This is a genomic window from Enterocloster sp. (assembly GCF_057861365.1).
Genome location: NZ_DBMACH010000015.1, coordinates 1 through 57671 on the forward strand (window position 1 = coordinate 1; position 57671 = coordinate 57671).

Annotated in this window: 51 protein-coding genes and 1 pseudogene (1 of these 52 running past the window's edge); 44 read left to right on the plus strand and 8 right to left on the minus strand. The window is 49.1% G+C overall.

The window, feature by feature from the left end; translation table 11 throughout:
• Nucleotides 1-468 precede the first annotated feature (468 nt).
• From ACZM6M_RS13870 to ACZM6M_RS13890, 5 genes are all read left to right on the plus strand, one after another.
• Nucleotides 469-1098 (plus strand): VanZ family protein, encoded by a 630-nt coding sequence (locus tag ACZM6M_RS13870; protein ID WP_418763297.1) that lies wholly within the window; start codon nt 469-471, stop codon nt 1096-1098.
• 42 nt (nt 1099-1140) lie between these two features.
• A complete protein-coding gene (gene glmS / locus ACZM6M_RS13875; RefSeq protein ID WP_418763296.1) occupies nt 1141-2979 on the plus strand; it encodes a glutamine--fructose-6-phosphate transaminase (isomerizing) in 1839 nt (612 codons plus the stop codon).
• 43 nt (nt 2980-3022) lie between these two features.
• Nucleotides 3023-3283, plus strand: coding sequence for a hypothetical protein (locus ACZM6M_RS13880; protein ID WP_489490497.1), 261 nt, complete (start codon nt 3023-3025; stop codon nt 3281-3283).
• A 190-nt stretch (nt 3284-3473) separates the two neighbouring features.
• Complete coding sequence (locus ACZM6M_RS13885; protein ID WP_347460581.1) at nt 3474-3806, plus strand: hypothetical protein; 333 nt, start codon at nt 3474-3476, stop codon at nt 3804-3806.
• On the plus strand, nt 3778-4014 hold the full coding sequence (locus ACZM6M_RS13890; RefSeq protein ID WP_484078084.1) for a hypothetical protein: 237 nt from the start codon (nt 3778-3780) through the stop codon (nt 4012-4014). The genes ACZM6M_RS13885 and ACZM6M_RS13890 overlap by 29 nt, the downstream gene beginning before the upstream one ends.
• 79 nt (nt 4015-4093) lie before the next feature.
• Here ACZM6M_RS13890 and ACZM6M_RS13895 read toward each other — a convergent pair whose 3' ends face one another.
• The gene (locus ACZM6M_RS13895) at nt 4094-6364 is read right to left on the minus strand and encodes a glycogen/starch/alpha-glucan phosphorylase (protein ID WP_418763292.1); all 2271 of its coding nucleotides are present in this window, start codon (nt 6362-6364) and stop codon (nt 4094-4096) included.
• 132 nt (nt 6365-6496) lie between these two features.
• Here ACZM6M_RS13895 and ACZM6M_RS13900 point away from each other — a divergent pair, with 132 nt between their 5' ends.
• From ACZM6M_RS13900 to ACZM6M_RS13925, 6 genes and pseudogenes are all read left to right on the plus strand, one after another.
• Nucleotides 6497-7375 carry an AraC family transcriptional regulator gene (locus ACZM6M_RS13900; RefSeq protein ID WP_407408343.1) on the plus strand — a complete coding sequence of 293 codons (879 nt, stop codon included), beginning with the start codon at nt 6497-6499 and terminating at the stop codon, nt 7373-7375.
• A gap of 77 nt (nt 7376-7452) precedes the next feature.
• Complete coding sequence (malQ, locus tag ACZM6M_RS13905) at nt 7453-9003, plus strand: 4-alpha-glucanotransferase (protein WP_489490498.1); 1551 nt, start codon at nt 7453-7455, stop codon at nt 9001-9003.
• Between the two features lie 96 nt (nt 9004-9099).
• Nucleotides 9100-10530, plus strand: coding sequence for an N-acetylmuramoyl-L-alanine amidase family protein (locus ACZM6M_RS13910; protein WP_489490499.1), 1431 nt, complete (start codon nt 9100-9102; stop codon nt 10528-10530).
• 316 nt (nt 10531-10846) lie between these two features.
• Entirely contained in the window at nt 10847-12517 is a 1671-nt protein-coding gene (locus ACZM6M_RS13915) for a putative manganese-dependent inorganic diphosphatase (protein WP_066544222.1), read from the plus strand.
• A gap of 19 nt (nt 12518-12536) precedes the next feature.
• On the plus strand, nt 12537-13118 hold the full coding sequence (locus ACZM6M_RS13920; RefSeq protein WP_066544221.1) for a flavin reductase family protein: 582 nt from the start codon (nt 12537-12539) through the stop codon (nt 13116-13118).
• Between the two features lie 20 nt (nt 13119-13138).
• A pseudogene (locus tag ACZM6M_RS13925) lies at nt 13139-13675 on the plus strand (shikimate kinase); the annotation flags it as partial.
• Between the two features lie 82 nt (nt 13676-13757).
• Here ACZM6M_RS13925 and ACZM6M_RS13930 read toward each other — a convergent pair.
• The 3 genes from ACZM6M_RS13930 to ACZM6M_RS13940 are packed head-to-tail and all read right to left on the minus strand — an operon-like array spanning nt 13758 to nt 17494.
• A complete protein-coding gene (locus ACZM6M_RS13930; protein ID WP_484076286.1) occupies nt 13758-14072 on the minus strand; it encodes a hypothetical protein in 315 nt (104 codons plus the stop codon).
• Nucleotides 14065-16872, minus strand: a complete 2808-nt coding sequence (locus ACZM6M_RS13935) for a transglycosylase domain-containing protein (protein WP_489490500.1) — start codon at nt 16870-16872, stop codon at nt 14065-14067. Before ACZM6M_RS13935 ends, ACZM6M_RS13930 begins: the two co-directional genes overlap by 8 nt.
• Before the next feature lie 4 nt (nt 16873-16876).
• Complete coding sequence (locus ACZM6M_RS13940) at nt 16877-17494, minus strand: TetR/AcrR family transcriptional regulator (RefSeq protein WP_337932426.1); 618 nt, start codon at nt 17492-17494, stop codon at nt 16877-16879.
• 181 nt (nt 17495-17675) lie between these two features.
• On the opposite strand from ACZM6M_RS13940, the gene ACZM6M_RS13945 reads away from it, so the two are divergent.
• From ACZM6M_RS13945 to ACZM6M_RS13990, 10 genes are all read left to right on the plus strand, one after another.
• On the plus strand, nt 17676-18305 hold the full coding sequence (locus ACZM6M_RS13945; protein ID WP_337932424.1) for a 4'-phosphopantetheinyl transferase family protein: 630 nt from the start codon (nt 17676-17678) through the stop codon (nt 18303-18305).
• Nucleotides 18302-19270, plus strand: a complete 969-nt coding sequence (locus tag ACZM6M_RS13950; RefSeq protein WP_337434694.1) for an alpha/beta hydrolase — start codon at nt 18302-18304, stop codon at nt 19268-19270. The genes ACZM6M_RS13945 and ACZM6M_RS13950 overlap by 4 nt, the downstream gene beginning before the upstream one ends.
• A complete protein-coding gene (locus ACZM6M_RS13955) occupies nt 19267-20682 on the plus strand; it encodes a condensation domain-containing protein (RefSeq protein WP_066544200.1) in 1416 nt (471 codons plus the stop codon). The genes ACZM6M_RS13950 and ACZM6M_RS13955 overlap by 4 nt, the downstream gene beginning before the upstream one ends.
• Nucleotides 20683-20701: 19 nt before the next feature.
• Nucleotides 20702-20935 carry an acyl carrier protein gene (locus ACZM6M_RS13960; RefSeq protein ID WP_489490501.1) on the plus strand — a complete coding sequence of 78 codons (234 nt, stop codon included), beginning with the start codon at nt 20702-20704 and terminating at the stop codon, nt 20933-20935.
• A gap of 24 nt (nt 20936-20959) precedes the next feature.
• Entirely contained in the window at nt 20960-22441 is a 1482-nt protein-coding gene (locus ACZM6M_RS13965; RefSeq protein ID WP_489490502.1) for an AMP-binding protein, read from the plus strand.
• Between the two features lie 150 nt (nt 22442-22591).
• Nucleotides 22592-23035 carry a type II toxin-antitoxin system PemK/MazF family toxin gene (locus ACZM6M_RS13970; RefSeq protein ID WP_337434697.1) on the plus strand — a complete coding sequence of 148 codons (444 nt, stop codon included), beginning with the start codon at nt 22592-22594 and terminating at the stop codon, nt 23033-23035.
• Nucleotides 23036-23139: 104 nt separating this feature from the next.
• A complete protein-coding gene (locus ACZM6M_RS13975; RefSeq protein WP_337434698.1) occupies nt 23140-24867 on the plus strand; it encodes a carbon starvation CstA family protein in 1728 nt (575 codons plus the stop codon).
• A gap of 200 nt (nt 24868-25067) precedes the next feature.
• On the plus strand, nt 25068-26177 hold the full coding sequence (locus ACZM6M_RS13980) for an ABC transporter substrate-binding protein (protein ID WP_489490503.1): 1110 nt from the start codon (nt 25068-25070) through the stop codon (nt 26175-26177).
• Nucleotides 26178-26185: 8 nt separating this feature from the next.
• Complete coding sequence (locus ACZM6M_RS13985) at nt 26186-26923, plus strand: ABC transporter permease (protein WP_337434700.1); 738 nt, start codon at nt 26186-26188, stop codon at nt 26921-26923.
• A gap of 12 nt (nt 26924-26935) precedes the next feature.
• Nucleotides 26936-27523: an ABC transporter ATP-binding protein gene (locus tag ACZM6M_RS13990; RefSeq protein WP_418494233.1), complete on the plus strand. Its 588-nt coding sequence runs from the start codon at nt 26936-26938 to the stop codon at nt 27521-27523.
• Between the two features lie 7 nt (nt 27524-27530).
• Here ACZM6M_RS13990 and ACZM6M_RS13995 read toward each other — a convergent pair whose 3' ends face one another.
• The 3 genes from ACZM6M_RS13995 to ACZM6M_RS14005 are packed head-to-tail and all read right to left on the minus strand — an operon-like array spanning nt 27531 to nt 28833.
• On the minus strand, nt 27531-28148 hold the full coding sequence (locus tag ACZM6M_RS13995) for a manganese catalase family protein (protein ID WP_489490504.1): 618 nt from the start codon (nt 28146-28148) through the stop codon (nt 27531-27533).
• Complete coding sequence (locus ACZM6M_RS14000) at nt 28148-28420, minus strand: spore coat protein CotJB (protein WP_066544183.1); 273 nt, start codon at nt 28418-28420, stop codon at nt 28148-28150. Before ACZM6M_RS14000 ends, ACZM6M_RS13995 begins: the two co-directional genes overlap by 1 nt.
• Complete coding sequence (locus ACZM6M_RS14005; protein WP_066544181.1) at nt 28417-28833, minus strand: spore coat associated protein CotJA; 417 nt, start codon at nt 28831-28833, stop codon at nt 28417-28419. The genes ACZM6M_RS14000 and ACZM6M_RS14005 overlap by 4 nt, the downstream gene beginning before the upstream one ends.
• A gap of 139 nt (nt 28834-28972) precedes the next feature.
• Between ACZM6M_RS14005 and ACZM6M_RS14010 the strand changes: the two genes are divergently transcribed.
• Nucleotides 28973-29359 carry a hypothetical protein gene (locus ACZM6M_RS14010; RefSeq protein ID WP_418763119.1) on the plus strand — a complete coding sequence of 129 codons (387 nt, stop codon included), beginning with the start codon at nt 28973-28975 and terminating at the stop codon, nt 29357-29359.
• Between the two features lie 41 nt (nt 29360-29400).
• Here ACZM6M_RS14010 and ACZM6M_RS14015 read toward each other — a convergent pair whose 3' ends face one another.
• Nucleotides 29401-30258: a patatin-like phospholipase family protein gene (locus tag ACZM6M_RS14015; RefSeq protein WP_296038497.1), complete on the minus strand. Its 858-nt coding sequence runs from the start codon at nt 30256-30258 to the stop codon at nt 29401-29403.
• 230 nt (nt 30259-30488) lie between these two features.
• Here ACZM6M_RS14015 and ACZM6M_RS14020 point away from each other — a divergent pair, with 230 nt between their 5' ends.
• The 22 genes from ACZM6M_RS14020 to ACZM6M_RS14125 all read left to right on the plus strand — a co-directional run.
• On the plus strand, nt 30489-30728 hold the full coding sequence (locus ACZM6M_RS14020) for a (2Fe-2S) ferredoxin domain-containing protein (RefSeq protein ID WP_066545236.1): 240 nt from the start codon (nt 30489-30491) through the stop codon (nt 30726-30728).
• A gap of 2 nt (nt 30729-30730) precedes the next feature.
• Nucleotides 30731-32734 carry a [Fe-Fe] hydrogenase large subunit C-terminal domain-containing protein gene (locus ACZM6M_RS14025; protein ID WP_337434045.1) on the plus strand — a complete coding sequence of 668 codons (2004 nt, stop codon included), beginning with the start codon at nt 30731-30733 and terminating at the stop codon, nt 32732-32734.
• 3 nt (nt 32735-32737) lie between these two features.
• Nucleotides 32738-33916 carry a SpoIIE family protein phosphatase gene (locus tag ACZM6M_RS14030; protein WP_337434046.1) on the plus strand — a complete coding sequence of 393 codons (1179 nt, stop codon included), beginning with the start codon at nt 32738-32740 and terminating at the stop codon, nt 33914-33916.
• A 94-nt stretch (nt 33917-34010) separates the two neighbouring features.
• Entirely contained in the window at nt 34011-35462 is a 1452-nt protein-coding gene (locus ACZM6M_RS14035) for a 4Fe-4S dicluster domain-containing protein (RefSeq protein WP_489490505.1), read from the plus strand.
• An 80-nt stretch (nt 35463-35542) separates the two neighbouring features.
• Entirely contained in the window at nt 35543-36235 is a 693-nt protein-coding gene (cobI, locus tag ACZM6M_RS14040; protein ID WP_484074468.1) for a precorrin-2 C(20)-methyltransferase, read from the plus strand.
• A gap of 186 nt (nt 36236-36421) precedes the next feature.
• Nucleotides 36422-38380: an ABC transporter substrate-binding protein gene (locus tag ACZM6M_RS14045; protein ID WP_489490506.1), complete on the plus strand. Its 1959-nt coding sequence runs from the start codon at nt 36422-36424 to the stop codon at nt 38378-38380.
• A 3-nt stretch (nt 38381-38383) separates the two neighbouring features.
• Entirely contained in the window at nt 38384-39334 is a 951-nt protein-coding gene (locus ACZM6M_RS14050) for an ABC transporter permease (protein ID WP_489490507.1), read from the plus strand.
• Nucleotides 39334-40263 (plus strand): oligopeptide ABC transporter permease OppC, encoded by a 930-nt coding sequence (oppC, locus tag ACZM6M_RS14055; RefSeq protein WP_489490508.1) that lies wholly within the window; start codon nt 39334-39336, stop codon nt 40261-40263. Before ACZM6M_RS14050 ends, oppC begins: the two co-directional genes overlap by 1 nt.
• 25 nt (nt 40264-40288) lie before the next feature.
• Complete coding sequence (locus ACZM6M_RS14060) at nt 40289-41329, plus strand: ABC transporter ATP-binding protein (protein WP_418926391.1); 1041 nt, start codon at nt 40289-40291, stop codon at nt 41327-41329.
• A 6-nt stretch (nt 41330-41335) separates the two neighbouring features.
• Nucleotides 41336-42271, plus strand: a complete 936-nt coding sequence (locus tag ACZM6M_RS14065) for an ATP-binding cassette domain-containing protein (RefSeq protein ID WP_066544157.1) — start codon at nt 41336-41338, stop codon at nt 42269-42271.
• Between the two features lie 6 nt (nt 42272-42277).
• The gene (locus ACZM6M_RS14070; protein WP_418494254.1) at nt 42278-42703 is read left to right on the plus strand and encodes a hypothetical protein; all 426 of its coding nucleotides are present in this window, start codon (nt 42278-42280) and stop codon (nt 42701-42703) included.
• 132 nt (nt 42704-42835) lie between these two features.
• Nucleotides 42836-44455 carry an ABC transporter substrate-binding protein gene (locus ACZM6M_RS14075; protein WP_418926378.1) on the plus strand — a complete coding sequence of 540 codons (1620 nt, stop codon included), beginning with the start codon at nt 42836-42838 and terminating at the stop codon, nt 44453-44455.
• 74 nt (nt 44456-44529) lie between these two features.
• On the plus strand, nt 44530-45462 hold the full coding sequence (locus ACZM6M_RS14080) for an ABC transporter permease (protein WP_066544151.1): 933 nt from the start codon (nt 44530-44532) through the stop codon (nt 45460-45462).
• A 7-nt stretch (nt 45463-45469) separates the two neighbouring features.
• Complete coding sequence (locus ACZM6M_RS14085; protein ID WP_418926377.1) at nt 45470-46378, plus strand: ABC transporter permease; 909 nt, start codon at nt 45470-45472, stop codon at nt 46376-46378.
• 14 nt (nt 46379-46392) lie between these two features.
• Nucleotides 46393-47385 carry an ABC transporter ATP-binding protein gene (locus ACZM6M_RS14090; RefSeq protein ID WP_337434115.1) on the plus strand — a complete coding sequence of 331 codons (993 nt, stop codon included), beginning with the start codon at nt 46393-46395 and terminating at the stop codon, nt 47383-47385.
• Complete coding sequence (locus ACZM6M_RS14095; protein WP_066544145.1) at nt 47382-48380, plus strand: ABC transporter ATP-binding protein; 999 nt, start codon at nt 47382-47384, stop codon at nt 48378-48380. The genes ACZM6M_RS14090 and ACZM6M_RS14095 overlap by 4 nt, the downstream gene beginning before the upstream one ends.
• Nucleotides 48381-48461: 81 nt before the next feature.
• Nucleotides 48462-49547, plus strand: coding sequence for a dipeptide epimerase (locus ACZM6M_RS14100; RefSeq protein WP_066544143.1), 1086 nt, complete (start codon nt 48462-48464; stop codon nt 49545-49547).
• Entirely contained in the window at nt 49544-50962 is a 1419-nt protein-coding gene (locus tag ACZM6M_RS14105; protein WP_418926376.1) for a serine hydrolase domain-containing protein, read from the plus strand. The genes ACZM6M_RS14100 and ACZM6M_RS14105 overlap by 4 nt, the downstream gene beginning before the upstream one ends.
• A gap of 236 nt (nt 50963-51198) precedes the next feature.
• Nucleotides 51199-53133 carry an ATP-binding cassette domain-containing protein gene (locus ACZM6M_RS14110; RefSeq protein WP_417301355.1) on the plus strand — a complete coding sequence of 645 codons (1935 nt, stop codon included), beginning with the start codon at nt 51199-51201 and terminating at the stop codon, nt 53131-53133.
• On the plus strand, nt 53130-54296 hold the full coding sequence (gene iadA, locus ACZM6M_RS14115) for a beta-aspartyl-peptidase (protein ID WP_066544128.1): 1167 nt from the start codon (nt 53130-53132) through the stop codon (nt 54294-54296). Before ACZM6M_RS14110 ends, iadA begins: the two co-directional genes overlap by 4 nt.
• Before the next feature lie 169 nt (nt 54297-54465).
• On the plus strand, nt 54466-55344 hold the full coding sequence (locus tag ACZM6M_RS14120; RefSeq protein ID WP_066544125.1) for an alpha/beta hydrolase: 879 nt from the start codon (nt 54466-54468) through the stop codon (nt 55342-55344).
• 46 nt (nt 55345-55390) lie between these two features.
• On the plus strand, nt 55391-57671 hold the 5' portion of the coding sequence (locus tag ACZM6M_RS14125; protein WP_489490509.1) for a right-handed parallel beta-helix repeat-containing protein. 92 nt of this gene lie beyond the right edge of the window; only the first 2281 of its 2373 coding nucleotides appear in the window; it begins with the start codon at nt 55391-55393; the stop codon falls past the right edge of the window.

Here is a 57671-nt window from a genome sequence, read left to right on the forward strand (position 1 = left end):
GATTCTGTGCCATAGGTTTTTCTCCTGTTCTCGTATTGATTATGATTATATATCAAAATCCTTGAGAATAGGGTGTCAACTTTATTTATACACCATCATTTCTAGCAAGAGAAGATGAAGTGAAATGCTTGCATTCTCTAATGATTATTATGGAATAATTTTTAGGGCAACACAATCCGTCGAATTATTTTGCGCTTACCATTTTGCTGCCTGCTATGTAGCAAAACATGAAATGTGCTACATGATAAGTAGCAGTCAAATCGTCACGCATACTCTATAATATAAATGTAGAAAAGACTGCACATGGAAAGGAACGATGATGACGAGCAAAGGAGAAAAAAGTTAGAAAAAGGAGTGTACAGAGCTGATTTATTTTCCGACTTGTGATATATTGAATCTGTTCTGCGTATATTTTATGAGAAAAAGAAGAAATTCAGCAGAAATATTTTTACAAGGGAGCATACATGGATGGATCAACTATACTGTATTTACCGAAGCATTGAAAAAAGTATTTGCTCAACAATTTCTGCATCCTTTCCATCGGCATGTATTGTTTCTTTTCTGGCATTTATAAGCTATATGGTGTTCCGGCTGTTTTTTAGTCTGCATAAAAACAGATCAAAAAATTTTTCGGGTGTTTCCGATATGGTTTATCAGGGCGTTTGGACTGCGATATTTATCTTTTACACATATATGGTATTGTTTCGTACCTGGATTGCAAGGAAACGTTGGGAAGATCCGTTAGACAAGATATTTGGAGGCTGGGGCTTATATACCGAAAAAGGAAACCTTACCACAGAGGCGATTGAAAATCTGATGCTTCTTTTCCCGTTTACGTTTCTTTTGGGGATACTTTTGAGAAAACGGTGGAAAAAGTATTCGCCGGGATCAGCTTTCCGGTATTTGGCACTCAGCGGTTTCTTCATGTCTTTGACCATTGAAACAGTGCAGCTGTTACTGAAACGCGGAACATTCCAGTTTTCAGATCTTTTCTATAATACGACAGGTGGGATATTAGGAGGAGCTTTCTATTTGACAATACGAAGGCTGAGGTTTAAAATATGCGCATGCAAATGGCAGTCAAAACATAAAAAATGAAAGCTCAGGATGCTTTTCAGTGTCAATTAAGGAGAAAGAAATATGTGTGGAATCGTTGGATTTATAGGAAATCATCAGGCGGCCCCGATCCTTCTGGATGGATTATCAAAACTGGAATACAGAGGCTATGATTCGGCAGGTCTGGCTGTCCGGGATGGAGACGCCCCGGTTCAGATCGTAAAAGCAAAAGGGCGCCTGAAGGCGCTGGCAGAGAAGACGAATGACGGAGAGGCCTTAAAGGGCACCTGCGGTATCGGACACACCAGATGGGCGACTCATGGAGAGCCTTCGGAAACCAACGCTCATCCTCACTGCTCGGATGATGGAAATGTAGTAGGCGTTCACAACGGAATTATTGAGAATTATCAGGAGCTGCGTGATAAGCTGGTAAAAAAAGGATATACCTTTTATTCTTCAACCGATACGGAGGTCGCTGTAAAGCTGATTGACTATTACTATAAAAAGTATGAGGGAACTCCCGTTGATGCGATCAATCATTCTATGGTGCGGATTCGGGGATCCTATGCTCTGGCAGTGATGTTTAAGGAGTATCCGGGAGAAATTTATGTGGCCAGAAAGGACAGCCCCATGATCCTGGGAGTCACGGACGGCGAGTGCTATGTGGCTTCTGATGTGCCTGCGATTTTAAAATATACGAGAAATGTATATTATATCGGAAATATGGAGATGGCCCGCCTGAAGGAAGGGAAGATTACCTTTTATAACCTGGATGGAGATGAGATAACCAGGGAGATGACGCAGATCGAATGGAATGCAGAAGCGGCTGAAAAGGGCGGTTTTGAGCATTTCATGATGAAGGAGATCCATGAGCAGCCGAAAGCAGTTTCAGATACCCTGAATTCTGTTTTGAAAAACGGCCGTCTGGATCTGACGGAGATGGGGCTGACAGAAGAAGAGATCTGCGCCATATCCCAGATTTATATTGTGGCCTGCGGCTCTGCGTATCATGTGGGGGTGGTGGCTCAGTATGTGATGGAGGATCTGGCAGAGATCCCGGTCCGTGTGGATGTGGCTTCCGAATTCCGTTACAGAAAACCTCTTCTGGATAAAAATGGGCTGGTGATCGTAGTGAGCCAGTCCGGAGAGACGGCGGACAGTCTGGCCGCTCTCAGGGAAGCGAAGGAATATGGGGTAAAGACCCTTGCGATTGTAAATGTGATCGGTTCTTCCATTGCCAGAGAGGCAGACCATGTGTTTTACACCATGGCGGGGCCGGAGATTGCCGTTGCAACGACAAAGGCCTACAGCACCCAGCTGATCGCCGTTTACTGTCTGGCTCTCCAGTTTGCCCTGGTGAGGAAAAAGCTTTCAGAGGAAAAGTGTGCAGCGCTGATCGCAGAGCTGCAGTCTCTGCCTGGGAAGATGGAAAAAATCCTGGAGGATAAGGAACGGATCCAGTGGTTTGCATCGAAATACGCAATGGCAAAGGATGCGTTCTTTATTGGAAGAGGGATTGATTACGCAGTTTCCCTGGAGGGAAGCCTGAAGCTGAAGGAGATTTCCTATATTCATTCGGAGGCTTATGCGGCAGGGGAGTTAAAGCACGGAACCATAAGCCTGATCGAGGACGGTACGCTGGTGATCGGAGTGCTCACACAGAGCCAGCTTTATGAAAAGACGCTGTCCAATATGGCCGAGTGCAAAAGCCGGGGGGCCTATCTGATGGGCTTGACTTCTTATGGAAAATATGATATAGAGGATGCGGTAAATTTTGCGGTATATGTGCCCAGAACCGATGAACATTTTTCTGCCAGTCTGGCAGTGATCCCTCTTCAGCTGCTTGGATATTACGTCAGTGTGGCAAAAGGACTGGATGTAGATAAGCCGAGAAATCTGGCAAAATCTGTTACGGTAGAGTAAAGGGCGCAGATCCGATTACAAAGGAGATTGAGAGAAGCTGGGAGTGATTGCGGCTGCCATAGGCATATTGCTGCTGACTCCTGTAACCGTATTGGCAGAGGATAAGTGGGAGAGCAAAAACGGCGGCAGATACCGTGTAAAGGAAGACGGAACCTATTATGCTGGGGAGGACGGAAAAATATATGTAAACGGCTGGTTTGTGATAGAAGGTACATACAGCAACGGAAAGCTCTATTCTAACTGGTATTACCAGCAGGAGGACGGTTCTCTGCATACTGATGGCTGGCATGGAATTTGTTTGTAAAATACAACCGATGCCAGAATGACGATTATCCGTAGAAAGAGCCGCATTGTCATACCGCTGTGCGTCTTTAACAGATGTATATTGGGTCAGATATAAGGGCGAGAGGGTTAAATTTGATGAGATCAATTTATATGATAATCATCTCAGCAATACCTTTATGGATATTACATTGAGAGGAAGACAATATACTGTGCAGAATGAATATCTGGCAAGAGATCTTTCTACCAATGGTTGTTTTCCTAAGGCATGGCAGCGGTCTGACCATAGGTTCAGGTTGCTGAAAGACGGAGGAGAGGATGCGGTAAACAGGGAAATTCTTGCCAGCAGTATCAGCGACAATATTACATCAAAGGCATTTTCTATTGCATCGGCAGAGGCATTTAATATATATGTCTTAAATCATGATCGTGATTTAAAGAAATGTATTTTGTCATTAGACTCCCACAATTATTACATGATGAATATAATGGATTATTTGACAGGGAATACGTCCTGTGAAGCTTCACAAGCTGATGGATTTTAACCGTGCATTTTATTCATATGATACTTTGGATGGAGCAAACTGTCAGACTGTATTTGGGGAAAAAATGACGCAGAAAGAGGCTGCAGTTCAGGCAGTAAAGAAGATTGTGCTGAATCAGATCAGCGAAATCCCGAAAGGTATTTTTGGGCTGCTGCCGGAGTATAAAGGTATGTTTGAAAGGCGGTATGGGCTTCTGCGGGAATTATGAGGTGTATGGAGATTAGTTTTGCCCCCTCCCAACCGGCTCCGAACGAATCGGAACCCCGGCTGTGAGGGGGCGTTTTTATTTACAGCTTCCAGATATCCCTGTTATACTCCTCAATGGTCCGGTCTGAGGAGAAGTATCCTGCCCGGCTGATATTTACCAGCATTTTCTTCGCCCAGGAGGCCCGGTCCTCATAGTCCGAGAAGGCCTTTTCCTTGGTACGGCAGTAGGCGGCAAAATCAGGGAAGGTCATGAACCAGTCCTTATTTAAAAGCTCATTGTAAAGGCGTTCCAGATTTTCCTTATCGCCCACAGCAAGCATTTTCTTACTGATGATAAAGTCTACGGCCTCCTTTAAGGCAGGGGAGTTTTCGTAGTAGGATCTGGAATGGTAGTCCCCTCTCTTATAGCGGCGGATGACCGTATCGCTGGAGTCGCCGAAGATATAGATGTTGGAGTCGCCTACCAGCTCGTGGATCTCCACATTGGCTCCGTCATCCGTTCCCAGGGTGACGGCTCCGTTCAGCATGAATTTCATATTTCCCGTGCCGCTGGCTTCCTTGGAGGCCAGGGAGATCTGTTCGGAGATATCGCAGGCCGGGATCAGCTTTTCTGCCAGAGTCACGTTGTAATTATTTACCATTACTACATTTAAGTAGGGGCTTACCTCAGGATCCTCCTTTATGATCTGCTGCAGGCAGAGGATCAGATGGATAATGTCTTTGGCGATCACATAGGCGGGCGCAGCCTTTGCGCCGAAGATGGCCGTGATGGGAGTAGTGGGCTTATGGCCTTTTTTGATCTCCAGATATTTGTGGATCAGGTACAGGGCGTTTAACTGCTGGCGCTTGTACTCGTGAAGGCGCTTGATCTGGATGTCAAAGATGGAATTGGGATTGATTTCCAGTCCCTGTGTTTCCTTTAAATACTGTGCCAGCTCTGCTTTTTTCTGATCCTTAATGGAAAGCAGGCGGTACAGGTGCTTTAAATTGCAGGAAATGGCAGGCTGATCCAGTTTTTTCAGTTCATCTGCATCCCTTTTATAGCCTTCCCCGATAAAGCTGGTGATAAAATCAGAGAGCTGTGGATTGCAGTGGAGGAGCCAGCGGCGGAAGGTGATCCCATTGGTTTTGTTATTAAATTTTTCAGGATAGATTTTGTAAAAATGGTTCAGCTCCGTTTCCTTTAAAATATCGGTGTGCAGAGCGGCAACTCCGTTTACGCTGAAGCCGTAGTGGATATCAATGTGGGCCATGTGAACCCGGTCGTCCTTATCAATGATATAGACGGAAGGATCGTCAAATTTACGGCGTACCTTGTCATCCAGCACCTCCATAATGGGGATCAGCTGGGGCACCGCCTCCTTGAAAAATTCCATGGGCCAGGTTTCCAGGGCCTCAGCAAGGATAGTGTGGTTGGTGTAGGCGCAGGTGCGGCTGACGATTTCAATGGCGTCGTCCATTTCCATGCCATGCTCTGTGGTCAGCAGGCGGATCAGCTCCGGGATTACCATAGTAGGATGGGTGTCATTGATCTGGATGACAGCATAGTCGGGCAGGTCATAGAAATCAGAGCCTTTTGCAGCGGCCTCTTCCAGGATCAGCCTTGCGGCGTTGCTTACCATGAAATACTGCTGGTAGATGCGCAGGATCCGTCCCTCCCTGTCGCTGTCATCGGGGTAGAGGAACAGAGTCAGGTTTTTGGCTACATCCGTTTTGTCAAAGGAAATACCGTCCTCTACAATGGATTCGTCCACAGATTCCACATCAAATAAATGGAGATGATTGGTACGGCCGTGATAGCCTGTTATCGCGATATCGTACATGCGGGAGGTAAGGGTGAAGTTTTTATAGGGAACCTGATAGGTCACATCGGTTTTTGTAAGCCAGGAGGCGTTTTCAATCCAGGGATTGGGAGACTCCTCCTGTTTATTATCTTTAAAGAGCTGCTTAAAAAGGCCGAAGTGATAGTTCAGTCCAATGCCGTCGCCGTTTAAGCCAAGAGTGGCAATGGAGTCCAGAAAGCAAGCTGCCAGACGTCCCAGGCCGCCGTTTCCTAAGGATGGCTCCGGCTCTGCTTCCTCGACTGCTGCCAGAGATTTGCCATTTTCTTCCAGAATCGCCTTTACGTCATCATAAAGGCCCAGATTGATCAGGTTGTTGGAAAGAAGCTTTCCGATGAGAAATTCAGCAGAGATATAGTACAGCTTTTTCTTTCCGGCGTTTTCTTCCTTTTTTGCAGCGGCCTGCTGGGAAATGGCAAGAAGGGCTGTATAGAGTTCTTTATCCGTACAGTCGGCGATCGCTTTAGGACAGGCGGTGCACAGTGCTGTTTCAAGTTCTTTTTTTGTCATATCAGATCCATCCTTTCTGCTCGGTGCAGGAGTTATTTATATTACAGTTATTCTATCAGGTGGCTTGGAAAAAATCTTGCAGAATGATGGGAGAATATAGTACAATACGATCAAAAGGAGGTGGAAGGCAGCATGGAAAAAGGCGATATGATAAGGCAGGAAAAGTACCATGAAACCAAGAAGCACGGACTGCGCGAATTCCCTTTTAATATCTATCCCTGTTCCATTCCGGGGGATTTTCAGAATGTGGCTCTCCACTGGCATGAGGAAATGGAGATCATTTCCATAAAAAAGGGCCAGGGCAACGTGGTTGTAGACCGGGTGGTTTATGAGGTGGAGGAAGGGGATGTGATGGCTGTCTTTCCCGGCCAGCTTCATGCAATTTACGGATTTGAGGATCAGAGAATGGATTACGAAAATATCATTTTCAGCCTGTCACTTCTCATGGGGGCAGAGGAGGACCTCTGTACGGAACGGTTCCTTTTTCCTCTTGCCAGAGAGCAGGTGAGGGAGCCGCTTTTTAAACGGAGAGGAATGGAGGGATATGAGGCGTTTGCAGGATGCATTCAGGCGCTGGACTGTGTATCGGAGGAGAGGGGAACTGGGTATCAGCTGGCAGTGAAGGGGCAGCTTTATACCTTTCTTTATCTGGCCTTTCAGTCCGGCCTGACGCTGTGGGAAAAACGGCCCGGACGGGCCAGGGAGCGGATTAAGCAGGTGCTGGGATACATTGAGGAGCATTACGGAGAGGAGTTTGATATCAGCCAGGCCGCCGGGATGTGTTTTTACAGCCAGTCTCATTTTATGAAATATTTTAAGCAGTATACGGGACAGCCCTTTGTGAGCTATCTGAACGATTACCGTCTTTCCCGTGCAGGCGGATTTTTAAGAACCACGGGAGACACGGTGACGGAGATTGCAGTCCGGTGCGGTTTTGATAATCTGTCCTATTTCAACCGCCTGTTCCGCAGAAAGTACGGTATGACCCCGAAGGAGTATCGGGAGTCTTAAGGCCGGCAGTCCAAAGCGATTGATTTTGTATCCGTTTTTCCGTATAATGATGTGGATTGCAAAAAGGGGGTTATTTTATGCGCGAATGTGGAATTTTGCTTCCTGTGGCAAGCCTGCCCTCACGGTATGGCATCGGAGCCTTTTCAAAGGAAGCCTATGAATGGATTGACCGTTTAAAGCAGGCGGGACAGGGCTTTTGGCAGGTGCTTCCCTTTGGCCCTACGGGCTATGGGGATTCGCCCTACCAGTCCTTTTCCGCTTTTGCAGGAAATCCGTATTTTATCGACCTGGAGCAGCTGATCCGGGAGGGCCTTTTGACAAAGGAAGAGTGTGATAAGGCCGATTTTGGGGATTCCAGGCGGTATATTTCCTATGACCGGATCTACAGGGAGCGGTTTCCGCTGCTTAGAAAGGCCTATGATCGGTGGAAGGATGGGCTGGCCCGGAAGGGGACTGCGGGGAAAGAATCTGCAGAGAATACGTGCGGCGTTCTGGAGCAGGTTCACGGTCTGGCCCTTGAAACTCTTGGGCCGGAAACAAGGGAATACTGCTTTTATATGGCTTTGAAGGATCATTTCCAGTCAAAAAGCTGGAATCTCTGGGAGCGCGGGATCCGTCTTAGGGAGCCGGAGGCGCTGAAAGCCTACGGCAGCCTTCTTACCGATGAGATCGGGTTTTATGAGTTTCAGCAGATGAAATTTGAAGAGCAGTGGACAGCGTTAAAAAATTATGCCAATAAACAGGGGATCCGGATCATCGGAGATATTCCCATCTATGTAGCTTTTGACGGCGCGGACAGCTGGTGCCATCCGGAGCTGTTTCAGTTTGATGAGGAAAATCTGCCAAAGGCAGTAGCGGGCTGTCCGCCGGATGCCTTTGCAGAGACGGGGCAGCTTTGGGGAAATCCTCTTTATGATTGGGGATATCATGAGAAAACCGGCTATGAATGGTGGATCCGGCGGATGGAATACAGCCTTCGGATGTATGACGTAGTGCGGGTCGACCATTTCAGAGGCTTTGAAGCCTATTATTCCATTCCCTACGGCGATGCGACAGCAGAGTTCGGACACTGGGAAAAGGGGCCGGGAATGGCGCTGTTTCAGGCGCTGGAGGCGCACTTTGGGGATGAGCTTCCGGTGATCGCAGAGGATCTGGGCTTTCTTACCCCTGAGGTCTATGAGCTTTTGGAGAAAACAGGATTTCCGGGGATGAAGGTTTTGGAGTTTGCCTTTGACGATTCAGAGGAAAGCGGCTATCTTCCTCATAATTATACGGAAAACTGTGTGGTTTATACGGGAACCCATGACAATGATACGCTCACAGGCTGGTTTGATTCCATGAGCAAAAAGAACCGCAGCTTTGCCAGAGAGTATACGGGAAGCCGCCGGGTTCCAAAGAAGGAGCTTCACTGGCAGTTTATTCGTCTGGCACTGGAAAGTCCGGCCAGACTGGCTGTGATCCCCATTCAGGATTATCTGGGCCTTGGCACAGAAGCACGGATCAATGAACCTTCCACATTAGGGAAAAACTGGAAATGGAGGCTGCTTCCGGGAGAAGTGGATCAGACCTTGGTTGAAAAATGCCGAAGGTTGGCAAAGATTTACGGAAGACTGGCAAAAAACAGTTAAATTAATAAAATCTTCTGATTATAATCGGTAAAAATTTATGGATTTTGTGTCATTTTCTGATAAAATAAAGATAAGAATAATCAGGAGGTGGCGGCTATGAAGAAGGAAACGAATGTAAAAAGAACAGGATGCTATATCAGACGGAATCGCTTTATTTTAGGAGCAGCAGCGGGCCTTCTTCTGGCAGCTGCCCTTCCCTTTGGAGCGTTGGGAGCAGAAAAAGGCTGGCAGATGGTGGACGGAGCAGAGCGCTATGTGGATGAGACCGGCGGTATCGTTACGGAGCAGTGGAAAAAACGGGACGGCAAATCCTATTATCTGGATGAAAACGGTGAGATTGCAGCAGACGCCTGGATCCAGGGAACCTGGCATGTAGATGAAACAGGAGCCATGGAAAAGGAAACATGGATCTATGAGGATGGTTCCTCTCAGATGGCGAAAGGCTGGTACTATCTGGGACCCAGCGGCAAGGCGGAAAAGAATGACTGGAAAAAGCTGGGAGATGTCCGGTACAGCTTTGACAGCCAGGGACGGATGCGCACAGGCTGGCATTATGAAAATGGAGATATTTATTATCTGGGAGATGAAAACCAGGGATATATCCAGATCGGCTGGCGTTATCTGGAAAGCGACGGGAGGAAGCGGCCGGCAGAAGGCTCTGTTTCCAAAGCGCTGGTTCCCGGAGAACCCGGAGGACAGTGGTATTATTTTAACTCTTCGGGAAAGGCCAGACGGGCAGAGGTGGGCTCCTATAAGGAAAGCGAGATTGACGGCCATCGTTACTATTTTGATGCCAACGGCGTGATGGCGACCGGATGGCGCTGCGTAAGGGAACAGGCAAAGCCTGGAGACGGCACAGGGATCAGCCGTTTTGTGTATCTGGGCGGAAAAGACGAAGGGATGCTTAAGAGCCAGTGGCTTGAAACAGAGGAACGGCCCTGGGACAGCCCGGAATGGGAGCAGGCCTTATCAAAAGAAGCCCGCCGTACTAAAAATGCTTCCGAGACGGCACAGACAAAGGAAGATATGACACGCCGTTTCTATCTGCAGCATGACGGTACTCCTGCTTTTTTATCAGCAGATGCCGTGCAGATCTGGGATGCAGTGACAAAGCTGGATGGAGCCTATTATTTCTTTGATTCCTACGGGGTACAGCAGAGCGGGCTGATCCGCATGACCTCAGGAGGGAAAACCGAGACGGCCTGGTTTGATCCGGATAAGGACGGCGTCCTTTTGACAGGAAAAGCAGAAGCCGTAAAGGATAAAAACGGCAAAACATTTGCCTTTTGTGCAGAAACCTCAGGTTCCTTAAAGGGAACAGGGGTAAATGGAGAAAAGGACGGTTTCCTTTATTATAACGGTCTTCTGGCGACTGCCCCTGAAGGAACCGGCTATGCGTCCTTTAAGATCGGAGACAGAATCTGGACGGCGGATGAAAAGGGGCGGATCCAGACAGAGGATAAGATGAGAAAGGCAGAGACAGCACCGATTCCGGCAGCAGGCTGGGAGATATCGTATGTGAGATAAAGAGGTTGCCAAACATATCCTCATCTGCTATACTTGATACACAAAAAATATAAATAAATCCGGCAGGAGCCGCCCGCTGCGGCGGCTCTTTCCGGATTTAAATTGCTCTAAAAATGAGGAGACCCCGGCTGTTTTAAGCCGGGGCAATTATGAAAAATCTATGTGCAAATATACCAGTAAGCAATGCGAAAAACATGATTTATTTATATAAAAAGTATAAGAAAAAGATATGAACGGATTGTGAACTAAATGTAAATAGATTATGAATCAAAGGGGATTTTTTAAAGGGAATCCCCAGGGTAAAGAGGGAGAGAAGATGGATCAGGAATTAAAGAGAAAAACGCTGGTGATCGGCCACAGAAATCCGGATACGGATTCAATCTGCTCGGCTGTATGCTATGCCAATCTGAAACGGGCAGTAACAGGAGAGGAGTACATTCCTGCCAGGGCGGGCCATGTGAATGGGGAAACAAGGTTCGTGCTGGATTATTTCGGCATGGAGGAGCCTGCTCTGGTGGAGGATGTACGGACGCAGGTAAGAGACATTGAAATACGAAAGACAAAGGGCGTTGCGGACAACATTTCCTTAAAGCGGGCCTGGAATATCATGCAGGAAAATAATGTAGTTACCATTCCGGCGGTGCGGGAGGACGGCACTCTGGAGGGACTGATTACGGTAGGCGATATTACAAAGACCTACATGAATATTTATGACAGCAGTATTCTGTCCAAGGCCAATACCCAGTATTCCAATATTATTGAGACACTGGAGGCAGATCTGGTGATCGGTACGGCCGATGCCTATTTCAGCCAGGGAAAGGTGCTGATCGCGGCGGCAAATCCCGATCTGATGGAGTTTTACATCGAGCCCCATGATCTGGTGATTCTGGGAAACCGGTATGAATCCCAGCTTTGCGCCATTGAAATGGGCGCGGACTGCATCATTGTCTGTGAAGGCGCGGGAGTGTCCATGACCATCAAAAAGATTGCTCAGGAGCGGGGCTGTACGATTATTGCCACAACCTATGATACCTACACGGCAGCCCGTCTCATTAACCAGAGTATGCCCATCAGCTACTTTATGACGCGAGAGCACCTGATTACCTTTGAGAGCGATGATTATATTGATGAGATCCGTGACGTCATGGCGAATAAGCGCCATCGGGATTTCCCGATTCTGGATAAGGATGGACGTTATCTGGGTATGATTTCCCGAAGAAACCTGCTGGGAGCCAAGGGGAAGCGGGTTGTGCTGGTGGATCACAATGAAAAGAACCAGGCAGTGGCCGGAATCGAAAATGCAGAGATTATGGAGATCATTGACCACCACAGGCTGGGAACCATTCAGACCATGTCTCCTGTATTTTTCCGCAATCAGCCGTTAGGCTGTACGGCTACCATTATTTACCAGATGTATCAGGAAGCCGGTGTAAAGGTGGAGCCAAAGATCGCAGGACTTCTCTGCAGCGCCATTGTGTCCGATACCCTGCTGTTCCGTTCTCCTACCTGTACGCCTATGGATGAGATGGCTGCCAGATCGCTGGCAGAGATTGCGGGAATTGAGATAGAAAAATACGCCATGGAAATGTTTGGTGCGGGAAGCAATCTGAAGGGAAAGAGCGACGAGGAGATCTTTTATCAGGACTTTAAGCGCTTTACTTCAGGAAAGATTGCTATCGGCGTTGGACAGATCACCTCTTTAAATGGAGATGAGCTGGAAAGCATCCGCCCAAGGGTTATCCATTATATGGAAAATGCCAGACAGGAAAACAGCCTGGATCTTGTATTTTTCATGCTGACAAATATTTTAACCGAATCGACAGACCTGATCTGCGAAGGAAACGGAGCGCTGCAGCTGGCGGAAAAGGCCTTTCATACAGAGCCGGATGAGTCCGGAGAACAGACAGAGCCTCTGGTACGTCTGCCGGGAGTGGTATCCAGAAAGAAGCAGCTGATCCCGGCGCTGATGCTGGCAGAGCAGGAGTAAAGGAAAGGACGGTATTTTTATGAGCAAAGAATACTGGAAGCCGGGCAATATGCTTTATCCGGTGCCCGCAGTGATGGTGAGCTGCGCCAGGGAGGGAGAAACTCCCAATATTATCACCGTAGCCTGGGCAGGCACGGTCTGTTCTGATCCTGCCATGGTATCGATTTCTGTGCGCAAGGAACGTTTTTCTCATAGGATCATTAAGGATACAGGGGAGTTTGTGATCAACCTGGTAAACCGCCCTCTGGTGCGGGCGACGGATTACTGCGGCGTAAAGTCCGGCCGGGATGTGGATAAGTTTAAGGAAATGCGTCTGACGCCTCAGCCCTCCCGATATATCAAGGCTCCGGGGATCGCAGAAAGTCCGGTAAATATTGAGTGTAAGGTAACTGAGGTAAAGGAACTGGGAAGCCATGACCTGTTTCTGGCTCAGGTAGTGGGAGTAACCATTGACAATCAGTACATGGATGCAAAGGGGAAATTTAACTTAAATTCCTCCGGTCTGGTATCCTATTCCCACGGTGAATATTTTGAACTGGGAAAGAAGCTGGGAAGCTTCGGATATTCTGTAAAGAAACCGGTGAAAAAGAAGAAACGCTGAAGAACAGGAGGATGTGCAGGATGAAACCCAATATTACTATGATCGGTATGCCGTCTTCGGGTAAAAGTACCATAGGCGTACTGCTTGCCAAACGTCTGGGCTTTTCCTTTGTGGATGTAGATATCGTGATCCAGGAAAAGGAAGGACGCCTTTTAAAGGAAATCATCGCAGATGAAGGAATGGATGGCTTTTTAGAGGTGGAAAACCGGATCAATGCGGGGCTGGATGTACGGCTTTCCGTGATCGCTCCTGGAGGCAGCGTGATCTACGGGGAAGAAGCCATGAAGCATTTGAAGGAGATCAGCGAGGTGGTCTACTTAAAGATGAGCTATGAGGAAATGGAACGGCGCATCGGAAATGTAGTGGACCGGGGCGTTGCCTTAAAGCCGGGATTTACGCTCAGAGATCTCTATAATGAGCGGGTTCCTTTGTATGAAAAATATGCGGATATTGTTATCGACGAGGCGGGAAAGACGCCGGGAGATACAGTGGATGAACTTCGCCGGGTCATTGAGGGAATGATGGATCAGGATAAGCTGCAGGCTGCTTTGGAGAAATGATTTTATAGTACATACATACAGGCGGCAGACGCCGGGCCTTTTAGAAGAGGGCTCCGGCAGTCTGCCGCCTGTTTTTGTGCTACAGCATTTCCATATATCGGATCAGCAGATGCAGCCCGGCAAAGCCTATTACAGCAAGTAGGGCTGCGATTGCCAGAGAAATCCTGAGAAATACCCGTTTATAGTACAGATACGCTCTGGCAAACTGGCTTTTGGGGCTGTCATTGTGCTCCTGATAAACAAGCTGCTTTAGGTACCGCCATCCGTAGAAGGGGATGTTCATGCACATAAAGGTATAGAACCAGTCCTCAGCCCCGTCCGGTTTTTCCGGTAAAATGGAAAATGAGGGCCTTTTTTTGCCGTTTTGCATGGAAGCTGTGTTATGTTTATTCATCGCCCCGTCCTCCTGGTCCATAGTATTCCATATTGTTCCACTTAAAGCGTTCCCGGCTTAAGGAGGAACGGAGACGGGCCTGGCTGGACTGGATTTCCAGCTGGGCCTCCTGTTCCTTTTTCGCCTCCTGTTCGGCTTCCTGTGCCTGAAGCTTTTCCCATTCTTCTGCGGTGGGAAGCGTGGAAATGCGGCTGATGGCTGTCTGAAGCCGGTCGGAGAGAGCATTTGCTTCCGGATCTCCTGCAATGAGGGAAAGCTTGTCAATGGCATCGTTTACCAGGCGTTCCGCGTCCTCTCTCTGGTATTCCAGCTCCTCTACCGTTTCAAGGGCCAGAAGGAAGCTGTTCTTTTTGGTGACCTTGTCTTCTTCCAGACGCTGCTTCTCTGCCTCTTTGGCAGCTTCTTCTCTGGCTTTTTTCTCTTCGGCAGCTTTCTGCTCTTCATAGCGCCGGATTTCATCACCCATCTGGCTGATGATGGAGACAAAGTAATCATACCGCTGTTCCGTCTGCTCTAAGAGCAGTGCCCGCTGCTCTCCGTCGTCCAACAGGGGGAGACGGGAAGTGATAGAAGCATATTCATCCTTTACCGTATAGGTATCTTCCACAGAACGGATTTCTCTGGCACAGAACGCCTCTGCTTCCTGGGTCAGCTCTTCTAAAAGCGCAGCCTGTTCCTTTTCATGAAGGCTTTGCTGAGCCCGGAACTGAGCCGTGGTGCTGAAATAATCTTCGATCCCATTGGTTTCATCTGCACGCCGCTCTACGGTATCGGGCTGTTCCCAGTCAAGAGGGGGGAGACCCTGGTGGATTTCGTCCATTACATTTTTCCAGATTTTTCCTGCGTAGGTGGCTCCGTAGATTCCCGGCATATTACGGGGGATATCGTAACCCACCCAGACGGCGGCTGTGTAGTAAGGGGTGTAGCCGCAGAACCAGGTATCCTTGCTGCTGTTTGTGGTTCCCGTTTTTCCGGCAGCGGGCATATCATTTTCCAGGCCAAGTCCCCGTCCGGTGCCGTAGGGGGAGGTAAATGTGCCTTTTAAGACGTCTGTGAGCATAAAGGCAGAATCGCTGCGGTAAACCTGCTTTGCAAAAGGCGTCATATCCTTTGTGAGCTCGCCCTCTTTTTCATGAAGGATTTTCACGATGCAGGTGCGGTCATTGTATACTCCGCCGTTTGCCAGTGTGCTGTAGCCCTTTGCCATATCAACTACCCGGACGCCGTTGGTAAAGCCTCCGATGCTTAAGGAGGGCACCTGATTGTCCACATAGCTCAGCTTCTGAAATTCCATTTCTCCCAGATAGCTCAGACCGAAATCAATGCCGATATCCTCTAAGATCTGCCAGGCCACAGTGTTTAAGCTGCGGTTTAAGGCTTCTCTTACGGTAACATTGCCAAAGTAGCGCCTGCCGCTGTTGGAAGGACCCTTCTCCCATTTGTGGTCATTGACCATGCGCGTGGGATAGTATTCCCCGGTGTCAAAGGCGGGTCCGTAGTCAATGAGGGGCTTAATGGTGCTTCCGGGCTGTCTGGCGCTTAAATAGGCCCGGTTAAAGGGATCATCCGCCCCGCGTCCTCCTACAATGGCCGTTACATAGTTGGTCTTGTTGTCTACGATCACACCGGCTCCCTGAAGGGCAAATTTTCCGTTTTCCTGAAGCTCTGTAAAGCCCGAAAGACTGGCGTCGATCTGCGTCTGGAGCACAGCCTGCAGTCCGCTGTCTAAGGAGGTGTAGATCTGAAATCCGCCTGCCCGTATCCGGTCTGACTGCTCGGAGTAGGCTGCAGTATAGCGTTCGGAGTAAAGGGTGTAATCTTCTTTGTTATCAAAGGTATACTGAAATTCAAAACCGTCCATTTTCATCAGCTCCAGGGCAGCGCAGTGAATGGCATAGCTGCTCTGATAATTTTCATCCGTGCCCTCTGTTTCCTTCTGTACGATTTTTAAAGGAGAAGAGACGGCTTTTTCATAGTCTTCATTTGACAGATACCCTACCTCGTTCATGCTTTTTAATACATCATCCCGTTTGTTTTTGGAAGCGTTCGGATGGGAAACCGGGTCATAGGCAGAGGGGCTGTTGCTGATGCCGATCAGCACAGCCGCTTCCTCAGGGGCCAGATCTTCGGCGTGTTTTCCAAAGTAATACAGACTGGCAGCTTCAACACCGTAGCAGCGGTGCCCGTAGAAATTCGTGTTGCAGTAAAACTCTATGATATCGGCTTTGGAGTATTTCTTTTCCAGTTCGGGAGCCAGCAGGATTTCCACAATCTTGCGGGTAAAGGTGCGCTCCTGGGTCAGATATGTATTTTTGATCACCTGCTGGGTAATGGTACTGCCGCCCTGAGTCACTTCCCCGCCATGCTTGATCAGGGCAAGACCGGCCCGGAAGGTGGCGATCCAGTCTACGCCGTTATGGTTTTTAAATCTCCGGTCCTCCTGGGCGATATAACCGTTCTGCAGGTTCATGCTGATGTGGTTAATATCCATATACTGATAATGACCCGCGTTGATCAGACCGATCTGTTTTCCGTCCTTATCGTAGATTACTGTATCGGACAGCATGGAAAAATCGGAACGGTCCATCTGAGCAAGCTTGTCATAGGCAATCTCCCGGCATTTGTCAAGCTCCGGTTTGACTGCTGCGTAGAGGATCAGTCCTGCTGCCGCCATGATAAGAAAGGCAGCGGTAAAGACAGAAAGAACTCCTTTAAAAAGCCAGCCGGTGATTCCTAGAGCCGTAACCAGACGGCGGCGTGAGCCGGGAGTCTGGAGTTTTTGCTTCTTATTAATATTCATGGCGCTATACCTCCCGGATCAGAAAATGCAGAACCTCCGGCGGAATATTGAGCCCCTGGCCCTGCATCTGGGTAAATGCAGTGAGAATCCGGCTTACGTCGCTTTCCTTCATGGGTACCAGACGGTTGTCCAGAGTGGTGGTTAATACCAGAAGGATGATATAGGCTGTTTCCTCCGGATATTCGCAGACCGCACCGTTTTCTGCCACAGCCTGCCGGAGGATATCTGCAAGAATAGGTCTTAAATGGGTGATAATGGCTTTGGCAAATTTCAGATGGATGAAGGCCCGCTCCTGGCCGTCGGGGGCGGCGTTAAAGGACTCCTGACGGCGCAGCTCCTTAGAGGCTTCCAGACAGGCGTGATAGATGATCTCCATTTTACAGAAGGCATCTATGTCTGAGGCAGCGGCCAGAGCCTTTCCCTTTTCCAGAACGCGGGAATAGGCCCGCTCAATGACTCCGTCCAGAATATCATTTTTAGAGGGAAAATAATAATAGATGCTTCCTTTTCCAATGCCGGCTTTCTGAGCGATCTCACTGACCGTAATGGAACGGGTATCAGCGGTTGTCATCAGCTGCTGCATGGCATCCAGGATTTTTTCGCGTTTATTCAGATACTGCATGATGTTCCTGCTTTCTTTTAGTGTCATATGGATGGTTTTCAGAATGGTTCGAGTATAGCATATGTGATATAAAAAATCCACACTTGACCACTGGTCGAAAATATGATATTGTAAGGCAGAAACGATTCGACTAGCGGTCGAAAACACGGAAAAACCATGGGAACGCAGCAGGAGGGGGAGTATGATCTACGCAGCCGCATACCGGCCGGAGGGCAGGAAATGCGACCGGTCCAGAGAACATATCCTGGGAAGAAGGCTTCTTGAGCGGGGGCTTTTGCAGGAATATGGGAGAACCTGGGAGGTGATAGCTCCGGAAAATGGAAAACCCTTTCTAAAAGACAGTCCAGGAGTTTTTTTTAGTATCAGCCATACAGAGGGAATGGCCGTCTGTGCGGTCTGCAGCCATCCAGTAGGGATTGATATCCAGGTCCGAAAGCCCTGCAGCAAAGGGCTGGTCAGGAGGATATGTTCTCCGGAAGAATATAGATGGATTTGTGAAAAGAAGGAGAAAGAGGCAGAGAAAACTGCGCTCCGTTTGTGGACGTTAAAGGAAAGCTATGCAAAGGCAGACGGCAGGGGACTTGCCTTTCCCTTTCGGCAGATTTCATTTGCAAACAGGCTGGAAAGAGAGCCGGAGTGTATTTTTTATGGGACAGCTTCCTTTGAACTTCCTCTGGATCTGGGAGATCGCCACGGTTTTACAGCAGATATCCCCGGCTGGCGCTTTTTTGAGGCCCAGCTGGGAGATGCGTATCATATAGGGGTCTGTATGAGGGATACGGATCCGGATAAAAAAGGAGCGGCAGGATGAAAATAAAGTGGATGTTGGGAATGGGAGCCGGAGCGGCAGCTTTGCTTGCTGCGGGAGAGTATGCGCTGGCGCGCTATTTTCTGCGCCGGACGCTGATGCGGGGAAAGGCGGATAATAAGCGGACCCAGAAAATGGCAGGTACGGACTGGAGCGTCTATCTGCCCTTTATGGAGGAAAACCGCCAGTGGTTTTTAAGCCAGCCCCATGAGGATGTGTACATACAGTCTGAGGATGGCTTAAAGCTTCACGGAACATACTTTCCGGGAAAGGATCCCAAACGGGCCGTGATCTGCTTTCATGGCTATACCAGCCGGGGACTGAATGATTACCCGTCCCTGGCCCGGTTTTATATGGGATGCGGGCTGGGCGTCCTGACGGTGGATGAGAGAGCCCATGGAGACAGCGAGGGTACCTATATCGGTTTTGGCTGTCTGGACCGTCTGGATGCAAAAAAATGGATGGAATACATGGCAGGGCGTCTGGGAGAGGACTGTGAGCTTCTGCTTCAGGGCATTTCCATGGGAGCCGCTACGGTGGATATGGCAGTAGGACTTGAGCTTCCGCCGCAGGTAAAGGGGGCTGTTTCCGACTGCGCCTTTACCTCTGCCAAAGAGGTATTTACCTCTGTTCTTAAGACAACCTATCATATGCCGGCATTTCCCTTAATGGATCTGTCCGACCGGATGGCAAAAAAGGAAGCAGGATATGGCCTGGATGAGTGCAATGCCAGAGATGAGGTAAAAAAGGCTAAGATCCCCATGCTGTTTATCCACGGATCAAAGGATACCTTTGTGCCCTGCTCTATGGTGCATGAGCTCTACGAAGCCTGCGCTGCTCCAAAGGATCTTCTGATCATAGAGGGAGCTTCCCATGCAGAGGCATATTATAAGGATCGTCCGGCTTATGAGGCGGCTGTAAGGAAACTGATGGAACGTGCATTTACGAAAGGGGTATGTGAGGAATGAAAACGAGAAGGGGCTGTAAGGTATATCCGCTGACCGAGGCGCAGAAGCTGCATTTTTACTGTCTGAAATACTGTCCCAAAAAGCAGGTATTAAATATCGGCTCAAGCCTGACTATTGAGATCGATCTGGACTGGGAGGTGCTGCGGGAGAGCATTAAGGAAGCGATTTCCCGCTGCGAGGGAATGCGGATCCGTTTTGCCCATGACAAAAAAGAGGGAAAAGAGTACCAGTATGTGGTAAAGGAGGATCACTCTGAGATCGGACACTTTGACTTTTGCGGCTGGAAAATGGAGGACGCAGAGGCGAAGATGAGGGAGTGGACCGAGCTTCCCTTTGAGCGTTACGATTCTCCCATGCACCGCATTGTGATGATCCGCCTTCCAAACGGCTTTCAGGGAACCTATGTGTGCGTAGACCACATGACCATGGACGCCCAGTCCCTGATCCTGTTTTACAGGGATATCATTGAAATCTACAGCCATAAGATGTTTGGAGACGAGGTGATTGCTTATCCAAAGGCCATGACCTCTTACATAAAGCAGCTGGAAAAGGATCTGGCTTATGAGGCGGGAAGTACATCCAGCCAGAGAGACCGGGAATTTTTTGAAAAGCTGATCGGTACATCGGAGCCGATCTTTAACAGCATCTACGGTCCAGGGCTTCTTGAACAGCAGAGAAAGGCTTCCGGCAACCCGGATCAGAGGGCGGCCCGCACCATTCCGGAGGATGTATCAGCCAATATTACCACTTTCCGGCTGGAACCGGAGCCGTCGGAACGGCTTTTAACGTTCTGTGAGGAACACAGGATCTCCATGACCTGCCTTCTGCTCATGGGCCTTAGGACCTATCTTCAGAAGCAGAACGGAAATGAGGATGTTTCTCTTACGACCACTATTGCAAGAAGGGCCACTCTGACCGAGAAGCGATGCGGCGGTACCAGGATCCACTGCTTCCCCTTTAGGACCATTATTTCACGGGACAAGACCTTCTTAGAGGGAATGGAGATCATCCGGGATACACAGAATCAGTATTTCCGGCACGCAAGCTACAGCCCTACGGAGTATTTTAATTACAGAAAGAAATTTTATAACCTGGAAGACGGCCTGACCTATGAGCCCCTGGCTCTGACCTATCAGCCTCTGGCTATGAAATATGAGGGGCCGGGCCTTGATAAGATGGGCGGGATCCGCTATGATACAGCCCGTTACTCCAATGGTGTGGCAGGACAGCCGCTGTATCTGACTGTGAGCCACCGCGCTCTGGACGATGGTCTGGATTTCTGCTTTGAGTACCAGACCGGTATTGTGACGCCCCAGAAACTGGAAGAGGTATACTACTATCTGTGCAGGATCATTTTCAGAGGTGTGGAGGACTGCAGCAGGACGGTAGGAGAGATTATTGACATGGTATAAAAAGAGGGAGAAAAAGGATATGTTTGAAGAGTTAAAAGAGATGATCTGTGAGTATGTAGATGTAGAACCGGGAGAAATCCGGGAGGATTCCCGTTTTGTGGAGGACTTGGGCTTTAATTCCTATGATTTTATGAGTATGGTCGGAGAGATCGAGGAGCACTGGGACGTTGAAGTGGACGAGCGGGAAGTGGTCAATGTAAAGACAGTAAAGGACGCCATGGAGTATATCCAGTCCCTGCAGCAGGCTATCTGAGGCGGGAAAGAGGAAGGAGAAGGAATGGAAGCAAATACATTACAGGAGATCATAAGCCGGGCGGCTGATTCTTACGGCAGCCAGACCGCGTTCCGCTATAAGGTAAAGCGGGAGCTTGAGGAAAAGACCTATGAAGATCTGTACAGGGATACCATGGCCTTTGGCCGTATGCTGGAAGAAAAGGGGATGAGAGGAAAGCATATTGCTGTCATCGGCCCTACCAGCTATGGATGGATCACTTCATATTTTGGCGCGGCAAACAGTAAAAGTGTGGCAGTTCCCATTGATGTACAGCTTCCTGCAGAGGCAGTCTGTGAACTCCTAAACCGGGCAGATGTGGAAATGCTGGTGTTTGATGAGGTGAGGACGGATGTGGCAGAGGCTGCCGCTTCTTCCTGTCCAAAGATCCGTGAGTTTCTTTCCATCCAGTCTCTGCCTGAGCTTTTAGAGGCATACCGGGGAGAATTTTACTGTGAGGTAAAGCCGGAGGATCTGTGTACCATTCTCTTTACCTCAGGAACCACAGGAAAGAGCAAGGGCGTTATGCTGACCCACCGGAATCTGGCGGACAATGCCCTGTGTCTGGATATGAAGATCCCTCAGGGAACCGTATCCCTGACCGTTCTTCCCATTAACCATGTGTACTGTCTGACCATGGACATTATAAAGGGCATTTCCATTGGAATGATCATCTGCATCAATGATTCGATCATGCGGTTCCAGAGAAATTTAAAGCTGTTCCAGCCGGAAATCGTGCTTTTGGTGCCTATGATCATCGAATCGCTGGCAGGAAAATTAAAGGAGATCGATCCGTCTGTTCCAAAGGAACAGGCTGCAGCGGCCATATTCGGCGGAAAGCTTAAGACCATCTGCAGCGGAGGCGCTTACCTCGATCCGGACTGTATCCGTCTTTTTAAGGAGTTTGGCATCACCATTCTTCAGGGATACGGCATGACGGAGTGTTCTCCTGTGATCAGCACCAATCTGGAGTGGGAAAATAAGATCGGATCCGTAGGAAAGCTTCTGCCAAACTGCGAGGCAAAGACCGTGGATTACGAGCTCTGGGTACGGGGAAGCAGCGTGATGCAGGGATATTACAAGATGCCTGAGGAAACGGCTGCCGCTCTGGAGGACGGCTGGTTAAAGACAGGAGACTTAGGCTATGTGGACGAGGATCGTTTTGTATTCCTTACCGGCCGCAGAAAGAACCTGATCATCCTTGCAAACGGGGAAAATGTATCTCCTGAGGAGCTGGAAAATGAGCTGGGACGCAATGATCTGGTAAAAGAGATTCTGGTGCGCGAGCATGAGAAGGTCATCGAGGCAGAGATCTTCCCGGATCCGGAATATATGGAAAAGCATACGATTACAGAGCCAGAGCCGCTTCTTCAGGAGCTGGTTGACCGCCTGAATGGGTCTATGCCTGTCTATAAGCGCATTGCCAGGCTGATCGTGAGAGAAGTACCTTTTGAACGAACAGCCGCAGGAAAAATCAAGCGGTTTTAAAGCAAAACAGAATAAAGGAAAATGAATGGCCTTGTCCTCTGAGGATGGGGCTTTTTCATGTTTTTTTCAGGAAATGTTTGAAATCTCCGGAATTGGGAATCCTATGAGTGTATGAATGAAGTGATGAAACTCAAAATAAGGAGACAAGCCATGGAACGAAATTCAGACTGGAATGGAAATAGACAGACGTACCGCCCGGTGATCCGGGGAGACCTCTTTTATGCAGACCTTTCACCGGTCAGGGGATCGGAGCAGGGAGGGATCCGGCCGGTTTTAGTCATCCAGAATGACACGGGAAACCGCCACAGCCCGACGGTGATCGTAGCTGCCATTACCAGCCGAACCACCAAGGCGGCGATTCCTACCCATGTAAGCCTGGATAAGACATTGTGCGGATTAAAACAGGATTCTACGGTGCTTACAGAGCAGATCCGCACCATTGACCGCAGCCGCTTAAAGGAATACATAGGGCACCTGGACCGGCGGCAGATGGGCGGTGTGGACCGCGCCATGGCAGCTAGCCTGGGGCTGGAATGGTATTTCCGGTCTGGCAGAAATATGTCTGGCAGTTATGAGATTATGGCACAAACATAACCTGAAAGAATAAAAAATATGAAAATACGGTATGTTCTATCTGATTGACTTCCGAATAAAAGGGATTATAATGACAGTTATTCCAGAAGGAAGGAGATAAGAGTATGAACACACTTGTAATTGTAATGATCGCAGCGGTATGTCTTTTGGCGGGATATACCCTGTATGGCCGTTGGCTGGCAGAAAAATGGGGCATAGATCCCAAGGCCAAAACGCCTGCCTGTGCACTGGAAGACGGACAGGATTATGTGCCTACAGACGGATGGACGGTATTCGCCCACCAGTTTTCATCCATTGCGGGGGCCGGCCCTGTGACCGGAGCGATCCAGGCCGCTGCTTTTGGATGGCTGCCCGTGCTTTTGTGGGTGATCCTGGGAGGCATTTTCTTTGGAGCAGTTACGGATTTCGGAGCACTGTATGCCAGTGTAAAGAATGAAGGAAAGTCCATGGGGCTTCTGATCGAGCGGTATATTGGAAAGACAGGGAGAAAACTGTTTCTTTTATTTTGCTGGCTTTTTACCCTGATCGTAATCGCAGCTTTTGCAGATATGGTGGCAGGTACGTTTAACGCATATACCGTGGCTGACGGAGCGGCAGTTCTTTCTCCGGCCGCACAGACCAATGGAGCGGCAGGAAGTATTTCCCTTCTGTTTATTGTATTTGCGATGATATTTGGAGTGATCCAGAAAAAACTACAGTTAAAGGGCTGGAAGAAAACGGCAGCGGGACTGGCCTGTACGGCGGCTGCTCTTGGGATTGGAATGGCATTTCCGCTGGCAGCAGGAAAGGATACCTGGTCCTATCTGACCTTTGCATATATCTTCATGGCAGCCGTGCTCCCCATGTGGCTTCTGATGCAGCCCAGGGATTATATGACAACCTTTATGTTTGCCGGCATGATCATTGGTGCTGCGGCGGGTCTGGCAGTGGCGCATCCGTCCATGAACCTCCCTGCATACACAGGCTTTAAAAATGCATCCATGGGAGATATGTTTCCTATTCTGTTTGTTACGGTAGCCTGCGGAGCTGTATCCGGATTTCACAGCCTGGTATCATCAGGAACTTCATCCAAGACCATTTCCAATGAAAAGGATATGCTGAAAGTGGGATATGGAGCAATGGTTCTGGAAAGTCTTCTGGCAGTTTTGGCCCTGTGTGTGGCAGGCGCTGCTGCAGGAGCAGACGGAACGCCTGCTGTGGGTACTCCCTTCCAGATCTTTTCAGCCGGTGTGGCAGGATTTCTGGAAATGTTTGGAATCCCTATGTATGTAGCCCAGTGCTTTATGACCATGTGTGTATCAGCTCTGGCTCTTACAAGCCTTGATTCCGTTGCAAGAATCGGCCGTATGTCCTTTCAGGAGCTGTTCAGTACAGATGATATGGAACAGGCGGAGCACTGGAGGCAGGTGGTATGCAATAAATATTTTGCAACTATGATCACATTAGCCTGCGGCTTTATCCTGACAAAAATCGGATATTCCAATATCTGGCCTCTTTTTGGAAGCGCCAATCAGCTTTTGAGTGCTCTGGTTCTCATTACGCTGTGCGTCTTTTTAAAGGTTACGGGCAGAGAAAACAGAACGCTGTTCCCTCCGCTTATTATCATGCTCTGCGTTACCTTTACCGCTTTAATTGAGCGTTCCATTGCACTTGTTCATGCTTTTGGCGCAGGAAGCGCCGTATTTATGGTAGAGGGACTGCAGCTGATCATTGCCGCTCTTTTAATGGTTCTCGGTGTGATCATCGTGTATACCTCCGGTCGTGAGCTGTTTCGGAAAAAGGAGGTTCGGGAAAAGAGCGTGGGAAAGACCGGTATTCAGGCAGGCGCATAAATGATCCAGGGGAAAAATGAGTATTTAAGAAAATAAGAAAAACGGACGGAATCCCGTTGAGGGCCGTCCGTTTTTATGGATTTGAGTTGTTCGAACGCTGGGGTCGATTCTGTTTTTCCGGCGGTGAGAATGGAAAAACAGGAAAAAATGTGCTATAGTAAGGGATGGCATCCAGAGGGTGCCGGAGAGGAGAATGTACTGTGAAAAAACAAATTTCTGTATTGACTGCACTCTTAACTGCAGCAGCCTTCGCTGTAACCGGCTGCGGCGCATCCGGCGATAACGCGGCTCCTTCCGCTTCTTCCAAGGCAGCTTCTCAGGAGGTTCCAGAGGAAACGGAACATTCAGAGGCAGAATCCACTGAGGCAGAAAATACCGGGGCAGAGACCGGTTCTGAGGCGGTTTCAGAAGAGGAGAAGGAAGGTTCCGGCGCATCCGCTGTCCGTGTGGGCTCCTTAAAGGGACCTACCTCTATGGGACTGGCCTATCTGATGGAAACTGCCAATACATATGAATTTACCATGGCAGGGAAGGCAGATGAGCTGGTAGGAAATATTGCAAACGGAAGCCTGGATATTGCGCTGGTGCCTGCCAATGTAGCCAGCGTGCTTTACAATAAGACGCAGGGGCAGGTAAAGGTCATTGATATCAATACACTGGGAGTTTTGTATGTAGTGGCTTCGGATGATTCCATTTCCACAATGGAAGATTTGAAGGGTAAAACCGTATATATGACAGGAAAAGGAACCACGCCGGAATTTGCCATGAATTATCTTCTGGCTGAAAACGGCCTTGGCTCCGGGGATGTAACCATGGAGTTTAAATCCGAGGCTGCAGAGGTTGCTTCTATATTAAAGGAAGATCCGTCTGCCATCGGCGTGCTCCCTCAGCCCTTTGCTTCAGCGGCCTGTATGCAGAATCCGGAGCTGAAAACAGTGATGGATCTGACCGAGCAGTGGGATCTTTTAAATAAGGAAGGAAACAGCCGGATGATTACGGGAGTTACCATTGTCCGCACCGGATTTTTAGAGGAGCATGAGGCTGCTGTGGAGCAGTTTTTAAAGGATCATGCAGAATCTGCGGAGTATACATCTGCTGAGCCTGAAAAGGCCGCACAGCTGGTAGCTGATATTGGAATCGTAGAAAAGGCTGCTATGGCCCAGAAAGCGATGCCTCTCTGCAATATTGTATGCATTACCGGTGAAGAAATGAAACAGGCCCTTTCCGGCTATCTGGAGGTGCTTTCCGGACAGGATGCCAAGTCCATCGGCGGAACGCTTCCCGGAGATGACTTCTACTATCTGCCATAATGAAAAACATGAAAATATCTTCGCGTTTAAAAACATATATGATATGGCTTTTCTGGGCGGTTCTCTGGCAGGCCGCCCACTTAGCCATCCAGAATGATGTGATTTTTGTGGGGCCCTTCGATATGCTTGGGGCCCTTTGGCAGCTTTTACCGGAAGTTTCCTTCTGGCAGACGCTGCTTCATTCATTTTTTAAGATCAGCGCCGGCTTTCTCATGGCTTTTGTTCTGGGGATTCTCCTGGGGTGGGCCAGTTACGCCTGTTCCTTTGTAAAGGATCTTCTGGAACCTCCCATGCTGCTGATCCGTTCCGTTCCCGTGGCCTCCTTTGTGATCCTGGCACTGATCTGGATCGGCTCTGACGGCCTGTCCGTGTTTATTTCATTTCTGGTTGTGATCCCTATGATCTATACGGGAACGCTGACCGGTCTGGAACATACGGACAGGGAGCTTTTGGAAATGAGCCGAGTTTTTTCGTTTTCCTTTTTCAAACGCCTTCGATATATATATATTCCGGCCGTTCACCCCTATCTTTTAAGCAGCTGCCGTACGGCTCTTGGGATGAGCTGGAAATCAGGAGTTGCGGCAGAGGTGATCGGCATACCTCAGGCGTCGATCGGAGAGCAGCTCTACTATTCCAAGCTCTATCTGGATACAGCGGGCCTGTTTGCCTGGACCTTTGCCATTATTGTGATCAGCGCTGTCTTTGAGCGCTTTTTTCTGAGCCTGCTTATGCGGGTACGCCACTGATGAGGAGGTTGTATGAAGCTTTGCATCGAGCATCTTTCTAAAAAATACGGAGAACTGCAGGTCCTTCGGGATCTGAGCCTGACGCTGGAGCAGGATGCCTGTTATTGCCTGATGTCGCCCTCAGGCTCAGGAAAAACAACCTTTCTTCGGATCCTCATGGGGCTTGAAACGGCTGACAGCGGAAGGATTTTTACTCAGGATGGGCCTGGGTGGCCTTTGAGGATTTCTGCAGTTTTTCAGGAGGATCGTCTCTGTCCTTCCTTTTCCCCTATGGAAAATGTGCAGATGGCATTAAAAGAAAAATGGAAGGAAGAAAAACTGGCCCAGGCCATGACCTGCTTACTTCCTAAAGAATGCCTTACCCGCCCCGTGTCCACCTTGAGCGGAGGGATGAAGCGGCGCACCGCCATCCTGCGGGCCGTTCTTGCGCCTTCCCATATGCTTGTAATGGATGAACCCTTTACCGGGCTTGATGAGGCCCTTAAGCTGGAGGTGATCCGCTATATTCTGGAAAACCGCCGGAACCGCTTCCTCCTGATCACAACCCATCAGGAGGAAGACGTAAAGCTCCTTGGCGGAGTCCGGATACAGCTGGATTAAGGGCTGCTTATCGGGGCTGGGGCGCCTGATCCGGATCAAAGGCCGGATTAAAGGCATAGAAATTGCGGCTGTCCAGTTTTTCCTGGGTGATTCGGAGGGTTTCACCGAACCGCTGGTAATGGACGATCTCACGTTCTCTCAGGAACTTGATAGGTTCGCATACGTCATAGTCTGTTACTACCCGGAGGATGTTGTCATAGGTACTCCGGGCTTTTTGTTCTGCTGCCATATCTTCATGAAGGTCTGTGATCACATCGCCCTTGGACTGGAATTCGCAGGCATTAAAGGGAATGCCGCCTGCGGCCTGAGGCCAGATTCCGGTGGCATGGTCAATATAATAGGGTCCGAAGCCCTGTTCTACCAGCTGCTCGGCTGTGAGGTTCCGGGTCAGCTGATGGACAATGGCGGCGATCATTTCCAGATGTGCTAGTTCCTCTGTGCCGATATCGGTCAAAACAGCCTTGCCTTCTTTATAAGGCATGGCGTAGCGCTGGGACAGATAGCGCATGGATGCGCCCATCTCGCCGTCGGGGCCGCCGTATTGACTTAAAATAAATTGTGCCAGTTTGGCATTCGGCTCCTTAATATTTACCGGAAACTGGAGACGTTTTTCATAAATCCACATTATAAATTCCCTCCTTCCCATGGCCAGGGATCACTGACCCAGGTCCAGTAGGCATTTTCAGTCACATTGCCCGCATTTAAGGGGCCAAACTGGGCCTCATAGGCGGCTTTTGCGTTTTTGTAGGCTTCCATCATCTGATTGAGATAGGAGAGAGCTTCCATATCACAGGGATGAGTGTCCAGATAGAGATTGGCCTCCACCACGGCAAAGCTGGTCTGGTTTACTGCCTGGAGCATGGCTCCTCTTGATGGGTTCTGAAGATGTTCTGTCATCGTCCGCACCTCCCGTAATTAAATGGAAGATCCAGGTCAGGGAAGATGGTTCCCTGCATGAGGCCGCGTTCAGGCGCATAGGCAGTCTGCCACTGCTGCCACGGTACATAGGCCATAGCTACGGGGTGATGCTGCTCCAGATAACCGGCTGTGGTATCCGGGCAGTTCACGATGGGCCATACGGTACTTCCCTGATTCATATTTGTTCCTATCTGAGGATATCCTGTCTGGGGATATCCGGCTTCCCCATAAGGAAGGGACTGATTCATATCCCATCCGGGCCACATCTGGGGGGATGGTCCGGAATATTCCGGCTGTGCGGCCGGTCTGTCTGATACGCCGGGAACGACACGGCTTCTGCATCCGCATCCGCAGCTGCAGGTCGAAGCTTTTGCATCCATATATGCTTCCATTGTTTGAAATCTCCTTTTTATTCTTTCTTTATTATTTTATGAAGAGATACATAACAGGTGACGGTTTTTGCGCAGGAACACTTTGTCTCACTGTCCCATATGATATGGTACAACCAATTAAAAAAGGAGAGTAGAGATTATGTGTTGTCTTTTATGCTGTTGTAATAATGGATGCAGAAATGCAGAACAGAATGGAAATGGTTCTGGCTGTGGATGTCAAAACAGATGTGGCTGCGGATGCCAAAACAGATGCGGCTGCGGATGCAGGATTTCCGGCTGCTGCTGCGGCTGCCGAAACTGCAATACGGAGTCCGGCGGTACCGGAACGACCGGTTCCTGCGGCTGCGGCGGAACACAGGCAGCGGATAGGGAACGCCGGGCATACCGTCAGGGATACCGCGACGGCTGGAACTGGGGGTACTGGCAGGGCTGGAATGATGCTGTCTGGGGCCGGAATGGCAGAGAGGGGAGCACCTGTGAAAGAGAAGGAAGCTGCTGCGGAAGAGACAGCGGCGGCTGCAATTAGAATTTGCAGCAGGTAAACTTCTGAATGGAAACAGGAACCGGTCATCTGGCCGGTCCCTGTTTCCAGGATAAAAGGTCTAAAAGGCATCTGGCTGCGTCCTGATACCCAAGCTCGTAAACAAGCTGAAGTTTTTGCGGATCCTTTTCCATTCGTCCGATGGTAAGAGGCCTGCTGGGGCGGATCACAAAGGCCTGGCCGCTGTTTTCCAGAGACTCGATCTCATCCAGCGTCCGGTTGTACACGGATGGCCGGTTTTTAATGGTTTTTACAAAGGCTGGATAATGGCGGTAGCACAGTTCGGTAAGCCGGGTTCCCTCTGCTTTTTTCCGGTAACCCCTGTGGCGGGTAAGGACAACAACATTCCTTGGGTATCCAAGCTCCATAAAGGCTTTTACCGGGATGCTGTCCGTACAGCCGCCGTCTAGCAGCTTTTTCCCTCCGGCATGTACGATTTTTGATACCAGAGGCAGTGATGCAGAGGCCCGCAGATAGTCGATCTGCTGTTTCATGTCGGTCAGATGCAGATACTCCGGTTTTCCTGTTTCTACATTGCTGCAGCCTACATAAAATTCGGCCGGATTATTGTTAAAGGCTGTATAGTCATAAGGATCCAGCTTTTCCGGCAGCGTGTGGTAGCAGAACCGTTCTCCTGCGATGTCTCCGGTGAGGATAAGGTTTCTAACGCTCATAAAGCGAGGATCCTGGCAGTATTTTTTATAATATCGGATGTTCCGCCCGCGCTGTCCGGAAAGAAAGCTGCAGCCGTGGATGGCTCCTGCGGATACTCCGATCACTCCGTCAAAGGTTACTCCCTGATCCATAAAGAGATCCAGCACGCCGGCTGTATAGATCCCGCGCATTCCGCCGCCTTCCAGCACAAGTCCTGTCTTTTGTTCCATTTTCTGATTCCTCCATTTGGCTTTGCCGGGCGGTTCTGTCCGGCAGGCATATCGTTTGAAATATATCCAGTATACCACACTTTTCCATCGGAAAACCTTTGTTTTTGCAGAAATATTATTGATAAAAATATGACAATATGAGATAATGGCATTACATGTGGGGAGACCCCTGTATAAAGGATAAAGAACATACAGACAGAGTGAAACGAATAACGGAGGGTGAAGTGAAAATGAAAGTAACAATATGTATTGGAAGCGCCTGCCATTTAAAGGGTTCCAGAGAGATTATTGAAAAGCTTCAGAAGCTTGTAAATGAAAACGGCCTGTCGGAACAGGTTGACTTAAACGGAGCTTTCTGCTCCGGAAACTGCGACCACGGCGTATGTGTGACTGTGGACGGAGAGTTATATTCATTGAAGCCGGAGGACACAGAAGCGTTTTTTGAAAACGAGATCAAAGGGAGACTGTGATTATGGGCATGGAAATCATTGATTTCAAGGCCACAAAATGTAAGCACTGCTATAAATGCGTCCGCTACTGCGAGGTAAAGGCCATCCAGGTCAAGGATGGACGAGCCGTGATCATGCCTGATAAATGTATTCTCTGTGGCCACTGCCTGAAGATATGTCCGCAGTCTGCAAAGACGCTCAGAAGCGATCTGGAGCTGGTGAAGGGCTGGATCGCAGCCGGCGAGAGGGTAGTGGTTTCCATTGCACCCTCTTATATGGGTCTGTTAAAATATAAGACCATCGGCCAGGTCCGTGGGGCACTGATCCGTCTGGGGTTTGAGGATGTGAGGGAAACATCCGAGGGCGCTGCCTATGTGACGGCAGAGTATGCCAGACTGCTTAAGGAGCATCAGATGGAAAATATCATTACCACCTGCTGCCCCAGTGTCAATGACCTGATCGAGATTTACTATCCGGAGCTGGTAAAATACCTTGCGCCGGTGGTATCTCCCATGATCGCCCACGGACGCATTTTAAAGGAAGAACTGGGGCGTGAGGTGAAGATAGTATTTTTAGGCCCCTGTATTGCAAAAAAGAAGGAGGCAAACGATCCTCGCCATGATAACTGCATTGATGCGGTCTTGAATTTCCGGGATATGAAAAAATGGCTGGATCAGGAGGAAATTTCCATTGAGGATTGTGAGGATATGCCCTTTACGGCCTTTGATCCCAAGGTAAACCGCCTGTATCCTGTTACAAACGGAGTGGTAAATTCGGTACTGGCTGAGGAAGAAAGCAGGGGAGACGGCTACCGCAAGTTCTATGTCCATGGGGAGACAAACTGTATTGACCTGTGCAGGAGCATGGCCAGGGGAGAGATCAAAGGGTGTTTTATTGAAATGAATATGTGCGCCGGCGGCTGTATTAAGGGGCCGACGGTGGATGATGAGGAGTTTATTTCACGATTTAAAGTAAAGCTGGATATGGAGGAACGGATCTGCAGAGAGCCGGCCGACCGTTCCCAGATGGAGCATGCGGTTGAGGCAGTTTCTTTCAGAAAGGAGTTTTTAGACCGTTCGCCCAAAGATCCTATGCCGACGGAGGAGCAGATCCGCCAGATCCTGCGCATGACGAATAAATTTAAGCCAGAGGATGAGTTAAACTGCGGAGCCTGCGGTTATCCTACCTGTCGGGAAAAGGCGATCGCCGTATTCCAGCACAAGGCAGAGGTTTCTATGTGCATTCCCTATATGCATGAAAAGGCGGAATCCATGTCTAATCTGGTAATGGAAACTTCTCCTAATATTGTGCTCATTGTAGGGCCGGATATGCGGATTTTAGAGTATTCCGATGTGGGAGAGAAATACTTTGGAAAGACGCGCTCAGAGGCGCTTGAGATGTATCTGTATGAATTTATTGATCCGGTGGATTTCCAGTGGGTATTCGACACCCATCAGAATATCCATGGAAAGCGGGTCAGCTATCCGGAGTACCATTTGTCCACACTCCAGAACATTGTATACATAGAAAAGGAAAATGCAGTGCTTGCTACCTTTATTGATATCACCCGTGAGGAGGAACTGGCTCAGGAGGATTATGAGAAGAAGCTGGAAACTATTGATCTGGCTCAGAAGGTAATCCACAAGCAGATGATGGTGGCTCAGGAGATTGCAGGCCTTCTGGGAGAAACGACAGCGGAAACCAAAACTACCTTAAGCAAACTGTGCCGTTCTCTGTTAGATGATTCCTCTCTCCATGAGGAGGATGAAATGGAACCGCCTTTGGAAAATGTCCATATAGGAAGCGGGGCGGTTCCACTAAGCGGTGTGATGACAAGGGATTCCCTGGGAGGCGGCTCTCCAAGGCAGGCAGGAGCACAGGCTGTCATTTCGGGAGCGCCGGGTATACGGCCGGGAGCATCGGGAGCATCCGCCTCCAAGGCGGACAGCTCAGAAACGGCAGAAAAGCCGGCAGGCTATGTCCATCTGGGGAGCATCCGGCCCAAGTCTCCGGGCTTTGGGAGGTAGCGTATGGAGATAACGGTAGATGTTGCTTACAAAAGCCTGAACAAATACAGTGAGATCCTCTGCGGCGACAAGGTGGAAATCCTTCAGACAGAGGATTCCAACATTATGATTCTGGCCGACGGTATGGGAAGCGGGGTCAAGGCCAATATTTTATCTACTCTTACCTCAAAAATCCTGGGAACCATGTTTTTAAACGGAGCTACCCTGGAGGAATGTGTGGATACCATCAGTGAGACCCTTCCCATCTGCCAGGTGCGCCAGGTGGCCTACTCTACCTTCAGCATTTTGCAGGTTTTCCATAATGGAGACGCCTATCTGGTAGAGTATGACAATCCGGGCTGCATTTTTATCCGGGACGGAAAACTGATGGAAATTCCCCAGAACATCCGGGAACTTCAGGGAAAACGGATCAATGAATACCGTTTTAAGGTGCAGAAGGGAGACGCTTTAATCCTTATGAGCGACGGCACCATTCATGCGGGAGTTGGTGATCTTTTAAACTTTGGCTGGCTGTGGAAGGATATAGCGGACTATGCGGTGCGCCAGTATCAGATCACCGTTTCCGCCATGCGTCTGGCTGCATCCATCAGCCGTGCCTGTGATGAGCTGTACCAGTTTCATCCGGGAGACGATACCACAGTGGCCTGTATGCGCATCATAAACAGCAAGCCGGTTCATCTGATGACTGGTCCGGCCCGAAATCCAGAGGATGATACAGCCATGGTAGAGGATTTTATGTCCGATCCCAATGCCGCGACCATTGTATGCGGCGGCACCAGCGCTACCATTGTGTCACGGGTTCTGAACCGGAAGCTGGATGTATCGCTGGACTATGTGGATCCGGAGATTCCGCCCATTGCCTATATGGACGGGGTAGATCTGGTGACAGAAGGCGTCCTTACGCTGAACCGTGTGCTGCAGCTTTTGCGGCGGTATGTAAAGAATGAAACCGTATCGGAGGATTTTTTTGAGGAACTGGATAAGCCCAATGGCGGCTCCATGGTGGCAAAGATCCTGATCGAGGATTGTACGGAGGTTCATCTGTATGTGGGAAAGGCCATCAACAGTGCCTATCAGAATCCGGGTCTTCCTTTTGATCTGGGAATCCGCCAGAATCTGGTGGAGCAGCTGCGCCATCTGATCGAGGATATGGGAAAAAAGGTGGTTATCACCTATTATTAAGTTGGCAATGGGCCCTTTGGGCCTTCCAAGATATATATTTGCTGTCTGGACGCTTAGAACAGGCGTCCGGGATTATGAATGGAGGAAATGAAAAATGGTAACAAATGATGCAACGATCCTGCGCCTGAAACATGACGTGCTCTATGAGGTCGCGAAAGCTGCATGGGAGGGAAATCTGGAGGAAAAAAGGGATGAGATCCCCTATGATATGATTCCGGGCCCTCAGGCCAGCTACCGCTGCTGTATTTACAAGGAGCGTGAGATCATCAAGCAGAGAGTCCGTCTGGCAGAAGGCAAGTGCCCTACAGGAAGAGACAGTTCCAATGTGGTTCAGGTCATTAACGCAGCCTGCGAGGAGTGTCCCATTGCGTCCTATATTGTCACAGATAACTGCCGCAAGTGTATGGGAAAGGCCTGCCAGAATTCCTGTAATTTTGGAGCCATCACCATGGGTCACGACCATGCCTATATTGATCCAAATAAGTGCAAGGAGTGCGGCAAGTGCGCACAGGCCTGTCCTTATAATGCGATCGCCCATCTGGAGCGCCCATGCAAAAAGGTCTGTCCGGTAGATGCGATCACATATGACGAGTATGGCATCTGTGTGATCGATGAAAAGAAGTGTATCCAGTGCGGCGCCTGTATCCACAGCTGCCCATTTGGAGCTATTGGTTCCAAGACCTTTATGGTAGATGTGATCCGTCTGATCAAGGCAGGCAAGAAGGTAGTCGCCATGGTGGCGCCCGCGACGGAAGGACAGTTCGGATCGGATATCACCATGGAGAGCTGGCGCGTGGCCTTAAAGCAGATGGGCTTTGCAGACATGGTTGAAGTGGCTCTGGGCGGCGACATGACGGCAGCTTATGAGGCAGAGGAGTGGGCAGAGGCCTACAAAGAGGGCAAGAAGATGACTACATCCTGCTGCCCCGCATTTGTAAATATGATCAAGCAGCATTTCCCTATGCTTCTTGACAATATGTCAACTACCGTATCACCTATGTGCGCCGTATCCAGACTGTTAAAGAGCCAGGATCATGATGTAGTGACTGTATTTATTGGCCCGTGTATTGCGAAAAAGAGTGAGAGCCTGGATCTGAATATTGAGGGAAATGCAGATTATGTTATGACCTTTGGCGAGATCCGCGCCATGATGCGCGCCAAGGGTGTAGAGCTGCAGCCCGCAACGAACGAGTATCAGGAAGGCTCTGTATTCGGAAAGCGTTTTGGAAACGGCGGAGGCGTAACGGCGGCTGTTGTAGAGTGCATGAAGGAGAGCGAAGAAAACTTTGACGCAAAGGTACTTCGCTGCAATGGAGGAGCCGAGTGTAAAAAGGCGCTTCTTCTCATGAAGGTAGGCCGTCTGCCTGAGGACTTTGTTGAGGGCATGGTCTGCGCAGGGGGCTGTGTCGGCGGCCCCAGCAAGCATAAGGGTGAGACAGAGGCAAAGAAGGCCAGAGACCAGCTGATCGGAGAGGCAGATGACAGAAGAATTCTGGAAAATCTGAAGAAATATCCCATGGATCAGTTCTCTATGCACAGACATTAAAAAGAAATCCGGGAGGCGGATGTGCTTCCCGGATTTCTTTTTAAAAGAATAAAAACAAGAGAAAGGAAGAATGATTATTTATGCATGGAATTTTATACGGCGTAGGCGTAGGACCGGGAGATCCAAGGCTTATGACCTTTCTTGCGGCAGACACTATAAAAAAATGTGAGGTTCTGGCTGTCCCTGCCCGGACAAGAGAGCAGGCAGTGAGTTACCAGATTGCCAAAGGGCTTCTGCCTGAGCTGGATCAAAAGGCGTGTCTTTCTCTCGCAGTTCCCATGACAAAGGACAGGAAGGTTTTAAACGCAGCCTATGAGCAGGCCGCAGATCTGGTAGAGGAGCAGTTAAAAGCAGGAAAGGACGTAGCCTGCCTGACCCTGGGCGATCCTACAATATACAGCACCTATATTTATCTTCACCGTATCATAAAGGCCAGAGGCTACGAAACACAGATCATAAGCGGCGTTCCCTCCTTTTGTGCGGCCAGCGCCCGTCTCGGAGACAGCCTCGCGGATCGGTCTGAGCAGCTTCATATCGTTCCTTCTGCTTACGGAGTGGAGGAGACTCTGTCCCTTTCCGGCACAAAGGTACTTATGAAAGCAGCCTCTAAAATGGATACGGTGAAAAAAACGCTGCTGGAACAGAAGGCAGGGGCAGTTATGGTGGAAAACTGCGGCATGGAAAATGAAATGATTTTCAGAGGAACAGAGCAAATTCCGGATCAGGCAGGGTATTATTCGATTATTGTGGTAAAAGAACAACAAAAATGGTAAAAATAGGGTGGTTTTCGTTAAAATGTCTGCGATGGTAAATAGTGGGCGGTCAAATGTACGCCAGTGCTTGACACAAGGCGGTATTTGATGGTAAAATACATCACTAGATGGCAGAGGGTCATACTGTTTTTGACAGTTTTTGAACACGGCTCCTTGTCTTTTATCTATGAAAGGAGAATATGCACTATGAGAAAAAAGGCGGCAAAGATGGCAGCTCTTATGCTTACAGCAGCAATGGCACTTACAGCCTGCGGGGGAAGCGGACAGAGCACAGAAAACAGTGAAAACGGGGCTGACAGCAGCACTCAGGCAGCAGAGAGCGGTAAGGATGCGATCAAGGATCTGGTAACATATGAAAATCCAAAGAGAGAGCAGGAAGGATTTTTTGTTTTGAATACAGAGAAGGCGGCTGACTTGAATGTACTCTGTAACCTCTACGCTCCTCTTCTTGAGGTGGATGAGAACGGAAAATTAAGACCTGCAGTCGCTAAGGAGTGGGGAACAGAAGATGGCGGTCTTACCTGGACCTTTAAGTTAAGAGATGATGTTAAGTGGGTTGATATCAACGGCAATGTAAAGGCTGACTGTACCGCTCAGGACTGGATCACCGCTATGGAGTGGGTATTAAATTTCCACAAGAACGGTTCCCAGAATACATCCATGCCTCTGGCGCTGATCAAGGGTGCTGAGGATTACTACAACTACACCAAAGAGCTTTCTCCGGAAGAGGCTAAGGCTCTTGACACAACAAAGATGCTGGAGATGGTAGGGATCGAGGCTCCGGATGACTACACGCTGATCTATCATTGTGCGCTCAACGCTCCTTACTTTGATACGGTATGTACATCTGCATGTATGTACCCTGTATCTCAGGCTCTGATCGATGAACTGGGTGTAGATAACGTAAATGGTATGACCAATGAGACCATGTGGTATACAGGTCCTTATTTTGAGACAACCTTTACCATGAACAACGAAAAAATCCTTACAAGGAATGAAAATTACTTTGATAAGGACGCAAAGCTGTTTGATACAGTTACTGTCCGTATGGTAGATGGTACCCAGTTATATCAGTTGTGGCAGAACGGAGAACTTGATAATATCGCTCTGGCTGAGGCTGATTTAAGAACCATTTATAATGATGACAGCAATGAGTGGAAGCCATATCTGAGTGAGACAAGACCGAAAAAGTACTCTTACCAGATGCACCTTAACTATGACAAGTTCAAGGATGACGGTACTCCGGATGAAAACTGGAACAAGGCAGTGGCAAACGAAGCTTTCCGTCTCTCCATTTACTACGGATTGGATCTGAGAAACTACTGGTCCAGAACCAACTTTATCGAACCTCTTCACTGTGAGAACGTGGGCTATACCATGAAGGGACTTCTGTACTACTCTGACGGAACTGATTATGCTGCAAAAGTAGAGGAGAAGATGGAAATCGCACCTTCTGACGGCGAGAATCCGAGACGTTTCGATGCTGCAAAGGCAGAGGAGTACAAGAAGCAGGCAATGGAAGAACTGTCCGCTAAGGGCGTATCCTTCCCTGTAGAGATGGACTACTATATCATCGCAGGCGATCAGAATGCTCTTGATAAGGCAACTGTATTAAAGCAGACTTTTGCAGAGTGCCTGGGTGCAGAATATGTGAACTTAAACATCAAAACCTTCGTTTCCAGTATGACAAAGGAGGTTGTACAGCCTGGTCTGGGTTCCTTCTATATCAATGGATGGGGAGCTGACTACGGCGATCCTGCAAACTTTATCGATCAGGAGCGCTACGGCTATGACGCTGCTTACTACTCCAATAATTACTCCAGAATCAACAATGCAACCGATGAGGATCTGATCGCAACCTACAAGGAGTTCTCCGCTCTGGCAGAGGCCGCAGGCGCAATCTATGACGATCCTGACAAGCGCTATGACGCGTACGCAGATGCGGAGGTTTATCTCTTACAGCACGCCCTGACCATTCCTATGGAGTATGAGATCCAGTGGCAGCTGACCAAGATCAACGATTACTCCAAGATGAACGCTATGTACGGCGCTCAGAACTATACTTATAAGAACTGGGAAACATCTGTAGACGCCTATACTACAGAGCAGTACAAGGAATTCCAGGCAGCAGCTGAGGCGAAATAATACATGGTAAAATATACCGCCAAACGACTGCTTCAGTCCCTGATTACAGTGCTGGTTGTCGCTACTATCGTGTTCCTGCTCATGCGTATGCTTCCAACTGATTATTACTTTACAGAGGATCAGGTGATGAAGCTTACGGAAGAGCAGAAGAATGCGCAGCTGGAGGCAGCCGGCCTGCTCGATCCGATGGAACAGCAGCTGGGCCGTTTTTATGGGCAGCTTCTGCGGTTTGACTTTGGTACATCCCGCAGAATTCAGAACGGCGCTTCTGTTCTTAAGGTGATCGGAACCAAATTTTCCGTATCCATGCGTCTGGGCTGCATTGCCCTGGTGATCGCCCTTTTGATCGGTGTGACCATGGGTATTATCCAGTCCAGAAATAAGGATCGTATCCTGGATCATGTGGGAACGGCTTACACGGTGTTTGTAAATGCTGTTCCGCCGCTGGTATCCTATTCTCTGGTACTGGCCTTCGGCGCTAATGTACTTCATCTTCCAGCGCTGTATTCTACCAGAAACGCTACGCGATCCAGTATTCTTCCGATTGTGTGTCTTGCACTGACCTCCATTGCTCACTATGCGCTGTGGACAAGACGATATATGGTAGATGAGCTGAACAAGGATTATATCAAGCTTGCCAGGATCAAGGGAATGTCTTCTAAAAACATTATGGTAAAGCATGTTTTGAAGAATGCATTTGTTCCTCTGGTACAGTACATTCCGGCGTCATTTCTTTTAACGATCAGCGGTTCCCTTCTGGTAGAGCGTTTCTTCTCTGTTCCGGGTATGGGACCTCTGCTGACAGACGCCATTACACGCTACGACTTAAATGTTGTGCAGACACTGGTTATTATCTACGCCGCTCTCGGTATTATCGGCGTATTCCTGGGAGACGTCCTCATGATGATCCTGGATCCGAGAATTAAACTGACAGACAAAGGAGGCAGCCGTTGATGAACAATGATACACAAAAGGATAAATTCCGGTTTGTGGAATATTCCGCAGAAGCGGCAGAGCGGATCGGCTATTCAGATTACTCCTATTGGAAGTCTGTTTTTCAGAACTTTTTCAAGAAGAAATCCGCCGTTGTCATGGCGGGTGTCTTCTTTGCTCTTGTGATTTTTTCCTTTATTGCACTGAGCATTGGAAAGTACAACTATTCTGAGGCCCAGATCATGGCAGATCCGGCGCTGGCTTTTACAAGTCCAAACGGAGAATTCTGGTTTGGTACTGACAACCTGGGGCGTGACTACTGGTGCCAGGTATGGTATGCGGCTCAGGTTTCCATTAAGCTGGCCCTGATCGTTGCGGCAGGAGAGTGCGTGATCGGCGTGATCATCGGCTGCATATGGGGATATGTACGGAGACTTGACCGTATCTTTACTGAGATTTACAATGTGATCAATAATATTCCGATCATCATTTACATGACCCTGGCAGCTCTTGTCTTTGGACAGAGCTTCCGCAATATGGCTCTTGCCATGATTGCCTTCGGCTGGCTGGTAATGGCAAGAAACGTGCGGAACCTGGTGCTCATGTACCGTGACCGGGAATATAATCTGGCTTCCAGATGTCTGGGTACTCCCGTATGGAGAATTCTGCTTAAGAACATTTTCCCATATCTGATCAGTGTGGTAATTCTTCGTCTGGCCCTGTCCATTCCACAGACCATTGCTCTTGAGTCCACACTGTCCTATCTGGGCCTGGGACTGGATGTAAATACGCCTTCTTTAGGTATTCTTTTAAGAAATGCCAGAAACTATTTCCTTCAGTATCCATACCTTCTTGTGTTCCCGGCGGTGATCGTATCTCTTATTACCATCACTTTTTATCTGGTAGGCAATGCCTTCTCAGACGCTGCAGATCCAAGAAATCATGTGTAGAACGGAGGAAATGTTCATGGCAAATATGGAAAGAGAACCGATCTTATCTGCCAGAGACGTAGAGATCTCCTTCAGCCTGCGGGGCAAAAAGTTAAATGCCATCCGCAGATGCTCCCTGGATTTATACCAGGGGGAGACACTTGCCATTGTAGGTGAGTCCGGCTCCGGCAAATCGGTATTTACCAAATCCTTCCTGGGAATGCTGGATGCCAATGGTTCCATTACCGGCGGCTCCATCCTGTTTGAGGGAAAGGATCTGGCAAAGTATAAGACAGAAAAGGACTGGATGACCATCAGAGGAAAGAAAATCTCCATGGTTATGCAGGATCCTATGACCTCGCTGAACCCTCTTAAAAAGATTGGCCGTCAGATTGAGGAAAGTATAGAATTAAATCAGGGCATTAAGGGGTCGGAGGCAAAGAAGATGGCTCTGGAGATGCTCAAAAAGGTAGGGATTCCTGATCCGGAGCGCCGGTATCAGCAGTATCCCCATGAATTTTCCGGCGGTATGAGACAAAGGGTGGTAATCGCGATCGCCGCGGCTTGTCGCCCTCAGATCCTGATCTGCGACGAGCCGACGACGGCTCTTGATGTTACCATTCAGGCACAGATCTTAAACCTGATCCGCGATCTGCAGAAGGAACTGAACATGACGGTTATCTACATTACCCATGACCTGGGCGTAGTTGCCAATGTGGCCGACCGTGTGGCTGTTATGTACGCAGGACAGATCGTAGAGTATGGTAAGGTGGATGAGATATTTTATGATGCATGGCATCCATATACCTGGGCGCTTCTTTCCGCCCTGCCTCAGCTGGGTATCAAGGGAGAGGAGCTTCCAACCATTGAGGGAACGCCGCCAAACCTGTTTAATGAGATCAAGGGAGACGCCTTTGCTCCCAGAAACCGTATGGCGCTTGCCATTGATTTTGAGGAGGAGCCTCCATTTTTCGATGTGAGTCCTACCCACAAGGCAAAGACCTGGTATCTGGATCCAAGGGCTCCGAAGATCGAACAGCCGGATTCCATCCGCAAACTCCGTGAAAAAATGAAAGGAAGAGGGTAAGACGCAATGGCAGAGAAAGAAAAACTGATAGAAATCAAAGACCTGCAGATTACCTTCGGAAGCGGCAAAAGGAAGTTTGTAGCTGTTGACCATGTAAACTTTGACATTTATAAGGGAGAGACCTTTTCGCTGGTAGGCGAGTCCGGATCTGGAAAGACTACCATCGGACGAGCCATTACCCGGATCAATCCTGTATCCGGCGGAGAAATCCTTTACCGGGGAGAGCGCATCAGCGGAAAAATTTCAAAGGAACTGGACCGCAAGGTGGTTAAGTCCTGCCAGATGATCTTCCAGGATCCTATGGCTTCCTTAAATGAACGGGCCAAAGTAGACTACATTGTTTCAGAGGGACTGATCAATTTCCATCTTTACAAGGATGAAACTGACAGAAAGAGAAAGGTAGAGCATGCGCTCCGTGAGGTAGGACTTCTGCCGGAGTTTGCTTCCCGCTTCCCCCATGAATTCTCCGGCGGCCAGCGCCAGCGTATCGGTATTGCCAGGGCGTTGATCATGGAACCGGAATTTGTGGTGGCGGATGAGCCGATTTCCGCTCTGGACGTATCCATCCGTGCTCAGGTATTAAACCTGTTAAATCATTTAAAGCAGACCAGAGGCCTGACCTATCTGTTCATTGCCCATGATCTTTCCGTGGTACGGTTTATTTCCGACCGGATTGCGGTTATCCACAAAGGAAGGATCGTGGAGCTGGCAGAGGCAGAAGAACTGTTCCTTCATCCGTTCCATCCTTATACCAAGGCGCTGCTGTCGGCGGTGCCGATCCCGGATCCGGAACTGGAAAAGAAAAAGAAGCTTCTGGTTTATGATCCGTCCATCCATGATTACAGCACAGATAAGCCTGTCTGGGAAGAAATTCTGCCTGGCCATTTTGTCTGGGGCAATCAGAGAGAACTGGAAGGATATCGGAAAGAGATCGAAGGATAAAATGCAATGAATAAAAAAGGTTCGTTATTTAAAACTTATATGATACGGCCCGTTTTATACAAATGCGTAACAAGAGCCGCCCTTGCTGTAACTGCCCTTCTTCTGTGGGACAGATTTATAAATACAGCGGGGCGGTTCTCGCTGCTTAGAGACGGCTGTCTCACGGCAGGGCTTTTATTTTTCTGTATGGCCTGGTTTTCCTATCTCCATCTGGACGGGGTAACAATCCACCATATGCTGGAGGAGCGGAAGAAAAAGAAGCCGGTGAGAAAAAGCTATACGGACATTGTGGATTTTGCAGATGAGCATATTGTATCGTTTGATGAATTGTCGGGAGAGGAGCGGGCGGTCTGCAGCATGTCGGCTAATCTGATCTGCGGCGCCCTTTTTATGCTTCCCTGGCTGGTGAAGTTCCTGGGAGATTTTTTATGAGAAACAGAAATTTTTAGTAAAAAGAATTGTCGCTGTTTCTGCAACATATGTCCTTGACAAACGGTCAGTGAAATATTATACTAAAAAAGTGTAAAATCGAATATTTATACAAAAGCACAGGAGGATGTAATTATGAAAAAGAGATTTGCGGTAGCCGTATGTTTAATTGCAGCTGCACTTTCTTTGTCAGCCTGCGGCGGTTCCGGTCAGACGGAAACAACGGCAGCAGGAGCAGCAGCAGAAAGCACTACTGCGGCGCCGGCAGCAGGAGCACCGGCTGGCGGCAAGGTTGTAAGAGTCGCAGCAGTTGATCCACAGGTGGCTCTGGATCCCCAGCAGTATACCTATAGTATTGTTATGAAGATCACAGATAATGTAACAGAGTCTCTGATTACTACGATGGAAGACGGAAGTCTGGAGCCTAATCTTCTTACCGCTCTTCCGGAGGTATCCGAGGACGGCATGACCTACAGCTTCGAGCTGCTTCCCGATGTGAAGTTCCACAATGGGGAGACTTTAAAGGCCTCTGATGTAAAGTATTCCTTTGAGCGTCTGGTAAAGCTTACAAAGATGGCAACTCTGATGGAGAATGTAGAGGGCTATAAAGAACTGGCTGACGGCGCAGCTGAGGAGATGTCCGGTATTCAGGTACAGGATGATACTCATTTTACCATCAAGCTGGTTAAGCCATACGCGCCATTCGCTTCCGTTCTTTCTACCGGATACTGTGCGATTTATCCTGAGGCAGCCTGCGAGGAAGCAGGAGATACCTGGGGTATGCAGGTATTATACGGAACCGGTCCTTTCAAGATGGACAGCTATCAGAGCGGCGTAGGCGTTGTACTGTCAAGATTTGATGATTACCACGGTGGCGCTGTGAAGTTAGACGGACTGGACTACAAATTTATCGAAGATGTAAATACACAGGTACTGGAATACCAGAAGGGCAATGTAGATTATGTAGATGTGGATCCTTCCATTTACCCCGTATACTCCAGTAATCCCCAGATCAAGGATCAGATGCACGGCTTCCAGCCTACCGGAAACTATACTCTGACCTTAAATGCAAAGACCTTCCCGGATCCAAAGGTAAGACAGGCAATCGCTCTTTCTATCGACCGCAAGTCGATCTGTGAGAGCATCCTTCACGGAACAGCAACCGTTCCTACTTCCTACATTCCGGCAGGCATCATCGGACATGACGAGACTCTTCCTGAGTTCGAGTACAATCCGGAGCAGGCAAAGGCTCTTTTAGCGGAAGCCGGCTATCCGGACGGAATTGATCTGCGTGTGACTGTAAATACCAAGTATCAGGGTAACGTTGCAATCGTTACTGCATTCCAGCAGCAGGCAAAGGCAGCCGGCATCCGGGTTGAGGTTGAGCAGGTTGACTCCGCTGCATGGTCTGATATGAAGAAGAACGGCGGTGTTGACTGCGGTATTGCCAACTGGTATGTAGATTACTCCGATCCTGAGAGTATGCTTTATCCGATGACTAAGACAGATTCCAACTCCAGCTTCTGGCACAATGCAGAATTTGATCAGCTTCTGGAAGATGGAATCGCAACTACAGATCCGGCCGAGCGTCAGGAGATTTACGCAAAGGCAGAACACATCATGACAAGAGAGGACTGGGCAACCACACCTCTGTACAATGAAACAAAGTTCTATCTTTTAAATCCGAAGATCACTGGCTTTAAGATGGATGCTACCTTCCGTATGTTCTGGAAGAATGCGGATATTCAGCAGTAATCCATGTGAAACAGGGGGGCAAAAGGAGCGCGTAATATGCTCCCGCCCCCTATTTTTTATATCAGGAGGAAATTATGCTTTCGTATACGGCAAAACGTCTGGCCCAGACCATTTTCGTACTTCTGGGTATCAGTCTTATTACCTTTATCCTGCTGCAGGTTGTTCCGGGAGATCCGGTTGCCATGATGCTGGAGAAACGTGCGGATCCCGAGACTATCGCCAAGGTTCGCCACGAACTGGGACTGGATCTTCCTTACCATGTCCAGTACCTTAATTTCTTAAAGGGAGCGGTCCGCTTTGATTTCGGAACTTCCTATTTTACAAAAGAAGTCGTTTCAGACGCTTTATTTCGCTGCTTTAAAGTGACAGTGAAGCTGGCCTGCATGTCTTTTGCATTTGCAGCAGTGATCGGTATTCCCTGCGGAATTTTCTCCGCAGTACAGAGAGGAAAGGGCATTGATACGGCAGTGATGATCCTCTCCATCGTAGGAGTTTCTGCTCCGGCCTTCTGGGTAGCGATCATTCTTCAGATCGTGTTTGGCTTAAAGTTGAACATCCTTCCTATTTCCGGCTTTGATTCTGCTGCTTCCTATATCCTTCCCAGCGTGGCTTTAGGCGCCAGATATGCGGGAAGTATGGCCAGGATCACAAGAACCAGTATGCTGGAGGTATTAAATCAGGATTACATCCGTACCGCCAGGGCAAAGGGCGCAAAGCGTTGGTCTGTTATCCTCAAGCATGCATTAAAGAATGCAATGATCCCCATTGTTACCCTGGTGGGAACGGATTTCGGCTATATGCTGACAGGATCCATGCTGATTGAAAAGGTATTCTCAATTCCGGGTATCGGAAAGCTGGCAGTTGACGCTATGTCAAACCGCGATCTTCCTCTTCTTGAGGGAACGGTTATGTATATTGCGTTCGTATTCGTAATCGTGAATCTGCTGGTAGATATTTCCTATGCATTCCTGGATCCAAGAATTCGATATGGGAAAGGAGCAGCGTAAGTAAGCGATGATACGTTTTTTTAATAAACAGAAACAGTTTGAACAGGATGTGATGGAGCAGGGGATGCAGTATTCCTCCGGTTTTTACGGAGACAGCCTCCGCCGCTTAAAGAAGAATAAAATGGCTATGTTCTGTGCAGGAATACTGGTGCTTTTAGTGCTGGTTGCTATTTTTGCACCTGTCATTGCTCCCTATGACCCAACCTATCAGGACTATTCTGCCGTACTGGCAGAGCCCAGCATGGCTCATCCCTTTGGAACCGACGAATACGGCCGTGATATTCTTTCCAGAATTATTTACGGTTCCCGTGTTTCATTAAGTATCGGTATCGTAGCTCAGGTGGTTGCTTCTCTTGTAGGCGTTACCCTGGGCGCTGTTGCAGGCTACTACGGCGGCCGTATCGACAGTGTGATCTCCCGTATTATGGAAATTTTCCAGGCATTCCCGGATCTGATCTTTGCCATGGCGATCATGACCTTCCTGGGAAAAGGTGTTTTAAACCTTTTTATCGCCCTAGGACTTTTAACCTGGGTTCGTACTGCCCGCATGATCCGCGGTTCTGTGATGCAGTTAAAGGAAAAGGAGTACATAGAGGCCAGCCGCGCCTGCGGAGCATCTACCTTCTGGATCATCACCAAGGGACTGGTTCCCAACTGCCTCTCTACCATCATTGTTTTAGTTACCCTGGGTATCCCCAATGCGATCATGTATGAGGCATCCTTAAGTTTCCTTGGTATTGGTATCCAGCCACCTACACCTTCATGGGGAAATATGATTTCTGCAGCTCAGACCTTTATCAGCTACCGTCCGGTCTACAGCATTATGCCCGGTGTGGCAATCATGATCACGGTAATCGCATTTAACATTTTCGGTGACGGCTTAAGAGATGCATTAGATCCCAAGCTGAAAAACTGATGAAGGAGGACCCAATGGCAGATAAAATACTGGAAATTAAAAATTTAAAGACATATTTTCGTACCGACGCCGGACTGGTAAAGGCGGTCAATGACGTAACCTTTTCCGTTGAGAGGGGAAAAACCCTGGGGATCGTAGGAGAATCCGGCTGCGGTAAAAGTATCACTTCTCTTTCCATTATGGGACTGGTGGAAACGCCTCCCGGAATCCATGCAGGAGGAGAGATCTTGTTTGAGGGAGAGGATCTGTTAAAGAAGAATGAGGATCAGATGCGTCAGATCCGAGGCAATAAGGTGGCTATGATCTTCCAGGAGCCCATGACCTCCTTAAACCCTGTATTCACCATCGGCCAGCAGTTGATGGAGGCCATTCTGCTCCATGAAAATGTTACAAAGCAGCAGGCAAGAGAAAAGGGGATCGAGATGCTTAAAAAGGTTAAGATCCCTCTGGCAGAGAAGCGCTTTGACGAGTATCCCCATCAGCTTTCCGGCGGTATGCGCCAGAGAGTGATGATCGCCATGGCTTTATGCTGCAATCCCCAGCTTCTGATCTGCGACGAGCCTACTACGGCTCTGGATGTTACCATCCAGGCTCAGATCCTGGATCTGATCAATGAGCTGAAGGAAGAGACAGGCACCTCTGTTATGATGATTACCCACGATCTGGGCGTAATTGCCGAGGTTGCGGATGATGTAATGGTAATGTATGCAGGAAAGGTAGTAGAGCATGCTACCTGCGATCAGATCTTTGATGAACCTCTGCATCCCTACACCGCAGGCCTTATGAACTGTATCCCCAGACTGGACGGCGATGACACAAAGGAATTAAGTGTGATCGAGGGCATGGTGCCAAGCTTTGACGATATGCCTGAGGGCTGTGCCTTCTGTCCAAGATGTCCTTATGCAAAGGAAATCTGCCGAAAGCAGATGCCGGAGTTAGAGGAAGTAAATGGACGCAGGGTGCGTTGCTTTAAATATATGAAAGGATGGGAGGAAAGCGCCAAATGAGCGAACATATAAATGAAACGCCCCTTTTGGAGGTAAAGCATTTAAGAAAGCTTTTCCCGGTGAAACAGACATTCCGGTCCGGAGAAAAGACATTTATCAAGGCTGTGGATGATGTTTCCTTTACCTTAAACCCAAAAGAAACCCTTGGTGTGGTAGGAGAGTCCGGATGTGGAAAATCTACCATGGGACGTTCCGTACTGCGTCTGATCGAGCCTACAGATGGTGAGATCATCTATAAGGGGCAAGATTTTAAAAAGGCGTCCGGTCAGGAGCTCCGGAAAATGCGTGCAGAAATGCAGATTATTTTCCAGGATCCATACGCATCCTTAAATCCCCGTATGACCATCGGTGAAATTATCGAGGAGCCCTTAAAGATCCAGAAGCGTTTCGCTTCAAAGGAAGAGATGAGAGCCCATGTTTTAGAGGTGATGGAGGTCGTAGGTTTAAACCCGAAATATTACAACCGTTATCCTCATGAGTTCTCCGGCGGCCAGCGCCAGAGAATCGGTATCGCAAGAGCCATTGTACTAGGGCCGTCCTTAGTTGTCTGTGACGAGCCGGTTTCCGCTCTGGACGTATCCATTCAGTCACAGGTATTAAATCTTCTGCGCCATCTGCAGGAGTCCATGGGAATGGCATATATTTTTATTTCCCATAACTTAAGCGTTATCCGCCACATTTCCGACCGTGTGATGGTAATGTATCTGGGCCATGTGGTGGAGCTGGCTGATAAACACCAGTTATATGACAATCCCTCCCATCCATATACCCAGGCTCTGCTGTCAGCAATTCCTATGCCGGAGCGCCACAGCACCAGAAAGAAGATCCTGCTTCAGGGCGATCTTCCAAGTCCCGCAGATCCGCCTTCCGGTTGTGTGTTCCATACAAGATGCTTTATGGCTCAGGAAATCTGCTCTGTGCAGAAGCCGGAGCTTAAAGATATCGGCGGCGGCCATATGTGCGCCTGTCATTTCTGCGGGGGATGCCAGAAATAAAATGGATTTAAGCTGTAAATGATGTAAATTACCGGCCCGAAGCAGGAAGCACGGGCCGGATCAAAGAAGGAGGCAACAGTTATGAAGATTACGGACATGAAGGTTCACATGATGCAGGTTCCCCTGGTTCGTCCCTTCCGCATTTCTCTGGGTGTAATTACCCATGCGGTGAGCTGCCTGGTGGAGATTGAGACCGACGCAGGGATCACCGGATACGGCGAAGGTTCTCCAGGCCCTCTGATCACAGGCGAAAACCTGCCGGGGACGGTAGAGACCCTGCGGGTGTTCCGTGAAAAGCTCATCGGAATGGATCCAAGAGATATTGAGGGAATCAATGCTGTGATGAACCGTGCGGTTGCTTATGCGGGAACTGCAAAGGCGGCAGTGGATATTGCCTGCCACGATATTCTGGGAAAAGCAGCTGGTCTTCCTCTTTACAAGCTTCTTGGAGGACTTTCCAATACCATTGAAACGGATATGACCGTGGGAATTGATACTCCGGAGCTTATGGCTGCTGCCGCAAAGGAGCATGTGGCTGCAGGCTTCCGTGTGATAAAGACCAAGGTTGGAACGAATATCGCAGACGATATTGCCAGAGTAAAGGCCATCCGTGAGGCAGTAGGCGATGATGTGAAAATCCGTCTGGATGCAAACCAGGGATGGCATGCACGGGAGGCTGTAGAGCTTTTAAAACGCCTTAACGAATACGATATTGAGCTGGTAGAGCAGCCGGTACGCCGCTTTGATTTTGAAGGCTTAAAGTATGTAACTGCCAACAGCCCTGTGCCTGTTATGGCAGATGAGAGCTGCTGGGACTCTAAGGACGCCCTCCGTCTTGTCTCTGAGAGAGCAGTGGATTTCATCAATATCAAGCTGATGAAGTGCGGCGGCCTGTGGGAAGCAAAGAAGATCGTAAATATTGCTGAAGCAGCAGGCGTAGAAATCATGCTTGGCTGTATGGCAGAGGAGAGCGGAATCGCCATCAATGCAGCAGCGGCACTGGGCGCAGCTCTCGGCAACATCACAAGAGCAGACCTGGATGCAAGTTTCTCTTTAAAGGCGCTTCCTTATGAGGGTGGATTTACCATTGAAAATACAAAAGATCTGGTTCTGTCCGAGAATCCAGGACTGGGACTTGTCCGCTTAAAGGAGGAAATGTTCCAATGAGCAGGGCAGTGACAGAGGAAGAAATGACACAGGGGATCAGCCGTCTGGAAGCCCATACCGCCCAGATCATGGAGGAGGCAAAGGCCAGAGGCATTGCCGTAGGCGTGGTAGACCGGACGGGAAGGATCCTTTATGAGAAATACTTTGGTTACCGGGATGAGGAAAAGAAGCTTCCCATTAACCGGGATACTATTTTCGGAATGGCATCTGTGACAAAGTCTTTTACTGCTCTTTCCATCATGCAGATGCAAAAAGACGGGATTCTGTCCGTGGATGACGCAATATCCGCTTATATTCCAGAATTTACCAATAAAAACCAGAAGGAGCCGGTGCGATTAAGCCATCTGATGAGCCACAGTGGCGGCTACTTCCCCCTTCCAAGAATCGTTGTGGATAAAACTGCTCAGGAAATGGGGATAAAAGACAGTCTGGAAGAGGAACTGGTGGACAGAGAAGACTTTGCGGAGGAAGGAATCCGCAGGGTGGCAGGCCGTCTGGACAGCCAGACCCATTTTACCGGCCGTCCCGGACAGCGCATGAGCTACTGCAACGATGGCTTCGGCCTTCTGTCCGATATTGTACGCCGCCATTCCGGATACGGTTCCTTCAGCGCATATCTGAAGGAGCGTATCTTTAAGCCCCTTGGCATGGAGCGGAGCAATATCAGCTTTCTGCGCAATTCTCTGGATGAAAATGCGGCCACGCTTTACACTCTGGAGGATGGAACATGGCGGGCAGACCATGATTATGAAAACGATGCCTTTGTGCTCCATGGAGGCGGCGCCTTAAAGTCCACTCTGGGCGATATGCTTAAGTATGTCTCCATGTACTTAAATGAAGGCAAAAGCCAGGACGGAACCCAGGTCATTGACCGTGATTCCATTGAGGAAATGTGCCGTCCCAGACAGATCGTAAAACCGGGCGTTTACTACGGATACGGCCTGGAAATGAGCCAGATGGAGGACATGGTTTTAGTAGAGCACGGCGGAAGCCTTCCGGGCGTATCCTCAAACCTGTGCTTCTGTCCCCAGAAGGGCATCGGAGTGATCGTACTGTGCAATACTATGGATGTGCCGGTGTACTCCATCGGAACTATGGCTCTCCGCCTGTACTGCGGCCTGCCTTTAGAGGCAGAGCGGATAGAGCATATGCCACGGTCCTGGAGTGAAGAGGAGAAACGTGAACTTGCAGGCGATTACATTTCCGGAGAAGGCGACCGTTTCAGCATCAAAGAGCTGGAAAACGGTGAGCTCGCCATGAAAGTAAACGGCACGCCCATTGAGATGAAGTCCGTTTATCCATGGCAGGGAATGGTAAGAAAGAAATACAGCGACGTATATCTGACTGCGTTCAGAGATGAAAACGGAACGGTATTTGCCGCCAGATACGGAAGCCGTATCTTCCCCAAGGCCTGACATTTACAGGCTGAACGAAGGACGTAAACTTAGAAAGCATATTCAACTGAAAAAGATAAAAGACAGAAAAAGGAGCTTCTGTTCCCGGCCTGAAGGCTAGAATGGGGGCTCTTTTTGTATGCTGTTCCCAAGGCCCTGGCCCCGTTGTCAGGGCTTCTTGACAATGGTTTCTGCTATTGTATAATGGGAACAGGCTGTAAAGGGGCAGCTGTAGATTTTTAATGCGGAGAATACATATGAAATACCAGATCACAGACGGAACGGTTTCTCTGGGCGGAGAAACCGTGCTTTCCCATATTGATTTTGAGATACAGGGAGCCCAGAAAATTGCGGTCGTAGGACGGAACGGAGCCGGAAAAACCACCCTTCTGCGCCTGATTGCAGGAGAGCTGGAACTGGAGCGGGATGACAGACGGCAGGGATCGGGAATCTGCTGTTCCAGAAAACTGACGATCGGGATGCTGGGACAGCAGGCGCTGCTCCATGAGGAGCGCACCGTGGAGGAATACCTGATGAGCCGCTGTCCGGCAGAAGGGCTTTTTGACAGGGAGCGGTTCGAATACGAACGGGAATATGACTGCCTGTTTACAGGACTTGGTTTTAAAAAAGAAGATAAAAAGCGGCCTTTAAGCACATTTTCAGGAGGAGAACGGACAAAGGCTGCATTGGCCGGACTGCTTCTTGAGAAACCGGATATCCTTCTTTTGGATGAGCCAACCAACCATCTGGATATGGAAACAGTTCAGTGGCTGGAAGGGTATTTAAGAAATTATGATCGGGCGGTGGTTATGGTAAGCCATGACCGCTTCTTTTTAGACCGTACGGCACAGATCGTATACGAGCTGGAGGACAGGAAGCTTACAAAATATCCGGGAAATTATACAGCCTACCGAGAGAAGAAACGAAAGGATTACGAGCTTCAGAAAAAGGCCTATATCCGCCAGCAGGAGGAGATTGCCCGGCAGGAGGAGCTGATCCGCCGGTTTAAGAATAAACCGGCCAAGGCCTCCTTTGCCAGATCCAGAAAAAAGATGTTAGAGCGCATGGAACGGGTGGAAGCGCCCAGAGAGGATACGGCACACATTTTTACCGGGGAGATCCTTCCTGCGGTGCCCGGAAGCAAATGGGTTCTTGAGGCGGAGCATTTAAAGATCGGTTATGAAGGCCATCCGCTTTTGGAACTGAGCCTACGGATGAGAAAGGGGCAGAAGATTGCTCTTTTAGGGGAAAATGGAGCGGGAAAGACTACATTTTTAAAGACAGCCGCCGGATCCCTTCCTCCGGTGGATGGAGTCTGCTCCCTTGGAAATAATATTACCATCGGTTATTTTGACCAGTATTCCTCAGCCATTGAGTCGGAACAAACGGTAGCGGAGCATTTTTCAGAGCTTTTCCCGTCCCTGAACCAGAAGGAGGTGCGGACGATCCTGGGCTCCTATCTCTTTCCGGGAAAGGAGGCTTCCAGAAAAGTAAGCTCCCTGTCCGGCGGGGAAAAGGCCAGACTGGTGCTGGCAGAGCTTTTGCAGAGCCGCCCCAATTTCCTGATTCTGGATGAGCCCACCAACCATATGGATATACAGGCAAGAGAAACTCTGGAATCTGCCTTTCAGGCTTATCAGGGAACCATTCTTTTTGTAAGCCATGACCGGTATTTTATCCGGCAGGTGGCAAAGTCGGTGCTTATATTTGAGGGTGCGAGGGCTATGTATTACCCCTTTGGGTACGAGCACTATCTGGAACGGCTGGAAAAGGAAAAAGAAGGACTTTCGCCGGCAGCACGGATTCAGGCGGAGGAGCAGGCTCTGATCGCCGGCTTAAAGGCAGTTCCCAGGGCGGAACGCCACAGGCTGAGAGAGATTCCCACCGAAGAAGCCTATGACCAGTGGAGGCTTAAAATGGCAGAGGATGCCATGAATGAGGCGGCAGGACAGGCAGAGGAGCAGATGAAGGTATGGGAGGAGAACCGTCTGAAACGTCTGTGGGAGCAGGCCGAGGAGCAGCCAGCTTCCGCTTTGGAAGCCCAGCCGTTGGAGGATATAGCGCCTCTGTGGGAGAAGTGGCATCAGGCCTGCATGGACTGGTATGAGATATGGAGTGAGCTGCACCCGGAGCCGGAGGCGCCTGAACCGGAAAAGTTCGCTGATTTGGAATCAAAGGAGGATGCAGAATGATACTGATAAAAAATGCAGACGTATATGCACCGGAGCATCTGGGGATTAAGGATGTGCTGATATGCGGAGCACAGATTGAGGCAGTGGGAGAAGGTCTGGAAGGAGGAAGCGGCTGCCGGATCATAGATGCAGAGGGAAAAAAGCTGACGCCGGGACTGATTGACCGCCATGTCCATGTGACCGGAGGAGGCGGAGAAGGAAGTTTTCATACCCGTACGCCCCAGATACAGCTTTCATCTGTTATAAGAGCTGGGATCACGACTCTGGTGGGCCTTCTGGGAACAGATGATGTAAGCCGTACGCCGGAGGATCTGATCGCCAAGGTAAAGGCCTTAAAGGAGGAAGGAATTTCAGCGTATGCCCTCTGCGGCGCTTATGGTGTGCCTTCCCCTGCCATTACAGGAAGCATAAAGAAGGATATTGCCTTTATTGATGAGATTTTGGGTTTAAAGCTGGCAGTCTCCGACCACAGAGCACCCAATATTTCCACAGAGGAGCTGATCCGTCTGGCAAGCGATGTGCGGACTGCAGGCATGATCAGCGGAAAGTGCGGCTGTGTGGTGCTTCATATGGGGGATGGAAAAAAGATGCTGAGTCAGGTTTTTGAGGCACTGGAGGAGACGGAGATTCCCGTGAAAACCTTTCAGCCCACCCATGTAAACCGCAATCATGAGCTGTTTCTGGACAGCCTTAAGCTGGCGAAGCTTGGGGGAACCATTGATCTGACCTGTGAGGATTTCCCTCATGGTTTGATCGAAGACGGAAAGGATCCTGTGATCGGCCTTTTGGAGGAAGCCCGCCGGGCCGGTGTTCCCATGGAGCGGATGACTTTAAGCTCAGACGGACAGGGAAGTTGGTCCAATTATGACGAGTATGGAAACCTGGTGGAAATGGGGGTTACGGATGTGGGAAATATGTATGCCCAGCTTCGTTCGCTGGTGTTAAACGGAGGGTTTGTACTTTCAGAGGCTCTCTCCTTTTTCACTTCCAATCCTGCAAAGGCCCTGGAGCTGTTCCCGAAAAAAGGCTGTATCGCGCCGGGAGCGGACGCAGATCTGCTTTTAATGGGAGAAGCCCTTGCTCTGGATACGGTGATTGCCAGAGGGCGGGTGATGATGGAGGCAGGAGAACTGCTTGTAAAGGGAACGTATGAAACATTTTAATCTCTAAAGTCAAGTCTTTTCTTACCGGCAAAATACTCAAAAAACAGAACATATCTTTGTGCAGGATACCAGTTTCCTTTTTATGTAAAAAAATATAAGATAGTTCAGGTAAGCGCTTACAATACAGAATATTTAGAAAACACTGAATCCATACACAGGAGGTACACCCATGAACATGTGGACAGAGGATCTGGTACTGCCGGAAGAACTGCGGAAGGAACGTCTGCAGAAGGAACCGGCCAGCTACACAGCCTGGATTCTGGGAAAATCCGGAAAAACACAGGAAAAGAAGAGAAAAGCAGTGATAATCTGTCCGGGAGGCGGATATGAGCATCTTTCTCCCAGAGAGGGAGAACCCATTGCCATGAAATATCTGGCCATGGGCTATCATGTGTTTGTGCTTCACTATAGTCTGGCTCCGGAGCGATTCCCCACAGCCTTAAGGGAGCTGGCTCTGCTTACGGCAAAGATACGGGAGCATGCAGACGAATGGAGGATTGATTCAGAGGGAATCATCGTATCTGGCTTTTCTGCCGGAGGCCATCTGGCTTTGAGCCTGGGGGTTCACTGGGATAAGGAATGGCTGTCAGGGCCTCTGGGATTAACGCCTGAGCAGATCCGCCCTAATGGGCTTATCCTCTGCTATCCGGTAGTGACGGCAGGAGAAGGCTGCCACAGAGGCTCGGTGGAACGTCTCTTGTGGGGACAGATGCTTACGGAAGAGGAGCAGATGATCCCGGAGCGCGGGACGGAAGAAAAGGAAATGCTGAGAGAGTTGATTTCTCTTGAAAAGCAGGTCGGTTCCCATACGCCTCCTGTGTTTTTGTGGCATACCGTAACAGACCAGACGGTTCCGGTGAGAAACGCTCTGATTTTGGCAGAGGCCCTGATAAAGAGCGGCGTTTCTTTGGAGCTTCACCTTTATCCCGTTGGACGCCACGGACTTGCCCTGGCGACGGAGGAAACGGCAGACGGGCAGGAGAGCAATATAGAGCCACAGTGCCAGAGCTGGATCGTTCTGGCGGAAAAATGGCTGGAGCATTTTTAGAACAGGATAAATAAAACAGGACATCAGGGTACGAGGAAAACAGGACATGAAAAGACGAGACATAGGAAAGCTTCTACTCATAGGTCTGGCAGCTGCGGGCCTTCAGGGCTGCAGCCAGACGGCGGAAACAACAGCGGCAGACGTAGAGAAACCACAGGTACAGACAGAGGCAGAAACGGACGCAGCTTCTGAAACGAAAACAGCAGAAGAGCACACCTGGCAGTTTACATATTTCGGCACATCTACCAACGAAAAGTCAAATACCATGGCAGAGGGAGGAAGCCTGAAAAATGGGATTTCTCTTACCTCCTGTACGGTAAAGGAAGACGGAAGCATTGACAAAAAAGGCGGAAAATTTGCAGCAGGAGAAGGCTATGACGGCATTTCCTTTTATTATACAGTCATTGACCCTGAAACAGAGAATTTCCGTTTAAAGGCAGACGTAACCATTGACTATATCAATCCCAAGCCGGACGGCCAGGAGGGAGTAGCCATTATTGCCAGAGACAGTATTGGTGAGGATACAGTGGCAGACTGCTCCTTTTTTACAAATTCCGCGGCAGTCATCGGAAGCAGTTTAAGCTATTATGATGAGGACGGCACAAAGACCTCCATGAAGGACGGCATCGGATACCGGATGATCACAGGAGTAGAATCGGACACTACGCCGCCGGAGGCAGGAAAGCTGACTCTGGATTCAGAGGCATTTGACAAGGAAACACTGCTGACAGCGGGAGAAACCTACACCATGGAGCTGCGAAAGACCAATACAGGATATGAGGCAGCTTATTATGACAAAGAGGGAAATGAATATTCCCGCACCCTGTATGGTGCTGAGAACCTGAATGTAATTGATAATTCAGTTTATGCAGGATTTGCTGTAGCCAGAGGCTGCAATGCCACTTTTAACAACATTGAATTTGAGGTAACAGACCCGGCAAAAGATGCGCCTGCAGAGGAACGTCCTGTAGAAAAGGAAAATGTAAGCTTTACCTTCCTTTCCTCCAATACGTCCGGTTCCAGCGAGTATCCCCTTTCCTTTAAGACGAATGCAGACGGTACGGCTGTGATCTCCGATAAAGAAGGAAATGCTTTGGATACTCTGGAAGTAAAGGCAGAGGTTCCGGTAAAGGCTTCCTATCCGGTAAAAGAGGGAGAAAATCATTTTATCATCGCATTTACTCCCAAAGAGGGATATAAGATCAATGAATATACAGAGCTTGCAAATTACGGAACTGTTTCTTTTGATGAGACAGTAAGCTGCCGTATCTTATCCGGTGATACCATCTTTATTTCCAAAGACGGCACACCCGATGGGACGGGAACAAAGGAAGCTCCCATTGATCTGGCAACGGCGTTCCGGTATGGGGCTCCCGGACAGAGCTTTGTAATGGAAGGAGGTACCTATACCTTTAAGGAAGGGCTGACCGTTCTGCGCGGCGTAGACGGAACAGAGGATGCGCCCATTGTTCTGGCTCCGGCAGAGGGAGAAAGGGCAGTTCTGGACTTTGCAAAGGAAGGCACAGGCCTTCAGCTTTGGGGGGATTACTGGCATATTAAAAATATTGACGTATGCAATGCCTCCGACGGAAATTGTGGAATCCGCCTTTCAGGCCATCACAATATTTTAGAGGGAATTAAGACCTATAATAACGGAAACACCGGCCTTCAGGTCAGCGGAATATCCGAGGAGACCATTGATATGTGGCCTTCGGACAACCTGATCTTAAACTGTACCTCCTATAATAACTGCGATGAAGCCATGGAGGATGCAGATGGCTTTGCAGCCAAGCTGACCTGCGGAGAAGGAAATGTGTTCCGGGGCTGCATTGCTGCCTATAATGCGGATGACGGCTGGGATCTCTTTGCCAAGATCGCCACAGGAAAAATCGGAGCAGTGACCATTGAGGACTGCGTGGCATTTAAAAACGGTTATGTGTATGATGAATCCGGCAGCGTGATCGATGCTGGAAACGGAAACGGATTTAAAATGGGAGGCAGCGGCATCAGCGGCCATCATGTGTTAAAAAACAGCATTACCTACGAAAACAAAGCAAAGGGCATTGATTCCAACAGCTGTCCGGATATTGAAATCTACAATAATGTTTCTTTTAACAATGAAGGCCCTAATATTGCCATCTATACCGCCAACCGGGCAGATACGGCCTATGTGGCAGAGGGGAATATTTCCTATGGCACAGGGGAAGGCCACAGTGAGGACATTCAGCTAAAGGGTCAGGATGCAAGCAGCATTTACAGCGAAACCAATTATTTCTATCATGAGGACACGAAGGCCTACGAAAACAGCAAGGGAGAGAAGGTAACGG

Coding starts and splice junctions, on each gene's coding strand:
- ACZM6M_RS13870 (WP_418763297.1), top strand. CDS start 469: ATGGATCAACTATACTGTATTTACCGAAGCATTGAAAAAAGTATTTGC.
- glmS (WP_418763296.1), top strand. CDS start 1,141: ATGTGTGGAATCGTTGGATTTATAGGAAATCATCAGGCGGCCCCGATC.
- ACZM6M_RS13895 (WP_418763292.1), bottom strand. CDS start 6,364: ATGACAAAAAAAGAACTTGAAACAGCACTGTGCACCGCCTGTCCTAAA.
- ACZM6M_RS13900 (WP_407408343.1), top strand. CDS start 6,497: ATGGAAAAAGGCGATATGATAAGGCAGGAAAAGTACCATGAAACCAAG.
- malQ (WP_489490498.1), top strand. CDS start 7,453: ATGCGCGAATGTGGAATTTTGCTTCCTGTGGCAAGCCTGCCCTCACGG.
- ACZM6M_RS13910 (WP_489490499.1), top strand. CDS start 9,100: ATGAAGAAGGAAACGAATGTAAAAAGAACAGGATGCTATATCAGACGG.
- ACZM6M_RS13915 (WP_066544222.1), top strand. CDS start 10,847: ATGGATCAGGAATTAAAGAGAAAAACGCTGGTGATCGGCCACAGAAAT.
- ACZM6M_RS13920 (WP_066544221.1), top strand. CDS start 12,537: ATGAGCAAAGAATACTGGAAGCCGGGCAATATGCTTTATCCGGTGCCC.
- ACZM6M_RS13930 (WP_484076286.1), bottom strand. CDS start 14,072: ATGAATAAACATAACACAGCTTCCATGCAAAACGGCAAAAAAAGGCCC.
- ACZM6M_RS13935 (WP_489490500.1), bottom strand. CDS start 16,872: ATGAATATTAATAAGAAGCAAAAACTCCAGACTCCCGGCTCACGCCGC.
- ACZM6M_RS13940 (WP_337932426.1), bottom strand. CDS start 17,494: ATGCAGTATCTGAATAAACGCGAAAAAATCCTGGATGCCATGCAGCAG.
- ACZM6M_RS13945 (WP_337932424.1), top strand. CDS start 17,676: ATGATCTACGCAGCCGCATACCGGCCGGAGGGCAGGAAATGCGACCGG.
- ACZM6M_RS13950 (WP_337434694.1), top strand. CDS start 18,302: ATGAAAATAAAGTGGATGTTGGGAATGGGAGCCGGAGCGGCAGCTTTG.
- ACZM6M_RS13955 (WP_066544200.1), top strand. CDS start 19,267: ATGAAAACGAGAAGGGGCTGTAAGGTATATCCGCTGACCGAGGCGCAG.
- ACZM6M_RS13960 (WP_489490501.1), top strand. CDS start 20,702: ATGTTTGAAGAGTTAAAAGAGATGATCTGTGAGTATGTAGATGTAGAA.
- ACZM6M_RS13965 (WP_489490502.1), top strand. CDS start 20,960: ATGGAAGCAAATACATTACAGGAGATCATAAGCCGGGCGGCTGATTCT.
- ACZM6M_RS13970 (WP_337434697.1), top strand. CDS start 22,592: ATGGAACGAAATTCAGACTGGAATGGAAATAGACAGACGTACCGCCCG.
- ACZM6M_RS13975 (WP_337434698.1), top strand. CDS start 23,140: ATGAACACACTTGTAATTGTAATGATCGCAGCGGTATGTCTTTTGGCG.
- ACZM6M_RS13985 (WP_337434700.1), top strand. CDS start 26,186: ATGAAAATATCTTCGCGTTTAAAAACATATATGATATGGCTTTTCTGG.
- ACZM6M_RS13990 (WP_418494233.1), top strand. CDS start 26,936: ATGAAGCTTTGCATCGAGCATCTTTCTAAAAAATACGGAGAACTGCAG.
- ACZM6M_RS13995 (WP_489490504.1), bottom strand. CDS start 28,148: ATGTGGATTTATGAAAAACGTCTCCAGTTTCCGGTAAATATTAAGGAG.
- ACZM6M_RS14000 (WP_066544183.1), bottom strand. CDS start 28,420: ATGACAGAACATCTTCAGAACCCATCAAGAGGAGCCATGCTCCAGGCA.
- ACZM6M_RS14005 (WP_066544181.1), bottom strand. CDS start 28,833: ATGGAAGCATATATGGATGCAAAAGCTTCGACCTGCAGCTGCGGATGC.
- ACZM6M_RS14010 (WP_418763119.1), top strand. CDS start 28,973: ATGTGTTGTCTTTTATGCTGTTGTAATAATGGATGCAGAAATGCAGAA.
- ACZM6M_RS14015 (WP_296038497.1), bottom strand. CDS start 30,258: ATGGAACAAAAGACAGGACTTGTGCTGGAAGGCGGCGGAATGCGCGGG.
- ACZM6M_RS14020 (WP_066545236.1), top strand. CDS start 30,489: ATGAAAGTAACAATATGTATTGGAAGCGCCTGCCATTTAAAGGGTTCC.
- ACZM6M_RS14025 (WP_337434045.1), top strand. CDS start 30,731: ATGGGCATGGAAATCATTGATTTCAAGGCCACAAAATGTAAGCACTGC.
- ACZM6M_RS14030 (WP_337434046.1), top strand. CDS start 32,738: ATGGAGATAACGGTAGATGTTGCTTACAAAAGCCTGAACAAATACAGT.
- ACZM6M_RS14035 (WP_489490505.1), top strand. CDS start 34,011: ATGGTAACAAATGATGCAACGATCCTGCGCCTGAAACATGACGTGCTC.
- cobI (WP_484074468.1), top strand. CDS start 35,543: ATGCATGGAATTTTATACGGCGTAGGCGTAGGACCGGGAGATCCAAGG.
- ACZM6M_RS14045 (WP_489490506.1), top strand. CDS start 36,422: ATGAGAAAAAAGGCGGCAAAGATGGCAGCTCTTATGCTTACAGCAGCA.
- ACZM6M_RS14050 (WP_489490507.1), top strand. CDS start 38,384: ATGGTAAAATATACCGCCAAACGACTGCTTCAGTCCCTGATTACAGTG.
- oppC (WP_489490508.1), top strand. CDS start 39,334: ATGAACAATGATACACAAAAGGATAAATTCCGGTTTGTGGAATATTCC.
- ACZM6M_RS14060 (WP_418926391.1), top strand. CDS start 40,289: ATGGAAAGAGAACCGATCTTATCTGCCAGAGACGTAGAGATCTCCTTC.
- ACZM6M_RS14065 (WP_066544157.1), top strand. CDS start 41,336: ATGGCAGAGAAAGAAAAACTGATAGAAATCAAAGACCTGCAGATTACC.
- ACZM6M_RS14070 (WP_418494254.1), top strand. CDS start 42,278: ATGAATAAAAAAGGTTCGTTATTTAAAACTTATATGATACGGCCCGTT.
- ACZM6M_RS14075 (WP_418926378.1), top strand. CDS start 42,836: ATGAAAAAGAGATTTGCGGTAGCCGTATGTTTAATTGCAGCTGCACTT.
- ACZM6M_RS14080 (WP_066544151.1), top strand. CDS start 44,530: ATGCTTTCGTATACGGCAAAACGTCTGGCCCAGACCATTTTCGTACTT.
- ACZM6M_RS14085 (WP_418926377.1), top strand. CDS start 45,470: ATGATACGTTTTTTTAATAAACAGAAACAGTTTGAACAGGATGTGATG.
- ACZM6M_RS14090 (WP_337434115.1), top strand. CDS start 46,393: ATGGCAGATAAAATACTGGAAATTAAAAATTTAAAGACATATTTTCGT.
- ACZM6M_RS14095 (WP_066544145.1), top strand. CDS start 47,382: ATGAGCGAACATATAAATGAAACGCCCCTTTTGGAGGTAAAGCATTTA.
- ACZM6M_RS14100 (WP_066544143.1), top strand. CDS start 48,462: ATGAAGATTACGGACATGAAGGTTCACATGATGCAGGTTCCCCTGGTT.
- ACZM6M_RS14105 (WP_418926376.1), top strand. CDS start 49,544: ATGAGCAGGGCAGTGACAGAGGAAGAAATGACACAGGGGATCAGCCGT.
- ACZM6M_RS14110 (WP_417301355.1), top strand. CDS start 51,199: ATGAAATACCAGATCACAGACGGAACGGTTTCTCTGGGCGGAGAAACC.
- iadA (WP_066544128.1), top strand. CDS start 53,130: ATGATACTGATAAAAAATGCAGACGTATATGCACCGGAGCATCTGGGG.
- ACZM6M_RS14120 (WP_066544125.1), top strand. CDS start 54,466: ATGAACATGTGGACAGAGGATCTGGTACTGCCGGAAGAACTGCGGAAG.